The following is a 45,448-nucleotide window of genomic DNA, read 5'->3' as shown; positions in this document are numbered from 1 at the left end:
GGGGGGCTGCTCCACCTGCCCGGCTGGGTGCGCGACGAGGGGGGAGATGCCACGCCCATTGTCACGGGCCCGGCGCTGCGGGGACTGGAGACGGACTTCGTCGCCAGCCCGCTGCCGGACGCGCCCGGGCGCTGGCGGCTCTCCTCCCGGCGCTAAGCCCCTGGACTTCCACTGCGGCCCCCTCTGCCCGGCGAGAGGTTCCCAACTGGTCCGACAGTCGGACCAGTTCGCGCGGTGCGCCGCCGCCAGGGCGGCCCCGCCGGGTTCTCACCTTCTCATTCAGGGGGACGGCCTTCGTGCCCGAGAGCCCGCCGACCGCTCAGGGCTTGATGCCGTGCCTGCGCAGGAGCCGGTAGAAGTGCACGCGGTCCATGCCGGCGGTGACGGCGGCCTGGGCCACCTTGCCCTGGTGCTTCTCCAGCAGGGCGCGCAGGTAGCGCCGCTCGAAGTCGTCCACCACGCGCCGGCGCTGCTCCGCGTACGGCCGTGACAGGTCCACCTCCAGCGGGCTGCCCTCCGGACGCGAGTCCTCCTCCGCCAGCGGCAGCGCGTCCTCGAACACGAGGCAGCGCTCCAGGTGGTTGCGCAGCTCGCGCACGTTGCCCGGCCACGCCGCGTGCCGCAGGCGCGACAGGAACTCCGGCGTGCGCAGCGCGCCCGTGCGCTCCGGATCCGCGCCCAGCGACGCCAGGATGCCCGACACCAGCATGGACAGGTCCTCCGGCCGCTGGCGCAGGGACGGCATGCCGATGCGCAACACCGCGAGCCGGAAGAACAGGTCGGAGCGGAATCGGCCCGCGTTCACCTCCGCGCGCAGGTCGCGGTGCGTGGCCGCGATGAGCCGCACGTCCACCGGCTGGTACGTGTTGCTGCCCACCCGGCGGATCTCCCTGTTCTCCAGCACGCGCAACAGCTTGGGCTGAAGCTCCGGGGGCAGCTCGCCAATCTCGTCCAGGAAGACGGTGCCGCCGTCGGCCTCCTCGAAGACGCCCGCGCGCCGGCTCACCGCGCCGGTGAAGGAGCCCTTCTCATGGCCGAACAGCTCGCTCTCCAGGATGTGCGGGGGGATGGCGCCGCAGTCCACCACCAGGAACGCCGCGTCCTTGCGCCGGCTGGCCTGGTGGATGGCGAGCGCCGCCTGGCTCTTGCCCGTGCCCGTCTCCCCCTCCAGGAGCACCGTGACGTCGCGCGCGGAGGCCCGCTCCATCATCGCGAAGCAGCCGCGCATGGCCACGGACGTGCCCACCAGCGTGCCGAAGCGCGTCAGCTCCGACAGGGGCAGCCGGTTGCTCTCCGCGCTGAAGTCGAAGCGCAGCACCACCCGGCCCAGCCGCAGCAGGCTGCCGCTGCGCAGGATGCCCTCCACCACCTGCACGCCGTCCACGATGACGCCGTTGAGGCTGTCCAGGTCCTTCACCTGCGGACCCTTGGGCCCGATGCGGACCTCGCAGTGGAAGCGCGACACGGTGGAGTCCTCCACCGCGAAGTCGTTGAGCGGGTGCGAGCCCACCGAGCAGGTGTCCGCCGTGGACTCCCACAGTGTGCCCGCGCCCGGGCCCTCCACCACGGACAGGCGGAAGCGGCGCACCGTGGGCAGGTCCCCCGGACGGCGGGCCTGCTCATACGGCAGCGTCACATGGAGCGCGGCTTCCGCCCCCTCTTCGTCCGGGCGGGCGCCCTTGTCCTTCGACTCCCCGGGGGGCCCGTCGATGCGGGTTCGATCCGACACAGACATGGCCTTGAAACTACCACGTCCGGGCCCCCCGGGGCTGCGGCAGCCGGGTGTCGGGCAGGACACAGAGGCGGTGCGCGAATACGCCCCGCATCAGCTCAGCGTCACGTCCAGGAACATCATCATCACGAAGCCCACCATCAGCCCGGCGGTGGCCTCCTTCGCGTACTCCTGGCGGTGGCTCTCGGGGATCATCTCGTCGCTGACGACGTACAGCATGGACCCGCCCGCGAACGCGAGCGCCCACGGCAGCACGCCGGACGCGAACGACGTGGCGAAGAAGCCCACCAGCGCGGCCGCCCCCTCCACCAGCCCCGTGTAGAGCGCTACCAGCACCGCCTGCTTGCGGCTGTACGCGACGCCCATCAGCGCCAGCGCGACGACGAAGCCCTCCGGGATGTCCTGCAGCCCGATGCCCACGAGGATGGGCACGGCGATGGTCATGGAGCGGCTGCCCACGCCGGTGCCCACCGCCAGCCCCTCCGGGAAGTTGTGCAGCGCGATGGCCAGCACGAACAGCCAGATGCGCTTCATCCGCACCGCCTCCGCGTTGCCCTCCTGGCCCTTGATGAAGTGCTCATGCGGGATGAAGCGGTTGCACAGGTGCAGGAACAGGCCGCCCACCAGCATGCTGCCGCCCACCACCACCGCGGGCAGGAAGCGCGACGGGGTGCGCTCTTCCACCAGGTGGATGGCGGGCACGATGAGGGAGAACGCCGTGGCCGCGAGCATCACGCCCGCGCTGAAGCCCATCAGCACGTCCTTGGAGCGCTGGGAGATGCTGCGCGCGGCCAGGGCGGGCAGGGCGCCCAGGAAGGTGGACAGGACGGTGACGGCGCTGCCAACGAGCGCCAGGACGAGGGTGGACGGGCCGAAACCGCTGTCGGACATGGCCCTCCCAACCTGTCGCACTCGCCGCCGTCCGGCCACCTTTTCGGACACGGCCGGACGCGGGGATGCCCGCCATGGAACAGCAGGTCCCTGGCGGGCACGCACTCAGGGCAACAGGCGCCGCTTCTCCCGCAGGATGAGGTGCCACTCCTGGAGGTTGCGCTGGAGCGCGGACAGCCACGCGTCAATCTCCGGATCCAGGCGTGGATCCACGCCGCGCAGGGACGCCAGGAGCGGCCGGGCGCCGGACTGGCCCAGCCGCGCGATTCCCTCCAGCGACGCCTTGCGCACCGCGAGGTCGCTGTCGCTCCGGTACAGCGAGGTGAGCGAGCGGCGCGCGCCCGCGGACTCGGAGCCCGGCACGCCGCCCAGCGCCTTCGCCGCCGCCGCGCGCAGGCCCGCGTCCTCCGAGCGCAGCTGCTGGGTGAGCTTGCGCACCGCCTCCGGGCTCGCGGCCTCCATGGAGACCTCACCCAACAGGCGCGTGGCCACCGCCGGGTCGCCCGACGCCGCGGCGACCTTCACCGCCGCTTCCGCCAGCTCCGGGTTGTGGCCGAAGTAGATGCCGGCGCTCTCCGTCACCAGGTTCTCCACCACCGCCTTGCGCACCTCTGGCGCGCTGTCGCGCACGAGCTGCTCATAGGTGACGACGCCGCCGTTCTTCGCCATGAACTCCACGGACGGCGAGCCCTGGAGCGCACGCACCGCCGCGGCGCGCAGGCCGGGGTCCACGTCCTGGCTCGCGCGGGAGAGCAGGGGCTGGAGCAGCTCCGGCTTCTGCGCGTTGCTTGCCTTGGTGGCCAGCGCCGCGCCCACGGCCTCCAGCACGGCGGGGTCGCGCTCCTGGCTCACCGCGCGGCCCAGGGCCTCCGGCGGCAGGGCGATGGCGGCTTCCTTCAGGCGCAGCCGCGCGTACTTCCGGTACGCGGGCGAGCCTGTCTTCATGGCCACGCGCACCTCGTCCAGCATGCCCTCCACGGTGCAGGCCGTCTGGGTGGGGACGGGAATGGGCGCGCCCTGCGCCAGGGCCAGCCCCGGCAAGAGCGACAGCCAGAGCGACAGCCGGAGCACCGGGGCCTTCATCGTTCGCGAGCCCATCAGTGCGGCGCTCCTTCCTCGACCACGCAGTCGTGGTGTTCCTTCTTGCCCAGCCAGATGCGCGCGAAGTCCGTCGTGCCGGTGGCGTACAGCGCCTTGAAGTCCAGGTAGTCCTGCCGCAGGCGCGGGTCCTTGCGCGCGAACTCCTCCACCAGAGGCAGGGCGTCCGCGCCGGCCGCGCGCACCGCGAAGCGCAGGAAGGCCCACCTCACGCACAGGTCGTGCTCACCGTCGAAGGCGGCGCGGTACGCGGCCAGGGCCTTCTGTGGATCCTCGGTGACGGCGAGCCGGAAGGCGGCCATCTCCCGCACGTCGCGCTCCTTGTCGGTGCGCATCACCTTGGCCAGCGTGTCGATGGAGTCCGAGTCGAGCAGCGGGTCGGAGTACGACGGCATCTCCAGCGCGAGCAACCGCACGGCCGTGTCGTCCGACGTGGTGCCGATGTCCAGCAGGTCCTTCCAGTACGGCGAATACGTGCCGGTGCGCTCGTAGTCCTCCTTCATCACCCGGCCCAGCGTGCGCGTGGCCATCCACGCGGCGGAGTCCGCGGAGTCATCCTGTGCGATGGCCTTGAGCCGGCCCCGCATCTCCGGCGTGAAGCGATGCTGCGTCTCCAGCGCGTCCAGCGCGGAGGCCCGGTCCGGCGTGGCCAGTGACTTGTCCTCGGCCACGGACACCAGCTTCTCCGCGACGCGCGGGTGGCGCACGGCGGGCGCGGCCTTGAGGGCCTCCAGGTAGATGGCCGGCTCCGGTGGCGCGGCCTTCGCCGCCCACTCCACCAGTCGCAGCGCGCGGTCGGGGTCGTTGCCCACGAGCTCCGTCAGGCGCTCCTGGAGATACGCCACCAGCGCGGTGTCGCGCGCCTGGATGGCGGCGGACACGGCGGCGTGCAGGGACTCCATCGTCGCGGCGCGGTCCAGCGCGGCCAGCCCGTCCCAGCATCCGGGCATGGGAATCTGCTCGCGAGGTCCGGTGCGCGCGGAGGGCGGCGGGCCCACTGAAGCGGCATTTCCAGAGGCGGCCGGAGGCGCGGAGGCCACCGCGGCGGCGGGCAACGGAGGACCGGCGTCATCGGTCCTGGCCGCGCCCCGCCACCACACGACGCCCAGGGCGACGAGGAGGACGAGGCCGGCGAGCGCGACCTTGAAGTGAGAGCGGGAGGTCATGTCGAAGAGGGACTCACGTGGGGAGGGAAGGACGGGCGCACGCGCGCCGGACGCCGGGGACGTGAAGCCGGGCAGGGGACGTGTGGCCCCTGCCCGAAGACACACGCGGACTACAGCGTGGGAACGCCCAGCCGGTTGTTGCAGTAGGCGTTGGTGCCGCACGTGGTGCCGACGCTGGTGTACCAGGCCGACTTGCGCGTGCCGTACTGCCGGTTGTCCGCATGCACGTGCGGGCCGGTGGCGCTGCCCGTGCCGCCCACGAGCCCCAGCGCGCAGCGGTCGCACGTCTTCGTGCCGGAGCTGACGTTGGCGTAGAAGTGCAGCTGGCGGAAGTCCCAGCCGCTCGCGCCGGACACCACGTAGTAGTTGCCCGCGCCGCCGTTGCACGTGGAGCCGTAGCAGGCCGCCGCGCAGCCGCCGTAGTAGTAATAGTAGTAGTTGCCCACCAGCATGCCGCGGTGGTTCCACTCGCCGCAGGTGCCGTTACCAATATCCAGCGCCGTGTGGCTGCTCCCGGTGCAGCCGTAATAGGTGGTCGAGTTCACGTAGGCGGCCGTGTCGCAGATGGGGCCGTTCGCCGTGGCCGCCACTCCCGGTCCGGCCCACGCCGCGGCGGCCAGCGCCACCCCGGCGGACAGCAACGTCTTCAGCTTCATGCGGTGCTCCCTCCCGTCATCCGCCCTCCGTTTCCCCGCGAATGGGGAATGGGCGGTGAAGCCGTAATACATGAAATACTGGAAATCGTCTTGGGAATCGGGAATTGAGAAACACAACGATTCCAGGCGCTTCCGTGGCGCGGTGTGTCGTTCTGGGCCGGGCGACGCAACTGGCGGCAAACGTTCACGACAATCTGGAATGTCGGCGTTCGTCCGACCCTGGCGCTCCGTCGCCGGGACCTCTGGCCGGGTGTCCCCGTCACCTGGGAGTAGCGACATGACCACGATTGGCAAGCCCGGCTCGCGCACGACGTCCCCTGTCACCACCCCGCCGGCGAAGACGCCCGTCACGCCCGCGAAGCCCAACGTGGTGAAGGCCGCCGTCACGCAGCGGATGTCGGACGGCTTCGACGCGGGCCCCCGCACGGGCTCGCGTCCCCAGCTGACGGAGGTCCGCACCACCGAGACGGCGCTGAAGAAGGACAAGGACGGCGGCGGCTTCCTGGGCGGTATCGGCTCGTCCATCGGCTCGGCGCTCGACGCGGTCAAGAAGGGCGTGCAGAAGGCGCTCGCGCCGCAGGTGAGCACGAACGCGGATGGCCGCACGGTGGTGGACCTGGGCGCGGGCAACAACAGCGCGACGGTGTCGCAGGGCAAGGACGGTGGGCTGACCATCAAGTCCGGCAGCGACACGGTGACGCTCACCGCGGAGCAGGCCAAGGGCGCCATCATCAACGGCGGCGCGGGCAACGACTCCATCACCGTGGACGCGAGCGTCACGCAGGACCTCACGCTGGACGGTGGTGACGGCGACGACAAGCTCACCGGCGGCAAGGGCAACGACACGCTCGTCGGCGGCGCGGGCAACGACACCGTCATCGGCGGCGAGGGCAAGGACGCGCTGCAGGGCCAGGACGGCGACGACTACCTGGAGGGCGGCGCGGGCGATGACCGCATCCTGGGCGGCGAGGGCCGCGACGTGCTCTACGGCCTGGACGGCAACGACTACGTGTCCGGCGGCAACGGCCGGGACTACATCGACGGTGGCGCGGGCAACGACCGGGCCTACGGCGGCGAGGGCGATGACCAGGTCATCGGCGGGCGCGGCAACGACACGCTGAGCGGCGGGCGCGGCAATGACGCGGTGGCCGGCGGCGCGGGCACGGACAAGGTGTCGGGTGGCACGGGCACCGACAAGCTCTACGTCGAGGAGAACGAGACCACCGCCGACTCGGAGAAGGCCGAGCGCGAGATCGTGGACATGACGGACGCGGATCAGCGCGGCTCCTCCGTGTCCGTGACGGGCAGCGCGGAGTTCCAGGCGCGCACGCAGTCGGACCTGGACGCGATGCGCTCGCTGCCTTCGGGCCAGGACCTGCTGCGCAGCCTGGATGACAGCGGCAAGAAGACGGTCATCCGCGAGACGTCCCAGGGCAACAGCGCGGGCGGCACGAACTTCAACGACGGCTTCATGAACGCGGACGGCACGCCGGGCAAGGGCACGGACTCGCAGGTGAACTACAACACCACGCGCATCTCCCTGGGCGACGAGGAGTGGATGAACCGCCCGCCCGTTGTCGGCCTGTTCCACGAGCTGGTGCACGCCTCGGACATGAACAACGGCACGCTGGCGCTGGGCTCCAAGAACGGCACGCGCAACCTGGAGCCCTCCGCGGTGGGGCTGCCCATCGACCTGGACCAGAACCCCGCCACGCCGGACGTGGTGCAGGGCGGCCGTCCCGGAGAGAACGTCCTGCGCGACGACCTGAACCTGCCCACCCGCCCGCGCTACTAGGATGCGGGGGATGAGGACGTTCCGCCGCGCAGGTGCCATCATGGCGCTGGCGCTCATCGCCGGGTGTGCGCGGGCGCCGGAGCGGCCCGCGTCCCCGGCCCCAGCGGACCCAGGAGGACCACGCGTGGCCCAGGCGGATGTGGAGCTGAAGGTGGAGTCGGTGGCGAGCGAGGCGGACACGCTCGCCATCACCTACGCGGTGCACAACCGGACGCAGAAGGCCGTGCTGCTCCTGGACGGCCTGTGGGACGTGGGCTTCAGCGGCCACCTCACGCTGGCGCCCGAGCGGGCCTACGTGGACCTGTCCGGCGGCAAGGTCGTGCTGTCGCGGATGCTGCTGCCGGTGCCGGAGGACCTGGCGGTGGAAGCGCCGGAGGTGCCCGCCGTCACCCGCGTGGAGCCGGGCGCCACCGCCAACCGCCGCGCGGTGGTGCCGCTGCCCCTGCGCACCGCGCTGCCGTACCCCACGGGCCCGGAGGAGACGCGCGAGCTGTCCGCCGTGCGCGAGGTGTCCCTGCGCGTGGGCTACCTGCCGGACGCGGACGCCATCGCGCTGAGCCAGGGGAAGGACTCGCAGGGCACGCCCATCCAGACGCCCCGGTACGGGCCGGCGGTGACGGCGCAGCGGGTGCTGGACAGCGGGCCCCTGCCGGTGACGGGCGCGAAGTAGGGAGCGCGAAGCCCTGGCCTCGCCGGACGAACCCGATGACGGCTCCGGGGCCGTCATCGTCACCGAGGACGCGGAGGGACGCCGCTCGCTGCGCTTTGGTGACGGAGGGGCGCGCCAGAGCGTGGTGTGGCCCGGCGAACCGCTGCGGCTGGAGCTGCCGTACACCCGCATGGCCATGGTGGCGCTGGCGTTCGTGCCCCATCCGGAGAACATCCTCGCCATCGGGTTGGGGGGCGGCGCCATCCCCATGTTCCTGCGCGCGGTGCTGCCGGACACGCACATCGACGTGGTGGAGCTGGACGCGTCCGTGGTGGAGGCCGCGAAGACCTACTGCGGCTTCCAGGAGGACGCGCTCCTGCGCGCGCACGTGGCGGACGGGCGGGCCTTCATCGAAGCGGACGGACCGCCCTACGACGTCATCATCCTGGACGCGTACGGGGCGGACCAGATTCCCGGGCACCTGTGCACGCGCGAGTTCCTGGGCGCGGTGCGCGCGCGGCTGACGCGGGGGGGCGCGGTGGTGGGCAACATCTGGGAGTCCGCGGCGAACCCGCACTTCGACGCTATGGTGCGCACCTACCAGGTGAGCTTCCACGGCCTGTCCCTCTTCGAGGTCCCCACCAGCACCAACCGCATCCTGGTGGGGCTGGAGGCTCCGTCGCGGTTGACGCGCGAGACGCTGGTGGAGCGGGCCCGCCGCGTGGAGCGGGATCGGGGGTTGCCGTTCCGCCTGAGCACCCTGATAGCGCAGCGCTACCGGCCCCTGACGCGGCGGCTTGCCCGGGGGCGGGTGCTGACGGACGCAGGGCTGGGGCCCGGGGGCCTCATCCCGGAGGAGTGAGGCCGCTCTGCTGGCCAGTGAGCACGGCCCCGCCCGGCCGCGCCTGACTCGGGGGGCGGCGCTGCTAATCTTGAAGGCTCGGCACGTCAGCATGCTTTCGGGAGACGCGATGAACGGCGCGAACGACGGACGACCCGGCCAGCCCTCTGCTTCCCCCGAGGACGAGGCGCCGCTGGCGGACGGCGAAGCCGAAGGCCTGGAGGCCCGTCCGAAGCCCATCTACGTGTTGGAGGGCAACACGCTGAAGACGCGGCTGACGCGCGAGCTGGGCATCCACTATCCCTTCGTCGGTGCGGGCATGGCGTTCGTGTCCCTGCCGCCGCTGGTGGTGGCGGTGTCAGAGGCGGGCGGCCTGGGCATGCTGGGAACGGCGCCGGAGCCGCCGGGCGTGCTGGAGGAGCGGCTGAAAGCCATCCAGGCGGGCACCCAGCGCCCCTACGGTGTGGACTTCATCGTGGACAAGCTGGAGCCGCACGGCTTCACGACGCGCGACCACGTGGACACATGCATCGCGGCGAAGGTGCCGGTGGTGGTCTTCCACTGGACGTTGCCGCCGCGAGAGTGGATCCAAGCGCTGCAGGCGGCGGGGACGCGCGTCTGGGTGCAGGCCGGCACGGTGGAGCTGGCGAGGCAGGCGTTGGACGCCGGGGTGGAAGGGCTCATCGCGCAGGGGCGTCAGGCGGGCGGGCGCAACCTGGGCAGCACGCCGACGCTGGTGCTCCTGAAGGAGTTCCGGAAGCTGTCGGACGCGGTGCTGGTGCTGGCGGCGGGAGGCATCGCGGACGGCTTCAGCGCGGCGCGAGCACTGCACCACGGCGCGGACGGCGTCTGGGTGGGAACGCGGCTGGTGGCATCGGTGGAGGCGTACGCGCACCCGCTCTACAAGCAGCGGTTGGTGGACGGGGACGCGGGCGACACGACGATGACGACGCTGTTCGGGCCGGAGTGGCCGGGCAAGCGCATGCGGGTGATCCGCAACCGCGTGGTGCGCGAGTGGGCGGGGCGCGAGTCGAGCGTGCCGAAGACGACGGAGTCGGAGGCCATCGGGACGACGCGGTTGTTCCCGGGCGTGCTGGACGTGCAGTACGTGATGCCGAAGTTCAGCTCCTTCCTGCCCACGCCGGACACGCAAGGCGACCTGGAGGAGATGAGCCTCCCGGCGGGAGGCGCGAGCATGTCGCGCATCGACACCGTGCAGCCCGCCGGGCAGATCGTCGTGGAGATGATGGAGCGCGCGCGGCGGTTGCTGGAGTCCCCGGAAGGGCTGGACGACGAGGACGAGGACGACCGGGGTTAGGGGGGGGGACGGTCGCCATGCGCTGGGCCAGTCGCCGTTCCCACAGGTCGAGCGCGTCGTTGACGTAGGCCCGCTCGCGCTCGGACCTGGCCGTGCTGGCGGAGTGCTGGATCTGGCTCAACTCCTCCCGGAGGTTCTTGGGCAACCCAACGCCCCCGTCTTCACGGGTGCTGGTGCCGGAGCCACAGGCGGCAAGGCTTCCGGCCCGGACGCTCCAGTCTTCAGCGCGGGAAGCGCGCCTTGAGCTGCTCCTGCCACGCATCCAAGGCCTGATTCACGGCCATGCGCTCAGTGGCGGTCGTGGCGTTCGCCGCGGACTTGTAGATGTCCACCAGTTGCTTCGTGAGGTCCGGCGCGACGTCCTGGTTCTGCGTTCGCGTGCGCAGCTCCGCCACCAGCTTGTCCATGCGCTGGGCCAGCCGCTGCTCGGAGGCATTGCCCTGGGGCAGGGTGGGGAGCTTGGGAATCACGAGCGCAGGGACCCGGGGCGGCTCAGGGGCGACGATGACGACGGGCGCTGGAGGAGGGGCATCGTGCAGGGCGATGCGCTGGGTCAGTTCCTTCTCGATGTCATCCAGGGCGACATGGATGCGCGCACGCTCGGAGTCCGTCGTCGCGTCCGCGGCGGCCCGGTACTGCTGGAGCAGCTTGCCGCGCAGCGCTCCCTGCGCATCCACGTCCTTCGCCCGCGCCAGCAGGAGCTTGAACAGCCCTGCCAGCCGCTGCTCCATCTTTTTCTCGGAGGCAGTCCCCGCCGGCAGGGGTGGCAACTTCGTGGACTTCGCCAGGGTCGCTGTCGCGGTCTCCGCCTCCGCGGGCGCTTCTTCCGCGATGACCTGGGGCGGCTCCTCGACAGGGGCTTGCGTCGCGGTGACCGGCGTCGGCTCCACCGGAGCAACGGGCCTCGCTTCCGCCATCACCGGCTCGGAAGGCCGCGACGGCGCAATCACCTGCGTCTGGTCCGCCTTCCCCGCCTGCGCCCCCCACCAGTAACCCGTCCCCAGCAGTGCCACCCCGGCGACTGCCGCCACCGCGAGGGATACCCCGTTCCGGCGCCCTGGCGGCACGATGGCCGCAGGCATCTCCGGTACAGCCCTCGACTCCACGTTCGATGGCGGTTCTGACTCCTGCTTCACCGCCGTATCCGGCTCCAGGCTCGCGGATGGCACCGGCGGTCGCGCCAGCCCCCGGAGCTTCAGCCGCACGGCCGTCGCGGTCGCGGGTCGTTTCGCGGGAGCCTTCTCCATCAACTGGAACACCAGGTCATCGAGCTCCGGAGGAATCCCCTCCACCCGCGACGACACCCGAGGCGGGACCTGCTCAACGTGCGCGAACATCACCTGGACGTTGTCACCCTGGAACGGCCGGGTGCCCGTGAGCATGTGGAACGCCATCACTCCCAATGCGTACAGGTCCGCGGCCGGGCCCACTTCGCCTCTGCGGATCTGCTCCGGGGCCATGAAGTCCGGCGTCCCCAGCGTGGAGCCGTCCGCCCGTGCCAGCGCGTTGTGCTCCTGCATCACCTTGGCGATGCCGAAGTCCACCAGCTTGATCAGCGGCGCCGCGTCCGGCTGCTCCATCAGGAACACGTTCGCGGGCTTCAGGTCCCGGTGCACCACCCCCGCCCGGTGCGCGGCCACCAGCGCGGCCAGGACCTGCTCCAACACCCAGGCCGTGGTCCCCACGTCCATCCGCTCTTGCTCGCGCATCCGGTCCGCGAGCGACTGGCCCTGGAGCAGCTCCATCACCACGTACGGCCGGCAGTCCGGCAGCGTCCCGAAGTTGAAGATGTCCAGCACGCCAGGATGCCGGATGGCGTTCACCGCCCGCGCCTCCACCAGCAGCCGTTGCTCCTGCTCCGGGGACACCAGCTCCGCGCGCATCACCTTGATGGCCGCTTGCTTGCCAATCAGCGGGTGCTCCGCCCGGTAGACGACCCCCATCCCGCCCGCGCCCACGCGCTCCCGGATGACGAACTCGCCAATCTTCGTCCCCACCAGCGGATCCACTGACCGCGTGGTCTGCGCCGGCGCCGCTGGGAGCTCCTCGTCCGTCAACACCTCGCGCATCCCTCGCCCGTGCTCATGAACAAAGCCCGTTTCGCACGGATGGTACCGGGCCAGGGCGATGCCGTCGCGCGTCCAAGCGAGCCCTCTGCATGCTCGGCCGCCGATGGATTCATGCTGCGCGGAGAATCCTGCTCTAGAGGCGCAGCAAGGGTGCGCCACGAAGAGGTTGGGATTTCAAAAGGTGCAGCTTGGAATGATCAGCGCGGGAACCGCGCCTTCAGCTGCTCCTGCCACGCATCCAGCGCCTGATTGACCTCCATGCGCTCGGTGCCGGTCGTTGCCTTCGAGGCATCTGTGTAGAGGCCCACCAGCTTCTTCGCGAGGTCCGGCGCGACGTCCTGCCCCTTCGTGCGCTTGCGCATCTCCGCCACCAGCGTGTCCAATCGCTGGGCCAGCCGCTGTTCGGACGTGTTGGACCGGGGCAGGGTGGGCAGCTTCGGCAGCACGAGCGGTGGGACCTTGGGCATCTCCGGGACAACGACCACCGGCGGCGCGTCGTGCAAGGCGATGCGCTGGGTCAATTCCTTCTCGATGCCATCGAGCGACTGATGGATGCGCGCGCGCTCAGGCTCCGTCGTCGCGTCCACCGCGGCGCGGTACTGGTGGATCAGCTTGCCGCGCAACGCGCCTTCCGCATCCACGTCCTTCGCCCGCGCGCGCAGTTGCTTGAACAGCCCGGCCAGCCGCCGCGCCATCTTCTTCTCGGACGCCGTCGTGAGCGGCAGCGGCGGCAGCCCCGTCGCCTTTGCTTCCGTCTCCGGCGTGGGCTCCGCTTCCTCGGGCGCCTCTTGCACGGGCTCGACCTTCACGACCGGATCCGGCACCGGTGTCACTGGATCCGGTGCAACCACCACCGGCGGGGCCGGCATGGGCAGACGCTGCTCCAGCGCCGGAGCCTTTTCCCCAGGCCGTGCCAGCCACCAGACCCCCGTGCCCAGCAGCACGCACCCCGCGACCACCGCCGCCGCGAGCGGTGCCACCTTCCGGCGATCCGCGAGCAACACCGCGAGCCCCGGCGGACGGGGCGCCGTGGGAGACGTGGGCTCCTCCCGCTTCGGCTCCGTCGTCACGGGCCCCAGCGCGTCCGGCGTCCGCTCCAGCGACAGGGCCTTCAATCGCTGACGTACGGCTTCCGCGGAGGCAGGCCGCTTCGCCGGATCCTTCTCCAGCAACTGGAGCACCAGCGCGTCCAGCTCCGGCGGCAGGCCGTCCACCTTCGACGAGGGCCGGGGCGGTGCCTGTTCGACGTGCGCGAACATCACCTGCACGTTCTCACCCTGGAACGGCCGCTCTCCGGTGAGCATCTGGAACGCCATCACGCCCAGCGCGTACAGGTCCGTGGCCGGGCCCACCTTGCCGCCGCGGACCTGCTCCGGCGCCATGTAGTCCGGCGTCCCCAGCACGGAGCCGTCCGCGTGCGTCAGCCCCTCGCGCGACTGCAGCACCTTGGCGATGCCGAAGTCGACCAGCTTGAGCATGGGCGCCGCGTCCGGCCGCTCCACCATGAACACGTTCGCCGGCTTCAAGTCGCGGTGGACGACGCCCGCACGGTGCGCCGCCCCCAGCGGAGAGAGGATCTGATCCAACATCCAGACCGCCGTCCCCACGTCCAGCCGTCCCCGCGCGCTCAGCACGGCCGCGAGCGACTGGCCCTGGAGCAGCTCCATCACCACGTACGGACGCCCGTCTGGCAGCGACCCGAAGTTGAAGATGTCCAGGATGCCCGGGTGCCGGATGGCGTTGACCGACCGCGCCTCCACCAGCAGCCGCTGCGCCTGCTCCGCGGACATCAGCTCCGCGCGCAACACCTTGATGGCGGCCTGTTTGCCGATGATGGGGTGCTCCGCCCGGTACACGACCCCCATGCCACCCGCGCCAATGCGCTCCTGGATGACGAACTCGCCCAGCTGCGTCCCGAGCAGCGGATCCGCCTTCGGCGCCGTCGGTGCCAACGCCACCGGCACCTCCCGCTCCGTCAGCGCCCGGTGTGCCCCCGTCTCCGGAATTCTTCGTGTCTTCATCGGAAAGCTCGTTTTGCGGCGATAGTAACGGGCCGAGGTGATGCCGTCGCGTGCCCCGGAGGCTGGCCCGCTGTTCGCTCGTTCGCCCGGCGACTTGGACTTCCCCGTACTTCCAGTGAGCCGGTCCTTTTCCTCCGCGTCCCGTCTCGCCTTCCGGATCCGCATGCCGCAGTGAGCTACGCGCCGGATGCGCCCGTGGATCCACTGTGTTCCGGGAATGCCCGTCTTCAGAGTGAAAAAGGGTGATCCGTGGAGAGGGTGGGGGCTCAAGGAAACGGGGTGGACCCGTTGTAGAGTCAGGTCCGTCCTTTCCTGGACGTTCCCGGGTCGAGCTTCCGGATCCCTGCTCCCCAGGGACCGCACCCGAGGGGGAACATGGCACCGGCATACGACGCCCTGGTCATCGGCACCGGGTTTGGCGGCGCGGTGGCGGCCTGTCGGCTCGCGCAGGCGGGCCTGACCGTGCGCGTGCTCGAACGCGGCCTGCGCTACCCGAAGGGCGGCTTCCCGCGCGACTTCGAGGACCCTCGCAACGGCTGGCTGTGGCAGCACCGGCAGGGGCTCTTCGACATCAAGCTCCTCAAGGGGATGAGCGTCGTGCAGGCCGCGGGGTACGGCGGCGGCTCGCTCATCTACGCCAACGTGCACCTGCGCCCGCCGCCGGACGTGTTCGCGTCCGGGTGGCCGGAGGGCTACAGCCGGGAGGCGTTGGATCCGTACTACGACCTGGTCGCGCACATGCTGGACGTGCAGCCCATCACGGCGTCCGCGCGCGGCCTGCCGCCCAAGACGAAGCGGATGCAGGAGGTGGCGAAGAAGCTGGGCCGCGAGGCGCAGTTCTTCCACCCGAACCTCGCCGTGCGCTTCGCCCCCGCGGGCGAGCCCCTGCCCAACAAGTTCGGCGTGGAGCAGGAGGGCTGCAACTACTGCGGCGAGTGCGACATCGGCTGCAACCGCCGCGCGAAGAACACCCTGGACCTGAACTACCTGGCCGTCGCGGAAGCCAAGGGCGCGCAGGTGACCACGCAGGCGGAAGTCACGCGCATCGAGCCCCTGTCGCCGGGCTACCGCGTCACCTACACCGACCACGCCAGCGCCGGCATGCAGCGCACCGTGGACGCCCGCCGCGTCTTCCTCTGCGCGGGCGCGGTGAACTCCACGGAGCTCTTGCTGCGCAACCGCGACGTGCTGGGCACGCTGCCGGACCTGAGCGCGCGGCTGGGCTCGCGCTATTCCGCCAACGGGGACTTCCTCGCCTTCGCCTTCGACACGAAGGAGCCGTGGGACCCCGCGGTGGGCCCCACCATCACCACCGGCATGGTGGTGGAGGAAGGCCAGGGCAAGGACAAGACCTGGTTCCTCTTCCAGGAGGGCGGGCACCCGGTGCAGGCGGCGGGGTTGATGGTCGCCATGGATCCGGACCGCGCCATGACGCTCCCGGCGGACCTGCTCCAGCGCGAGCTGGTGAAGGTGCTGCGCACGCGCTCCAAGGAGATGGCCGCCATCGAGAACGAGCGCGGCCGCTTCCAGGCCGTGTTCCTGGCCATGGGCCGGGACAAGTCCAACGGCCGGCTGTCCCTGTCCCCCGTCACGCGCGAGCTCCAGGTGCAGTGGGACGTGCCCGCGAACCTGCCGCTGTACCGCACGCAGGAACAGCTCTGCGAGGACGTGGCCCGCGCGCTGGGCACGCGCGCCGCTTACAATCCGCTGTGGGAGCGGCTGCACCTGCCCGTGTCCGTGCACAACCTGGGCGGCTGCGCGATGGCGGAGGAGCCCGCGTATGGCGTGCTCAAGCCCGACGGCGAGGTGCACGGCTATCCCGGCCTGTACGTGATGGACGGCGCGGCGCTGCCGGTGGGCATCGGCGTCAACCCGTCCTCGAGCATCGCCGCGGTGGCCGAGCGCAACGTGGAGGGGGTCATCCGCCAGGTGAAGGACGCGCCGAACTGGACGGCGCCGGAGCGCGCGCCCGTGAAGGCGTCGCCCGCGTACCCGCCCCGCGCCAGCATGCGGATGATGCCGGAGGTGGAGACGGTGACTCCGGCGGTGGTGCCGGGAACGGATCCGCTGGGCGATGTGGTGATTCCGCCCGGCGGCACGGTGGCGTCCCCCACGCCGGTGGTGGGCCTGCGCTTCACGGAGCGGATGAAGGGCTTCCTCCAGCCGGGGCACCCCACGCCGGACGACTATGCCGGCGCGGCGCGGGCGGGCCAGCGCGCGGGACAGACGGCGGAGTTCGTCGTCACCATCACGCTGCCCAACCTGGACCGCTTCCTCGCGCAAGAGGCGCACGGCGGCATCGTGCAGGGCACGCTCCACGTGCGCGGCTTCACGCCGCCCGGGGGCGCGCCGGTGGAGAACGGCGTCTTCAACCTCTTCGTGGGCACGGAGCGCTTCTACGAGCGGCGCATGCTGTACCTGATGCCCTTCACCGGCGTGGACGGCCAGCCGTACCTCCTGGATGGCTACAAGGAGGTCAACGACGACGCGGGCTTCGACGTGTGGAGCGACACGTCCACGCTCTACACCGTGCTGCGCAAGGGCCACGAGCGCTCCGGCCCCGTCGTGGCCAGCGGCATCATCCGCCTGCACCTGCCGGACTTCCTCCAGCAGCTCACCACGTTCTCCGTGCTGGGCACGTCGTCGCCGCTGAAGCAGGCGGACGCGATGCGGCGCTTTGGCGGCATGTTCATGGGCACGCTGTGGGACGTCTTCGCCCGCGCGAAGTTCGACTAGGGGGAACACACCGTGGGCATGGCGAAGCGGTACGACGTGGTGGTGGTGGGCTCCGGGTTCGGCGGCTCCATCACCGCGCTCAGGCTCGCGCAGGCGGGCAAGTCCGTGGCGGTGCTGGAGCGGGGCCGCCGGTACGCGCCCGGCCAGTTCCCCCGGGACGTCACGCGCGCGGATGAATTGCTCTGGCATCACCCGGTCCGCCCGGAGGCGCGAGGGCTCTACGACGTGCGCTTCCTGTCCGGCATCGGCACGGTGACGGCGAGCGGCGTGGGCGGCGGGTCGCTCATCTACGCCAACGTGCACGTGCGGCCGGACCCCATCGTCTTCGACCATCCGCGCTGGCCCCGGGGCTTCAGCCGCGAGGCGCTGGACCCCTACTACGACAAGGTGGCGCGCGAGCTGGACGTGAAGCCGTTCCCCGCGTCCATCCCGCTGAAGAAGCGCGACCTGTTCCAGCAGGCCGCCCAGCGCATGGGCCGGCAGACGTTCGACCCGGACGAGGCCGTCTCCTGGACGGAGCCCTCCGCCCCGGGCCGCAAGGCGTGCCAGCGCTGCGCGGAGTGCGAGTTCGGCTGCCAGCACGGCGCGAAGAACACGCTGGACCTCACGTACCTGGCGCGCGCGGAGAAGCTGGGCGCCACGGTGTGGCCGGGCCTGTCCGTGTCCCACGTGCAGCGCGTCGCGGGCGGCTACCGCGTGCACTTCCAGGACCTGGCCACCGGAGAGAAGACCTCCGTGGAGGGCAGCCGCGTGGTGCTGTCCGCCGGCGCGCTGGGCACGGTGGAGATATTGCTGCGCAGCCGCGACCGGGCCCGCACGCTGCCGCTGGTGAGCGAGTGGCTGGGCAAGGGGTACTCCGGCAACGGCGACTTCCTGGGCTCGCTGCACGGCAGCCGCGAGGAGATATTTCCGTGGGTGGGGCCGGACGTGGCCACGGTGATGCGCTTCTTCGACATGGCGCCGCGCTTCACGATGGTGACGGCCACGTTCAACCAGCCGGCGACGGCGGTGCTCGCGGGGATGGGGCAGCCACGGCTGGGCCTGCTGGGCGGCGTGGGTTCCCCGCTGTGGCCGAAGCTGTGGCCGCTGATGCACGGCGCGTTCGCCAAGGGGCTGTTCAACAAGCCGCTGGGCACCGGGGTGGCCCCCTCGCGCACGAGCAACCTGTTCGCCATTGGCCAGGACAACGCCAATGGCCACATGGTGCTCAAGGGCGACCGGCTGGACATCGAGTGGGACTACGCGAACGAGAACGCGGCGCTGGTGAACCGGATGACGGAGGCGATGCGGGAGCTGGCCTCGCAGTACGGCGGGACGTTCGCGCCGCTCGTCACCTGGGAGCTGTTCCGCAGGCCCTTCACGGTGCACTCGCTGGGCGGGGCGCACCTGGCCGAGTCGCCGGCCCGGGGCGTGGTGTCGAAGGAGGGCGAAGTGTTCAACTACCCCGGACTGTACGTGGCGGATGGCTCCGTCATCCCCACGTCCATTGGCTTCCATCCGGTGATGACCATCAGCGCGGTGGCCGAGCGCATCGCGGAGGCGGTGGCCCATGGCTTTTGATTACCGAAGCGGCGCGGCGGTGTCGCGGACGCTGTCCCAGGACGTGACCGTGAAGGGCATGCCCCTGGCGGAGCGGTACGACTTCCTCGCGGGGGACGGCGTTCCCCTGAAGCTCACCCGCTACGTGGGGGGCACGAAGGGGCCGGTGCTGCTGGTGCACGGCGCGGGCGTGTGGAGCGGCATGTTCATGCTGCCCACGCTGAAGGAGAACTTCGTCCAGTACCTGGTGCGCCAGGGCTACGACACGTGGCTGCTGGACTGGCGCGCCAGCGTGAAGCTGCCCCTGCGCCAGTTCACGCTGGACGACGCGGCGGACCACGACATGCCGGCGGCGGTGCGGCGCGTGCGCGAAATCACGGGCGCGGAGTCGGTGCAGGCGGTGGTGCACTGCGCGGGGTCCGCGGCGTTCTTCATGTCCATGGCCGCGGGGCACCTGCCGGACGTGCGCACCGTGGTGGCGTCGCAGGTGGCGCTGCACCACCACACGCCGGCCACCACGCGCTTCAAGGCGCTCCTGCGCGTGCCGGAGCTGCTGGACGCGGGGCTGGATTCGCTCACGCCGGATGACGCGTCCCGCACGCCGTTGTTCCAGGCGGCCTTCACCAAGGTGGCGGGCTTCCTGCGGATGGAGTGTGACAGCCCGGTGTGCCACCGGCTGTCGTTCATGTACGGCCGGCTGTACCGGCACGCGCGGCTCAATCCGGAGACGCACTCGCGGCTGGAGGAGCAGTTCGGCAGGTGCAACCTGCTGACGTTCCGCCACCTGGGGCAGATGTCCCGGTGCGGCCACGCGGTTAGGTTCGACTACGGGCGCGCGGGCAACCTAGCGCGGTACGGACAGGCGTGTCCGCCGGACTACCTGGATCCGGAGCCCTTCCAGCGGCCCATCACGTTCGTCTCCAGCGAGCAGAACCGCACGTACCTGCCGTCCTCCACGGAGCGCACCTTCCAGTGGCTGCGCGAAGCGAACGGCGCGCGTTACTACCAGCGCCGCATGCTGCCCGGGTACGGACACCTGGACACCTTCATGGGCAGCACCGCCGCCGAGGACACCTACCCGGTGCTGCGCGAGGCGCTGGAGTTCCAGCCCCGCTGACGGCCGTCTGCATTCAGGGGAGCAGGAGGAGGAGCGACCGGCCGCCGACGATGGCGGCCCCTTCGCGGGTGCTTACCGTTGCGCCGACGGTGAATGCCTCGGGAGGCCCGGATGAAAGCGGTCGTGCTGAAAGGCTATGGGGACGTGGATGTGCTCGCGGTGCAGGAGATGCCCGAGCCGAAGGTGGGGCCGGGCGAGGTGAAGGTCCGCGTCACCGCCGCGAGCATCAACCCGGTGGACTGGAAGATCCGCCGAGGGGACATGAAGGGGCGGGCGGACCTGAAGCTCCCCCTCATCCTCGGGCGTGACGTGTCCGGCGAGGTCGTCGAGGTGGGCACGGGCGTGGAGGCCTTCGAGCCGGGCGACCGCGTGATGGGCCTGGTGAACGCCGGCTACGCGGAGACGGTCGTCGCGCCCACGGAGTGCTGGGCGAAGGTTCCTGACAATCTGGACCTGAAGGACGCCGCCGCGCTGCCGCTGGTGACGCTGACGGGCACGCAGCTCATCGAGGAGCACGTGCGGCCGTCGCAGGGGGACACGGTGCTCGTTACGGGCGCGCTGGGCGCGGTGGGGCGTTCGGCCATCTTCGCGGCGCGGGCGCGGGGCGCGCGCATCTGGGCGGGTGTGCGGAGCAAGCAGGTGGAGGAGGCCCGGATGCTGGGCGTGGACGGCGTCGTCGCGCTGGATGATCCGAAGGACGTCGCGAGGCTGCCCACGCTGGACGCTGTCGCGGACACGGTGGGCGGTGAGGCCGTGGCCGCGGTGCTCGACAAGGTGAAGCACGGCGGGACCGTGGGCAGCGTGCTGGGCGAGCCGAAGGGCGCGAAGGAGAAGGGGCTCGTCGTGCGCAGCTTCATGGCGCATCCGGACGGGCACCGGCTGTCGCAGCTCGCGGAGAGCGCCGCGAAGGGCGACCTGGTGATTCCCATCAGCCGGACGTTCAAGCTGGACGACGCGCGCGAGGCCCAGAAGCTCGCGGAGCAGAGCGGCGTGGGCAAGGTGCTGCTCGTCAACTGAGGCGTGGTTTCAGAACGGGGCGGCGCGGGTGAACGACACGCGCTGCCCCGTCGCCGGGTGCACGAAGGACAGCGTCTCGGCGTGCAGGTGCAGGCGGCGGCCCGCATGTCCGTACAGCGGGTCTCCCACGATGGGCGCGCCCAGGCCCAGCGGATGGGCTGCATGGACGCGGAGTTGGTGCGTGCGGCCGGTGCGCGGATGGAAGACGACGCGCGTGTGGTCCCCTTCGCGGCGGAGGACCTCCCAGTCGGTGACCGCGGGCTTGCCGTGCACGGGGTCAACGATTTGCCGGGGACGGTCGTCCAGGTCCACGCGCAGGGGCAGGGTGATGGTGCCCACCTGTCCCTGGACCTGGCCTTCGATGAGCGCCACGTAGCGCTTGTCCACGTCGCGGTGGAGGAACTGGCGTTGAAGGGATGCGTGTGTGCGGCTGTCCAGCGCGGCGACGAGCAGTCCGGACGTGTCCAGGTCCAGCCGGTGCGCGAGCAGCGGTCCCGTGGCGTTGGGGTATCGCGCGCGCAGACGGGTGAGCACCGAGTCCAGGAGTGCGGCGTCGCGTCCCGGCACGGACAGCAGGCCGCAGGGCTTGTCGATGACGACGAGCCACGCGTCCTCGAAGACAATGGAGAGCTCCGGCGTGGGCGCGGGCGGAGGGACGAAGACGCGCGGCGCGGAGACCTCCAGGCCCTCCAGCATGAACGGCAGCAGGGGACCGCACTTGTCGCGGCACGCCGGATAGAAGGCACCCTGGATGCGGCCTCCTGAAGCGGGCGGTGTGCCCCACCAGAACTCCGCGAGCGCCACCGGCTGGAGCCCGTGCGCGAAGGCATACGCGAGCAGCTTCGCGCCCGCGCAGTCGCCCGCGCCGGAAGGGGGCTCCACGCCGCCGTAGAGCGAGCGCAACGGGCGTGTCTCTCCGCGGGCGTTGGTGATGGCGTAGGTGTCGTGAAATTGTTTCATGAAGCCGCGCGAGACGATGCGCCGCAGCCGGTCCAGCGCGCGCACGCGACGTTCAGCCTTCGCACGGGCAGGGGCGAGCTGGCGCCGCGCTTCTTCCTGGGCCGCGTCCCACCGGCGCTTCTCCGCCTTGTCGCCCCGGCTCTCCTGGTCGAGCGCATGCAGTGCCTGGGCACGCGCTGCTTCCGTAAGCCCTTGCATGGCCGTGAGGGCGGCCCGACGTTCATGACGCTGGCGACGGCGGTCGTCGTGGCGCAGGCGCATGGCTTCGCGCTCCAGTGCTTCACGGGACTGGCGAGCATCATCGTCCTCGCGCAGGCGGCGCAGTTCCTCGGAAGCACTCCACGCTTCGGCTCGGGCCAGCAGGGCCTTCACCGTGGCGTCGGCCACCGGCTCCACACGGGCGCGTGCCTCGCGGTCGAACACGGGGGGCACGAAGCCCGGAACATCCCAGCGGCCCGCGAGCATCGCGGAGAATGCGCTCAGTGTGCCCAGGGTTCCATCTGGCTGGCGCACCACGAGCACGCCGAACATCTTTCCGCCGTCTGGGCCCTGGAGGATGTCGCTCGGCAGTCCGGGAGCAATGAATCCTTCGCGAAGCGAGGCTTGCAGTGACTCCGCAGCCCTGCGCGCGAGCGCATGCGGGCCCAGGGCGTCGAAGGGGCTCGGGAACGAGCCCGGCACCTCATCTGCTCGAGGCGCCGGTTCGCGCAAGATGACAAGCAGGTCCACGGCTTTGTGGGTAGCACTAAACTGCATACTGCGCAGGGGGAATTTCGTTTGCTCAATTTTCCCTGCCTGCCCTCCTGTTCAGATGCCTATGTCATGTCTCGGGAATGAACCCGCGTCGGCCGTTCCCTGTGCCAGTGAATGCGATGATGTTCGCTGTTGCTCTGACGGTGTCTGGCGGCTCATCGTTCTCCAGGATGATTACCTGTGAGTCCTTAAATTCGTCCGAAATTGATTGATAGAATGAGTTTTTGACATCAATCGGAAAAGAGCCCTCGTTTGCGTCTGGCTCGCGATAAACAACGAGCGGTGAATCAATGAGAACAAATCCCGGAAACGGACGTGATTCCCGCAGGCAAAATTTCAGAAGTGCTAAATTGAATGCTGCTCGGGTAATTGCCCGGACGCCCTTTCCATGGCTTCCTCGAGGCTGACCCGAAATGACGATGTCCTGAGCTGTTTCGCTGAAGGTAACCCTGTCGAGAGTTGGGAAGTGCCAGGAACGAAGTAGATTTTCAATGTCTTTACTTAACATCTCCGCCTCACCGCTGGTTACGTTAGCGGGGGAGGCAGCGATACGGTCCACTCTCTGAGGTGCAGCAGGAGGGGCAAGAAGCGCTTCTAGTTCCTGGGTCCGTTCAAGCAGGTCTAGGCCACGGCGTAGTGTTTCCCCGATGGCTTGGTTGTCCTTTATCTTCTGGGCTGCTGCTTGAAGCCTTGGTTGCATCATCGTCTTGAGTTCGGCGTCATGTGCTTCGAGATCTGCTTTGTAGGTGTTTTGATCAGTGGTTAGCTTGTCGATTTCCAACGCATTTGCAGTTAGCGTTGTTTGGAGGTCACCAAGGAGCAGGTTCGTTTTTGCGGCTTCGGCACGGCATGCTTGCGCAACATCCGTTGGTGAGGATTGTGCATGCTGGTGCTGACGGTCGTGATGTTCTGATGACGCTCCGCAGACGGGACAATGCTCCTCCTTCATCAGGCCCAACATGAGTCCCGCTTCGGCAATCGCATCGAGTCGCCGCAGATCCGATGAGTATTGTGCGCGAAGAAGCTCAAAGCGCTTCTGTAGCTCCGATAAAACATCGTTGCGTGATTCGGCTTGCCTTAAGTTGCTCCATGCAGTTCGACGTCGGACTTCAAGAACTGAAACGTTCTGCTGTTCAAGGCTTAGTTCGGCAGTCGCAGAAGCAGTTGATGCAATTAATCGATCAAGCTGGCCTCGAAGTTCGGTCGCATTTTCCGGTAGTTTCATTTCTTCGAACTGGCTGCGAGTACGTTGCAGCAGTTCGTCGAGAACCTCGACCTTCCCTTCTTGTCGGACCTTTGCGTTACCTGAATCTTCCTCGGCTATGACAGAGGAGTCGTCAATTCCCGTTAGTAGCAGTCGGAAAGTACTGACCTCTGCTGTGCGAGTTGTGAATTGACCTGAGAGAACTGGAGAGGATTTCGCTATTACCGACTCCTCGTCGATAAGTATTAATGGAGCTATGTCTCGAAAGCTCAGCTGTCGTGTCTTTCCCTGTTGGTTGGTTCGTATTCTCTTGTTATTAAGTCCTGAAAGTTCGAGCAGAAAACTAGAAATCGTATTGTTGTCACCTGCTTTGTGCTTGGCCTTAAGGGTAGTGACTAGATCGTCTTCTGTCCGTAGAAGGATGTTCCCGCCACGCAAGCTTCTTTCGAGTTTATAGGTTTGCTGGTTGGACTCAATTGTCAGGTGGATAGACGTGTAGGGTGCTGCTTCGGGGATCGTCTCCGGAAGGCTACCACCGCCCAATATAAAATCTATGCACTGAGCGATGAACGTTTTGCCCGTATCGGAAGGGCCCGATATTACATTTAGGCCGCGCGCGAACGACAACTCGGCGCTAGTGGCGCCTTGCCCGGTAAGTGCTAGCTTTTTGAGTATGAAGCCAAGCCTCACAAAGACTCCTCCTGCCACAAAACAGACTGCAATGAGAATTCGGCGCCCCAGTTGCTGATTTGGTTGTGAACGAAATCGCCTAGTTCGCGCTCGGAAAATCCACCAAAGTTCTCAATTCCCCAGATGGCTCTCTCTCTTAGTCCCAGTGCGTACTCAGAGTTGAGTGCATCGAGGAATCCAGCTGATTTCTCGTTCGCCGAAAAGAACACGCCACCGTCTTGATATATTTGATCGATGAGTCCTCTGCTTTGGTAGAGACTGAGACCATCTTGCAGTATTCCTCTGCGTACAAGGATTTCTCCGCTGCGGTGTGGCGTCTGAGGGTGAAGCCCATCAGGTCCGTTGGGTATGTCGTCTGAGTGAACAACTAAATAGTCAAAAATGACAAGCTGCTGGAGCGAGTATGGTGATGGGTATGCTGCTGTTAATATGAATAGAGAGCGCAGGCCAATTTCGATTGGCCCATTGAATGGTTGTGGTGTTGCTCTTGGTTGAGTGGAAATCATTTGATCCATCGAATCTTGCCGTCGTTGGCGAGTTGATGGCAGATGCCACCGCGATCTTTAACCGACATTCGGCCGTGTAGTACGTGTCCTGTTAAAGATAGAGATCGTGCCGTTTTGATGACAGCAATAACGCGACGATAGCCGTCTGCATGGTCGTCGCGAATCTCGTCCCTGATGCCGCTGTTCACTTCTTCTTGGAGGTTTTCGAATTGGCCTGCGGGAAGTGTATCTCGCGAGAATGTGCGCAAGGATTCGGCGCTATAGAATTCGAGTCTCGCGTCGGAGAAATGCTCGCAAATATTTTTTGCGTGGGCGATGTCGTCGATGCATGAGACATGCTGCTTGAGGTGGTCTCCGTATGCGTTGAGTAGTTCGCGGACAAACGTCGTTTCGGTGCTGGCGGGAACTGTCGGCGGAGGTTGGCTGGGTGGGCGCATTGGTAGGCCTCCTCCAAACCTGGCAACATGCCAGCGAGTCTTTGCGTGAGCCTCAATGATTCGGAGGGGTGGAGTTGCTTCAAAAATAGAAAAATCAAGGTTGTTGATGTGGGACTTCAGTGCGGCATCAAGCTCTATTGGGCTTGTTGATGTAATTTTGTTTCTACACTGTTCGTCCCAGTTTGAAAAAAGACCGGCTCGAAGTTTGTTGGGCGCGCGTAGGAGATTGGAAAGCTTAGTGCCGGCTCCTTGTGGTGCGATGAAGTGGTATTTTCGTGGACAAGTGTAGTCGCCACGCATTGTGTAGAATGCGAGCTTCCCTAATTCTATCCAAATGTCGGATGGCTTAAGCGGATCTTTGTAGTGCTTGCATTGGTAGTTGTCCCACCCGCTCAATGGGGGACGGAGTGTTGCGATTACGTCCCGACCCATATCGCCAGCTCCGCCGCATCGTTCTACGCGGTCGTACTGGTTGCGAAGCGAGTCAACCCATTCAAGAACAAAGTCCTCCCACTGATCATTGCTGAATATTTTGATGCGATCGAGCGCGGGGATTGGTTGGCCTGAAATTGCTATGTCTGCCGACAAGGTTGTCTTTGGGTTCGAAGGGGGTGGAACGGAAGTGGGAGGCGGTACTAGGCTTGTCATGCGTGGAGCTTGTGAGTGTAGGGTTGATTAAGCTGGTTGTAGCTGGAGGTGGCGCAGTTGGAACGTCTTCGTGCTTTGGGTGAGCTTAGCGCTAAGACTCAGGAAATGGCCACCGTTCGCGCTGCCCTTGCCGTCGTCCTGCTGTTGACCGCGCTCCTGCTTCCCGCCTGGGACGCGGAGGCCTGCACCGCCATCGTGAAGGCAGGGGAGGGCTGGAGGCTGGAGGTGGATGGCCAGCCCTACGTGGCGAAGGGCGTCACGTTCAGTGGCACGGGCGGGCCCGCGAACTTCGACAAGGATTGCGAGCAGCTGAAGGCCCTGGGCGTCAACACACTGCGCACCTGGGGAACTGGCGAAGAAACGGCCGCGCTGCTCAATGCCGCGCACAAGCATGGCCTGCGCGTTCTCGTGGGGCTGTGGCTGCGGCCGAGCCGCGCGGGCATGGAGAACGACGACGCCTTTGACTACGTGCGTGACGCCAAGGGCCGTGAGGCGCAGTTCCAGGCCACGCTCGCGCAGGTGCGCCGCTTCAAGGGCCACCCGGCGGTGCTCGCGTGGGGACTGGGCAACGAGGTCATCCTCAATTCGCCAGATGGGCCGTCGAAGGTCGCCTACGCGCGCTTCCTGGAGAAGGTCGTCCGCGCGGTGAAGAAGGCGGACCCCGGGCACCCGGTGCTGTCCGTGGACGCGTGGACGCTGGGCATACCGCTCTGGGAGAAGTACGTCCCCTCGCTGGATGCGTATGGCTTGAACGTCTACGGCCGGGGCATCCATGCGCTGGCGGACGCGGTGAAACAGGCCGGTGGGCACAAGCCGTGGTTCATCACCGAGTTCGGTGCCCAGGGGGAATGGGAAGTCCCCAAGGACGCCCGCGGCCTGCCCGTGGAACCCGGCGACACGGAGAAGTACGACGTCATCGTGGATGGCTGGCGCAACGCCCTGGCGCCGCACGTCCAGGCGGGCCGGTGTCTGGGGTTGTTCGTCTTCAACTACAGCGCGGCGCTGGACCATGGCGGGCTGTGGCTGGGAATGCTGGCAGGTACCTCCACGCGCCCGGCCTGGCACGCGGTGCGGGAGGCGTACACGGGCGTGAAGCCAACGCCTGCGCTGCCCATGCCGGTGCACCTGGAGGTCCGGGGCGTGGAGAAGGAGTGGGCTGACGTGGCCTTTGACGTCACCTCCGCCACGCCGCTGGACGTGTCCTTCGCCTACACCTTCCGGGGCGCGGCGACCCGCGCGGAGCGCGACCGCGTGACGGTGCTGGAGTCCCGGAAGGGCACCACCCCCGGTACGTGGCGGGTGCGCCTGCCTGTCGTGACGGGCGCCATCAAGCTGTATGGCCTGGCGAAGGACGGCGCGGGGAACCTGGTTGCCGCCACGACGTCCGTCGCCGTGCCGGTGGCGCCCTGAGTCCTTGCGCTAGAGTGCGCCGCCATGCGCTGGCATCTCTTCGTTCTTTCACTAGGGGTCCTCCTGGTCGGCTGTGCCCACCGCGAGCGTCTGCCCAAACTGCCTCCACCCTCCGCGAGCCATGGGCATCTGTCATTGGCCATGACAGCCTTCCTGAACGACCCCCATTCCTACGAAAGGGATGTGGTGCGGAACCCGCACCTCGCGTGGGGCACCCCCCGGCAAGGTGTCCTGGATGCTCCCTTCCTGGAACTGGAGGCTGGCCAGGCTCCAGGGGTCTTCAACGAAGCCGTCGCGACCCTGGCGGGTAAGCCCTCCGAGGCCCAGGTCATCCAGGCTGCCGGCGACATCGCGGCCGCGTGTGACGCGGACTACGAAAAGGCGTGTCAGTTCCTGAAGGAGCAGACCCTCCTGCCTGAGCGGATCGAAGGAACACTGACCCATCCCCAGGGCGCCAGCGTGGTCTCCTCCCGGAGTGAGTATGCGTTGGTTGTCCTGCAATGCCGCATCGACACGGATGACCGGGTGCGGGATTGTCAGGTCATCGAGGATGGCTCCGGACGGCCCTCCCAACGACTCATTGCCCAGCTCAGCGAAAGCCGTTACCGGCCCTGGACCCTGGCGGGACACGCCGTCGCGACCCCGTATACCTTCATGATCAACCTCCGGCGTGGAGGTTCCCGCGGGGACGATCTGCTGCTGGAGCAGCGGCTGGGGTGGGCCCGGCTGCGGGTAGCCCATTTTCCCCAGAGCAGCTCGGCGTGGGTCAACCTCGCCATGCAGCTCGCCGTCCACACGCCGGAGGATCCGGACTACCCGAAGGTGCTGGCACAGGCCCATGCCCTGGCACCATCCCAGAAGTGGATCGCCGCGGAGATGGCCTGGCTGCGCATCCAGGCCGGCCAGCACACCGCCGCGCTGATGGTGCTGCGTCCTGTCATCCGTCGCTCCTCGATGGGGGAGCACCCCAATCCCTACGTGCTGGAGACCGCCGCCGCCGCGCACTTTGGGCTGAACCAGTGCACGGAGGCGCTGGCTGAACAACAGCGGGCCGTGGACCTGATGCCGAAGGAATGGCTCGCACCGGAACAGGAGCGCTTCCAGCGAAAGCTCCAGGACTATCAGTCCGCCTGCGCCACGCCCAAGGCCGTCAGCGCAGTGACGGGTCCTCGCTGATCCGCGCCACCGCGCCGTGCAGGATGCCCAGCTGCCGGGGCACGCGCTCCAGCAGGGCTCCCAGCACCGGGTCATCGCTCGTGCGTGGCAGGGCCAGGTTCGGCAGGGGCGGGGGCTCTCTGCGTTCCTGCAACGCGCGGGCGAGCAACTCCAGGCTGTCGCTGGCCCGCTGCGCCAGCTGCTGCGGTAGCACCGACGTCGTCCTTCCTTCGTAGCGCCCCGTGCCCAGCGCCGTCACCGCCAGCGCGAACCTCCTCGCGTAGGTGAGCAGCGCCATGCCCGGCTCCAGGTGTCCCGGCGGGCCCCGGTATTCCGTCATCAACCGCTGGAAGGACGACTCCGCCTCCAGCAGCGCCTGGTCCAGGAGGCGGCGCTCTTCATTCACCGCCGGCTCCGTGCCGCTGCGGTGCGTGGCCAGCTGCCGCAGGTACTTCCCGTCCGCGCGCAGGGCGGAGGCCGCCGCGTCCGGGAAGCGGCGGCGCTCCGGACTGGGCCACAACGTCCAGGAGCCCACCAGCGCCAGCGTCCCCGCGATGAGCACGCCCAGCGAGCGCTGCGACGCCACCGTCCAATCCCCGGAGCTGAGCGTGGCCATCAGCAGGTAGTCCGGCGTCAGCAATATCTGGAACGCGCCGAAGTTCAGCGGCAGCAGCGCCACGGAGATGGCCGTCAGCACGCTGATGACGCCAATCATCAGCGGCGGTGTCTGCACCGTGGTCGCGATGAGCGCCGCCAGGCTCGCGCCCACCAGCGTCCCCAGCGTGCGCTGGAGCACGCGCGCCTCCGTGCTGCCCGCGTAGGGCTGGAGGATGGAGATGACCACCAGGCTCACCCAGTGCGCATCCCCCACCTGCAACGCCCGCGTCAGCCCCAGCGCCGCCGTGGCCACCATCCCCGTGCGCAGCGCGTGCCGCAGCACCACCGAGTCCCGATGCAGGTTGTCCCGAAGCGGCTGCCACGGGGAGGCTCCCGGCGCTTGCTTCGGGCCTCCCACCTTGCCGCGGCCGCGCGCCGGCACCGGGTCGCCGAAGAGCAGGCCCGAGGCCGTCTCGTGCGCCACGCCCGCGTTCTCGCGCAGCCTGTCGAGCAGCGTGGCGACGTGCGCGGACAGGGGCCCCTCCGCGCTCTGCCGCACCGGCGGCGCGGCCATCCTCGCGGGCTGGCGGCGACGAGGCCTCAGCGCCAGTCGTGGTGGCTCGCGCATGCCCTCGTTGCGCTCCTGCCGCAGCGCTCGCGCCACCCACAAGCCCATCGCGGCGAAGGCCTCGCACAGCCGGGCCACGCGCTCGCGAGTCGCGTGCAGGTGCGGGTCGCGCCCCACCACCTGCATCGCCTCCGCCAGCGCGCTGAGCAGCGCCACCATTGGCTCCGCCAATTCCACCAGCACCAGCAGGTGCTCCCCACGCCGGGACTCGTCCGGCCTCCCGCGCCGCGTGGCCGCGAGCACACCGCGTGCCTGTTCGATGTCCGGGCGGATGCCCGCGTAGCGCTTCAGCCCCGCCGCCCAGGCCTCGGACGTGGCCCCCTCCAGCGTGGCGATCCGCAGTTCCTCCGCCGCCATCGCGAGCCCCTCGTACACGCGCGCCACCGCCCGGCGCGCGGGGCGGTAGGGCCTGAGCGGCCACAAGAGCAGCGACAGCGTCATCGCCCACAGGCCGCCCAGCAGGAGCGCGGCCCCGCGCAGCACCGCTTCCCGCAGCGAGGCCGCGGGCGCTCCCAGCGACACCACGAAGATGACCGCGAGCTGCCCTCCCACGGAGCCCGCCGTGTCGCCGTAGCAGCGCGCGAAGTTCGCCGCGGTGACGCCCAGGAGCAGCAGCGTGGCGTCCACCCAATACGTGTAGCCTGCGGGCGCGGCGAGCATCGCGACCAGCGCCCCCAGCACCGTCACCGTCCCCATCACACGCGCCCGCACGCGGTAGGAGCCGCCCTTGTCCGCGAGCGTGACGAGCAGCGCCGTGAGGCCCGCCCAGCCAGCCTGGGGCACGGTGAGCAGGAAGGACAGACACAGGGGCAGGGCGGTGGCGACGGCGGCCCGGATGCCCGCCCACAGGGCCGGTCTCCCGGGCTCCACCCGGAAGAGCGACTGGAGGTGTCTCAGCAGCCGGTGATGGGGCATGGGGAGCGCCGGGCCGTCACCCCAGAGGGTAGCCACGGCCGTCCCCATCCACAGCCAGGGAAGGCTCCTCCTCCCGATGACCGGACGGCACCCCGGGCCCGGGCCCGCAAGCCCCTCCCTCCCGAAAGGCCGGGACAGGCGTCCCTGGCTTCAGCCCGTCCCCAGGGCCGGTTCGTCCTCGGAGTCGCCGGGCGCGTCCTCCGCTTCGAGCACGGTGCCGTCCCAGGGGATGTAGCGCACGCCCGGCATCGGCTCCGGGCCGTGGAACTCCAGCGCGCCCACGGTGGAGGTGAGCTTCTGCGTGGGCCGCCACGCGGCGAAGGGATGCGGCCGGGAGAAGAGCTGCACCTCGCAGCGGGCCACGTCGCTCTGGGCCACCAGCACGTCCCAGCCCTTGGGGTCGCGGTACGCGTAGCCCACCAGCGTGCGCGGGTCGCACCACGCTCGGCCCTCCACGGCCACGGTGGCGGACGCGGCGCGGAAGGACAGCTCTCCGGACGCGGGCGACGTCACACGCGACAGGAGCACGTGGGGCATTTCGTGGAACGTGTGCTCGGTGTCGCGCGTGCGCAGGTAGATGGGCGACAGCTGCGGGTGGCCCCGCTTGCGCTTCGCGCGCACCGCCATGATCTCCAGCCGCGCGTCCGGGTCCTCGCGGAAGCGCGGGCAGTACAGCCACGTCAGCTCCTCCAGCCGCCGGTGGCCCCACAGGTGCTTCTGCAGGCCGGGCGCGCCCTTCACGTCGATGCGCTCTCCGTCCACCGTCACCGTGCCTTCGAAGGTGGCGTCGTCGTGCACGTGCGCGACGTGCGTGGGCAGGGGCAAGAGCGCGGTGCCTCGCGGTTCGCGGCGCACCGGCCCGGAGGCTCCGCCCTGGAAGCGCAGGTCCCACGCGATGGTGTGCCCGCCGCTGGCCACCTGGCCGTGGCAGTGGCCGGGCGTCAGCTCCGAGTCCGCGATGCGCACCCCGCCGGAGGGCAGCGCGGTGAAGGCGGAGGCCGGGTGGATGGCCTTGAGCGCCACCGCGGGCCTGTCGCTCGACGCGCAGTCGAACGCCGCGGCCCACATCGTGGCGCGAGGCTCACCGGGGCTCCCCGGCGCGGGGGTGAACAGGGTGTAGCGCAACCACCAGGCACGGTCGCCGCCCGGGTCGAGCACCACCAGGAACCAGATTTCGAAGAACCCCCGCTGATGACCGTTCCAGCGCGGCAGGTTGGCGCGCTCGCTCGACGGCATTGGATGAAGCCCCCTCTTCGCGCGGCCGTTCACGGCCCGGACGCCGCGCGAGTGCCCTCACGCTGGCAGATGGGGACAGGTGCGAGCAAGGGGCCCCCGGGTCGCGGATCCGCGGGGGGGACGCGGCTGACTCAGGAGCCCGGAGCGCCCCAGGACACGCGGTAGGTGACGCTGTCGTCGTCGTACTGGACGACGTCCACCTGCGTGGCGGGGCCGCTGGCGGCGCGCACCGTGGCCAGCATCACGCCCTGCTTGAAGTAGCGCAGCAGGCCGGGCTCGTTGAGCCACAGGTCCGCCTCGCGCTCGCCGCGCTCGGTGATGCGCACCTCGGTGTAGTTGTTGCCGGTGCGGAAGCTGTGCTGTGTGCGCAGGAGCATCCGCTTGGGCCCGATGAGCCGCAGCACGCCCAGCAGCGCCCGGCCCACCATCGTGTCGCGGTAGCCGTCAATCATCCGCTCGCCCAGCATCCGCCACGCCACCTGCTCCGGCTGCTCCGGGTGCAGCGTCTTCGCCGTCAGCGCCACGCAGCGCGTCCACGTGTCCAGCGAGTACGCCGGCTGCAGGGGCCGGTCCAGGTCCAGGCCCTCCTTGCGCAGCTGCTCCTTCAGGGCGAAGGACACCTTCCCGGAAAGTCCCCGGACAAAGAGTCCTTCGACGATGGTCGGGAATACGAGTTTCTCGGCGCTGGCCATGGGGCCATTCCGCCCAGCACCGCCGGTCCCGGTCAAGACCTACCGCCCGGGTGGCGTCCGGCGGCCGAAAGCGCGGTCGCCCTCCGGGGCCATTCCCTCCCGTGCCCGCACCCGTGAAACATCGCGTGTGTCCATGGAATTCACGCAAGGTGCGTAAACGCTCCCACGCGTTCCCGGGCGCGGGCTTCTGATAGCGTCCAGGGGCTCCGGCGGCCCGCTGGCTCCTCCCCCATCCCGATGACGTCCCGTGTCCTGACGTGCCTGCTGCTGTCCGTGCTGTGCGCGCTCCCGGCGCGCGGCGCCCGTCCGGTGCCCGCTCCGGCCGCGGAGGGCATGGCGATGCTCCAGCGGATGGACACTGCGCGTGTCCAGGGCAGCCCCAGCACGCTTCGCACGGAGCTGGACGCCCAGCAGGCGAAGGCGCCCAAGGACCCGATGCCCCGGGTGTACCGGGCCTTCCTCGCGCTGCCGTCCGACGAGAGCTTCAGCGAGTTCAAGGCGCTGGCGGTGGTGTACCCGGAGAACCCGTGGCCGCACGTGGGCATGGGCCTGGTGTACGTGCGCTGGGGCATGTTGAAGGACGCGGCCGCGCCGCTGGAGACCGCGCGCAAGGCCGTGCCCGGCTTCGCGCCCGCGCTGTGGGTGGACGGCCTGCGGCTCCAGGCGGAGGGCAAGCCCGCGGAGGCGGAAGGCCGGCTGCGCGAAGCGATGGCGAAGCTGGACGTCCCGCGCATCCGCACGGACCTGGCGCTGCTCCTGGCGGGCCGGCCCGGGGGCGCGGCGGAGGCGCGGGCGCTGTTGGTGCGCTCGGTGAAGGAGTGGCCGGAGCAGCCGGAGGCGCTGCAGGTGCTGTCGCGGCTGGCCCGCGAGGCCGGGGACGCGAAGGCGGGCGCGGAGGCCGGGGCGCTGCTCGTCGCGCTCCAGCCGCATGACCGCGAGGCGCACCGGCGGCAGGCCGAAGCGTGGCTCGCCGCCGGGGACAAGGCGCAGGCGGTGAAGATGCTGGAGCGCTACGCGACGCTCGGGGGGGCGGAGCCGGAAGTGCTTACCACCTGGGTGCGGCTCAACGTGGAGCTGAACCGTCCGGAAGACGAGGCGAAGGCCCTGGTGCGTCTGGCCGCGGCGACGCCCAAGGACCCGGAGCCGCTCCTGCGGCTGGCGACGCTGGCGGAGGGCAAGCAGGACGCCGCTGGCACCGAGGCGCGGCTGGATCAGGCAGCGGTGCTGGCCCCGCGGCGCGCGGACATCCAGGTGCGCCGGGCGCGGCTCCTGCTCAAGCAGGAGCGCTACTTCGAGGCCGTGTTTGCGTACCGCGTGGCGCTCGCCGCCCCGGAGCGGCCGGTGCCCGAGGCGGCGGAGGAGGCCGCGCAGCTGAGCAAGAAGCTGCGGCTGCCCGCCGCGCCCGCGAACGGCACGGTGGAGCAGATCTACGACCGCGTGTCGCTGGGGCTGGTGGCGCTGTACCTGGAGCACCTGATGGAGAAGCCGGACCTCAAGGGCAACCTGAAGGTGCGCGTGGACCTGGACCCCACCGGCAAGGCCACGAACGTGGTGGTGCTCTACGACAGCCTCCAGGACGTGCTCATCACCCACCACGCGCACGTGGCCTTCATGGACGCCCAGTACCCGCCGGGCAGTGAGTCGCCCGTCTATCAATACGTCTTCCGTCCTCCGCGCTGAGGCGGACATCCGGAGCGCTTCCCCTCCGGAAGCGGGTTGACGCTGGCATCACCGGACGGCACAGACTCGGGGCCACACGACAGGAGCCCGCCCGTGAACGCCACACAGCTGACGCCCGCCGCCCTGTGGCCCCGCACGCTGGCCGTCACGCGCCACGCGCTGGAGACCGGGGCGCTCCAGCCCATCGCCACGGAAGCGCGCCTGGTGCCGATGGCGAACACGACCTTCCAGGTGCGCGTGCTGGGACGGGTGGCGCTCAAGGAGCGCAAGCGGCCGGCGCCATCCAACGCCGAGCCGTTCAACCCGTTCGCGAACCCGGAGCCGGACCTCGTGCTGGGGGACGTGCCGCCTTCGCACGTGTGCCTGCTCAACAAGTTCAACGTCGTGGAGCACCACCTGCTGCTGGTGACGCGGGCCTTCGAGTCGCAGGACGCGCTGCTGACGCACGCGGATTTCGACGCACTCTCCACGTGCCTGGAGGGGCTGGACGGGCTGGCCTTCTACAACGCCGGGGAGACGGCCGGCGCGAGCCAGCGCCACAAGCACCTCCAATTGGTGCCGCCCCTGGGGCCGGACAGCCTGCGCGCGCCGGTGGAGTCGCTGCTGCCTCCGCTGCCCGGGCCGGGCCGCGTCATCGCCGCGGAGTCACTGCCGTTCGCGCACCTGCTGGCGGGCCTGGGGCCCTGGGGCGCGCCGGGGCAGGGCGCGCGGATGCTGGCGGCCTACCGGCTCCTGCGGGAAGCGATGGGCCTGGGCGAGCACGCGCCGTACAACCTGCTCGTCACCCGGGACTGGATGCTGCTCGTGCCCCGCAGCCGCGCGGAGCACCTGGGCGTCAACGTCAACGCGCTGGGGTTCGCGGGGTCGCTGCTGGTGCGCACTCCGGAGCAGTACGACGCGGTCGCCGCGCTGGGCCCCCTGGAATTGCTGCGCCAGGTCGCGGGCATCGAGTCCCCCGCGGTCATCCCGGAGAAGAAGTAGCCGCCGCCTTCGCGCGGTAGCGCAGCCCGATGAGCGCCGCGACGAAGCCCGCCGCGGCGCCCACGCACAGCGCCTGCCGTGGACCGAACGTGTCCGCGACCCACCCGACGACGGGAGCCCCCAGGGGCGTGCCGCCCAGCGCGATGGCCAGGAGGATGGCGAGCACGCGCCCGCGCATGGACGGGTCGGTGGACAGCTGCACCAGGCTGTTCGCGGTGGTGGTGAAGGTCTGCGCCGACACGCCGATGACGACGAGCATGACGGCGAAGAGGGCATAGGCCGGCATCACCGCCGCCACCGCCAGCCCCGCCCCGAAGACCGCGGCCCCCGTCACCAAGAGGCCGATGCGCGGCTGCGCGCGCCGCGCGGAGAGCAGCGCGCCTGTCACCGAGCCGATGGCCATGATGGACGTCAGCAGTCCATAGCCACTGGCGCCCTGTCCGAAGGCGCGCACGGCCATGGTGGAGATGAAGATGGGGAAGTTGAGCCCGAAGGTGCCGATGAGGAAGAACATGATCAGCACCGCCTTCAGGTCCGGCCGCTTCCAGACGTAGACGAAGCCCTCCAGCAGGCCCCCGCGCGTGCGCGACGCCCGGTCCCGCACGTGCAGCTCATGCACGCGAAGGAGGCTCAGGGAGCAGAGGACGGCGCTGAACGACGCCGCGTTGATGACGAACATCCACCCGGAGCCCACCCAGGAGATGAGCACTCCCGCGATGGCGGGCCCCAGCATCCGCGCGGCGTGGAACGAGGTGGAGTTGAGCGCCACGGCGTTGGAGAGGTCCTCCTCGCCCACCAGCTCCGAGACGAACGTCTGGCGCGCGGGCGCATCGAAGGCCGTGACGCAGCCGAGCAGGAACGCGAACACGTCCACGTGCCACAGCCGCACGTGCCCCCAGAGCGTGAGCAGCCCCAGGCCCAGCGCCAGGGCGCCCAGGCTCGCCTGCGTGGCGAACAGGAGCTTGCGGCGGTCCAGGTGATCCGCCGCGTAGCCCGTCAGGGGAAGGAGCAACAGCTGCGGCGCGAACTGGAGCGCCATCACCACGCCCACGGCCGTGGCGTTGTTGTGGGTGAGCTGGGTGAGGACGAGCCAGTCCTGGGCGGTGCGCTGCATCCACGTGCCCACGTTGGACACGATGGCTCCGGCTGCCCACGTCCGGTAGTTGAAGCCGCGCAGCGAACGGAACGTGCCCTTCATCCCGGCTGATATCTCACCCGCACGACTCTCCCGCCAGCGCGCAGCGGGCTGCCGCACAGGGCGTGAAGGGCGGGCTGGTGCCGCAGCCTGAAGGAGCGCAGTGGCAAGTGGTGACCCGGTGGCTGCTCGGATCGCAGCACGGCTCGTAGCCTTGGGTCGGCTGGGGGCCCGCGTCGGTGCCCGCGTCGGTGCCCGCGTCCATATCGACTCCGCCATCGGTGCTGGTGCCCGCGTCCATGCTGACGCCGCCATCGGTGCTGGTGCCCGCGTCCATCCCCGTGCCGGCATCGACGCTGGTGCCTCCATCGGCGGGCACGCCGCCGGCGTCCTGGCTCCCCTTGACTCCACCGCAGCTGTCGCTGAGCGAGGCCGCGCAGGTGCCGGATGCGCAGGCCCGGAAGGAGGACTCGCAGCCGCCGGGCTCCTCGCAGAGGCAGGTGTCCACCTGGCCGCGAACGCAGCAGACGGCCCAGGACGCCTCGCCGATGAGCGACGGGTCCTCGTAGAGCGGATCGAAGCAGGCGCCCAGGAGCGCGAGGAGGGGGGCGAGGACGAGTCGGTTCACGGCGCTTGGGACACCCGGTGCGGCCGGCCTGGGACATGCCGCCGGGGGGCGACTAGTATCCCACGGCCCATCGCGGATGCGATGCGATGTCCCAGGCCGCCGGGGCCGGGTGTCTGAAGGACGAAAAGGAAGGTCGGACCAGGCGGATGGGGAGCGGGCTCGACGCAGAGGAGCTCAGGCAGCTCTACGAGCGCTTCGCGCCCGTGGTGCACCGTCGTGCGCTCGCACTGCTGGGACGCGATGCCGATGCGTGGGACATCGTCCAGGAGGTCTTCGAGCGCATGCTCACGGCTGGCGCGCGGTTCCGACGGGAGGCCCGTCCGATGACGTACGTGTACCGCGTCACCACCAACCTGTGTCTCAACGCGCTGCGCTCGCGCCAGCTGCGGGAGCCCGCGCTCCTGGAGGCCCCGGAGGCCGCGGCGCTCACCCCCAGCCAGTGGGAGGCCGCGGACTTCATCCGCCACCTCGTGGGGCGGATGGGCGAGCGCGAATTGGAAGTGGCCACGCTGCACTTCTTCGATGGGCTGACCCAGGAGGAGATCGCCGGGATGCTGGATGTGTCGCGCAAGACCATCGTCCGGGACCTGGACTCCATCCGGAAGAAGGCGGCGGAGCTGGGACGGCTGCCGGACGTCGCGGAGGCAGGACGTGGCTGAGCATCTGACACGGCTGGAGTTGGACGAGTGGCTGGCGGGGTTGGATGCCTCGGGCCGCGCGGAGCGCCACGTGGCGGCCTGTCCGGCGTGCGGGATGCTGGCCGAGCGGATGCGGCAGGCGCGCGAGTCGAGCCTGCGGGAGCCTCGCGCGAAGGCAGTGCTGGCGAGGCTGGAGGAGAAGCGGGCCCGGTCCGCGAAGCCCCGTTGGAGCTGGGGCGTGCCGCTGGTGGCGGCGCTGGCGGTGGGGCTCGCGCTGGTCGTCTACGTGCCGAGGGAGACGGACGACGGCGTGCGGCTGAAGGGGTCCGTGGCGCTGCGCCTCCTGTCCGAGCAGGGCGCACCGGTGGCGGATGCGAGGCCCGGCGAGCGCGTGACGCTGGCGGTGGGCACGGGGCCATACCGGAACGTGCTGGTGCTCGCGGTGGATGAGGCTGGCACGGTGGAGAGGCTCTGGCCGCAAGAGGGCGCGACGGGCGGCATGGTGGAGCAGGGCGCGGAGGTGAAGCTGTCTCCGCCACTGGAGGTGACGCCGGGGTCGGTGGCGTTGCATGCGTTCTTCTCGGAATCGCCGTTGGAGGTGGAGCCTGCGCGCGCGGTGCTCGCGAAGCACGTCGCGGAGGCTCGCGCGAAGGGGCAGGGGCCGTTGGACGTGGAGACGCCCGGTGGCATCGGGAAGGCCCAGGCCCGCACGCTGCTGAGGGTCGTGCCGTGAAGCCGGTGTTGGGCACGGGCCTGCGGGTGTTCACGGTGCTGCGCCGGGTTGCCGCGCGGAAGGCACTGCATCGCGGGGCACTGGGCCCGTGGAGACAGGGGCTCGCGGTCCTGCTCAGGGGGACAGGCTCGCTGAGGGAGGTTGCGGAGAGGGCGCAGCGCCGCTGGGCGCTGCGCCTGGGGCTGCGGCTGCTCATGGTGACAGGGCCGCAGCGGGCGGTTGCAGAGAGGGCGCTGCTCCGCTGGGCGCTGCGCCTGGGGCTGCGGCTGCTCAGCGTGACAGGCCCGCTCCGGGCGGTTGCAGAGAGGGCGCAGCTCCGCTGGGCGCTGCGACTGCTCATGGTGACAGGGCCGCTGCGGGAGGTTGTTGAGAGGGCGCAGCGCCGCTGGGCGCTGAGCCTGGGGCTGCGGCTGCTCGTGATACTGCTCGCGGTGGCGGGGCCGCTCCAGGGGGCCGCCGCGGAGGACGCGCCGCGCCGCTGGGCACTGGTCGTGGGAGAGAACCAGGGCCTGTCCGGCGAGGAGCGGCTGCGCTTCGCGGAAGCCGACGCGCGGCGGATGCGCGAGGTGCTCCAGGAAGTGGGCACCGTGCCGCCCGCGCGGACAATGACGCTGCTGGGCGCGGATGCCGCGACGCTGCGCGATGCCCTGACGCGCTTCCAGACGCGGCTGGCCGCGGAGGCCACGCCGAGGGACTGGCTGTTGCTCTACGTCTCGTCGCACGCGGGCGACGGCAGCCTGCACCTGCGCGGCACCGAGCTGCCGATGCGCGAGCTGGTGGACTTCCTCAAGGGCGCGCCGGTGGGCGTGGGGCTGCTCATCCTGGACTCCTGCCGCTCCGGGTTGGCCACGCGCCTGAAGGGGCTCAAGCCTGTCACCGCGCCCGTGATGATGGAGGCCTCGGACCTGGAGGGACGGGTCGTCATCAGTGCGTCGGGAGCGGATGAGTACGCGCAGGAATCGGATGCGCTGCAGGGCTCCTTCTTCACGCATCACCTGGCGGTGGGGCTGCGCGGCGCGGCCGATGCTTCCCGCGATGGACGCGTCACGCTGGAGGAGGCCTACCGCTACGCATATGCAAGGACGCTGGAGTCCACGCTCGTGTCACCCGGAGGCGTGCAGCGCCCCACGTTCCGGATGGACCTGCGCGGACGCGGGGAGCTGGTCCTCTCCGAGCCGCAGCACGCGCGCGGCCGGCTGACGCTCGACGTGAAGACACCGGGCCGCTGGCTCGTGGTGGCGTCGGAGAGTGGCGCGCTGGTGGCGGAGCTGGAGAAGGGCGAGGGCCCCACGACGCTGGCCGTGGCCCCGGGCGCGTACCGGCTGCTGTTGCGCGCGGACGAGGGCTATCTGGAGCGATCGGTGAGGGTGCCGCTCGACGGAACCGTCTCCGTGGGAGGCGAGCCTCTGGAGGAGGCGGCAAGGTCGCGGCTCGCGCGAAAGGGTGGGGCAGGGGCCTCGCTGCTGGTCGCCGTGGGGCCGTCGCTGACTTCGGGCATCGTGGCGGGTCTGTCATCCGTCGCGGGCCTGGACGTGCGCCTGATGCGTGAAGGATGGCTGTTGCCCGGCGTGGACGCGTCGAGCCTGGGGTTCACGGTGCGGCGCGGAACGGGCAACGGCGTGGACTTCCAGCAGACGGAGCTGGAGCTGCGGTTGGGCGCGGGACCCCATTGGAAGCACGGCGCCTGGACGTTCAGCGGCACGGTGGAGGCGGGAGCGCTGGCGGCTTTTCAATCGCGCATTCCGAACGAGGACGCGCGTTTCGGGCTGGAGCCGCTGGCGCTCGTCACCGGCGGCGTGAGGCTGGACGTGCGAAGCCGTCTGTCGATGCTCCTGAGCGCCTCCGCTGGAGGCGTCGTGGCAAAGCGGGACACAGGTACAGCGCTGGTGCCCAGGGCCTCCGCGTCACTGATGGTCGGGTACGCGCTCTAACAGCACCTGACGACAGTCAGGCCTGGGCTGGCCAGCGACAAGGGGCATCCTCATCTTGTGTGGCAGGGTCCGCGAGCTCGTTCCCGATGCATTCTGGCAGGGCGTGGCACCGCTGCTGCCTCCTCCCCGGCCAAAGAAGAAGCTGGGCCGTCTTCGGGCGGATGATCCATCTTCTCGTAGAGGCTCACGGCCTGCCGTTAACCGAGTCGGTGACGGCAGCCAACGTGCACGACATGCATGAACTCTTCCCCTCGCTGCCTCCGTGCCCGCAGTGCGGATGCTTTCGGGGCAGCGCCGCTTCCGCCCGGGGCTGCTTGGGAGTAGTCCAGTTCCGTTAGCACCCCTTATTTCTACGGGACGGCGTGCCGGACCAAGCTCCATGAAGTAGGGAGCCTACTCCTGAGGCAGGCTGACGAGGGCAGCACTCCGTAGGCGGACATCGCATCGGCCCCCGAGCGTGCATGAGGCCAAGCCGGGGCGGGCTGTGGCTACCGCAACCCTACCGGCTCATGCCATTCGGGTCCCTCGTTCTGGTGAATCAGATTGCAGACCCAGACCGAGGGTTTGTAGAGCTGGCCGGCAGCTTGTGGCTCTTGGTGCAGGAAAATGGGGAAGACCACGAGCACGAGAAAGATGAGGCTCAGCAAGACCCAGTAGATCCAGTCTTTCATGGGCCAGGGAGACTGCTCCTTCGTGAGAGCCAGATTCTCCTCTAACCGCTGTCTCGCGACCCGGTCGGTGACCGAGTCAATTCTGCCTTGAAGCCTGTTGATCTCCGTTTCCTTTTCGTCGTCGGCACGGCGAAAGAAAATCGTTGCGGGAAAGGCCAGGATGAGGAGGAACGCGAAGAACAGCAGCCCGAGAAGCGCCACCTGCCCCCAGAGTGCGTCTTGCTTATTTTGGAACCAAGTGTCCCCTGAAGGGATGTTGTTGACCTGCACTGCTGCGAAGGCGATGGCTCCAATCAGAACCAGCAGCAGGCTCGAGTTGTAAACGTAGTCCCATACGCCCAGGCCAAAACGTCTATCGCTCGCATTGAAGCGCAACTGGATGCCTAGGCGTGCGTCCCTGGGAGCGACGCTTTTGCCTACGAGGCGAGAGAAACTGCTCACCATTCGGTGGAGCAGACGGGAGAGAGCGCTCATAGAGTCCAAATAGATGTCGCCGTACCTGCCCGTTCTGAGGTCGAAGTCTTTGTACGCGAGTCCTTCGTAGATGATGTGCAGCGTGACGATAAGCTTCGTCAGGATTAGGAGGGTGAAGGCAATGAAAAGGGCCTGGGCCGACATGCCAGCGATGAAGAAGGGCCAGAACCAGCCCCTTCCAGTTCCTGATGGTGGGCCGCCGCCGAGAACCTTCTCGACCTTCACCTTGCATGCGTTGCCCCGTTCCGCCACGCCTGTGCAGAGAGTCTGCACCACATGAGCGGGTCCTCCCCCATGGAGTTCATCGTCAGCGATAGGGCCTCCGGGAGCACGGACCGAGTAATCGACTAGGTCATGAATGCGCAGCACCTGAACCCAGCCAAATATCGGAAGCGGAACGGAGCGGTACTCTTCCCTGAACAGGCAAAAGCCCACCAGGACCGCGAGCGCAATAGCTACCCGGGAGCATCGCCGGTTGATGCGCCGCACCTTGTCCAAAGGGCCGAGTGGACGTTCGGAGCCGCTCGGGTCAATGATGAACATGGTGGGGCCCAGTTCCGATGTGCTCTTAGTCATCTCGATCAGCGCTAGGTTTGCTTTTCGAAGATACCTGAAGGAGAGAAGAACGAAGAACGGAACGACAATCAGATGGAAGGGCGAATGATTGGGGCCGATGAAGCCAGCTTGAATCCAGGCCCCCCGGGCGGTTGCATCCGCGACGAGTTTGTACCGGATGCAGTCGGCTCCTGTGATGACTGAGAGAATGGTGGCGGCAAGCGCGAGAGCGAAGAAAAAGAGGGCTACCACGATGGCGGAGCCCTTCGTGGAGAGCGCGGAGCGAAGGGTGGGGAACTCGTCGAACTCGGAAAAAAGCGGCGCAGCTTCGGTTTCGCGAGGAGGAAGCGGCCCGGCAGGCTGCGGCCCCGCCCGTTCTCCATAAAGCTCGCGGAGCTTGGCAACTAACTCCGTGGCATTGACGTGCGTCAGGAGGAGGTTGGTCCGCTCAACCCGGTTCATCCCGCCCATGAATTGAGCGTGGACCTCTGGGTAGTTGTCCTCGCAGAACATGTCGAACTCGGCCGACGCTGGTAGAGCAGCCTGGAGGTGGGCTCGTGCTTCGGCGTTGACGATGGAGGGCTGCATTGCGGGCCACCTTAGGACAGTCAACCACCTCCATTGAAGGTCCGGGTCAGCTGCGTAGCCAGCGCAAGACCTCAATGACCTGCCCGTGCTTCCCGGTAGGATAGGGGATCAGGCGAAGTCCGGCGTTTTCTAGGAGTCTTTGACGGTTCGGTCTCATTGTCTTCGCATCTACGAGCGCGAAATGGCGGGGCGAATGGTCTCCAGAAAGCGCCCGCACATGAGCCAGCACCTGATCGAAGTCGTCATCCGCGAGGCCATAGCCCAGGAAGAGGATGGGGCAGGTACGGAATAGCGCCGAGAAGGCGGCCTGGAGCTGGGGGTCGGCATACATCGACCGGTCGTAGTCCTCGCGAGTGAAGACCCAGGAGCCTCGATCGATGAGTGTGCCGTGGACCTTGAGGATGTAATGCCTTCGTTGCGCAATATCGCCCGTCGCCCGGGCCAGCGCGGGCCAGCGTCCCTCGAAGGCGCGTTCCAGAAGATGATCCACATTGGTGGTGAGCACCGCGCGCAGGGTAGGCCCAGGAGTCGCGAGCCCGAGGGCGGCTAGGGCTTTCGCGACTTCTGGTAGCTGCCGTCCTGCATCATCCAGTTGCATTTCGATGACCTTGCAAAACTCGCCCCCCCCCAACGCGGACTTCAGCGCGGACAAGGCATCGATGAATCGCTCTTTGTCGATGAGCACTTGGATTTCGTCGAGCTGGTCCTTGCTGACCGTCCGATCGCGGGCATGGTCGCGAAGGAGTTCCGCAAGCTGGCGCCACAGTGGAAGGCCGGCCGCCGCCGAGAGACCAGCGCCCACGAAGGCAATGAGGTTCTTGTCACGGTAGGCCTTGCGGAGCTCCTCCAACGCTGGATCGCTCAACGGGGGCGGCGTTTCCATGGGAAGGTCGGAATGTATCGGTGTGCTCACCGCTGGAGGACCGAGTGGCGTTCCCGTGGACTCGCTTCTCTCGACACGCTCCATCTGCTCGGCGTAGCGCTTTTTGAGAGCGGCAATAATCTTTTCGGCCGGAATCAAATGGAGCAGCTGGTTCTCTCTCTCCACGCGGTCCATCCCCGACGAGAAGCGCGCGTACACGTCCGAGAAGAAATCGATACAGAACGCATCGAAGTCGCTGCTGGCCCGAATGATGCTCCTGAGGAGCATGCGTGTGGAAGAGTCGTCGTGGATCACGACCTGAGTATTCTCCGGGGCAGGCTGGAGAGACAAGGGACGGGGCCCGCGCGTTACAGGTCCCGGCCTCTTTCGCGCGAACGCCTTCGCCGATGTGGTCCCAACCTGTCCGACAGTCGCACAGGTTCGTGCGGTGCTCCGCGTGGATAGGGCTCACGGCCGAAGGCCTAGGCGGAGTCGCGGGTCGCCAGGGCCCGAGGCTTCCGGATAGAACGCGCAGCCGTCCCTCCTCCGGAGTCCCCATGTCCATGCACCGCCGCCTCCTGCTCTCCGTCACGCTGGGCCTCACCCTGGGCTGCGCGAGCACGAAGCCCACCGCTGAACCCGGCGCGCTGGAGCGCGTGGCGCTGGTGCATGGCGGCGCGGGGCCGTGGGCCGTGGCGGGCTACCGGATGGGCGACTTCGCACTCCAGCAGCTGGGCCTGCCCCGGGGCAGCTTCAAGCTGGAGGTCATCCACCACAGCCCGGCGAAGGTTCAATACACCTGCGTCGCGGACGGCGCGGCGGCGGCCACCGGCGCCAGCCTGGGCAAGCTCAACCTGTCGTTGGTGACGGCACCCACGCCGGAGGACGTCGCGACCACGTACCGTAACCGCGACACCGGCCAGTCCCTCACCCTGCGCCCGTCCGCGAGCTTCGTGCAGCGCTTCCGTGACGTGCCGCGCGAGATGCTGGGCGAAGCGGGCAGGGCCGTCCTCACCCTGCCGGACGCGGACGTCTTCGAGACCGTCACGCCCTGAGCGGACACCGCTCAGAGGACGACGAAGCCAATCGCCAGCAGCGGCAGGGCGCCCTGGAGGATGCTGGCCCGGAGGAGCTTCGGGTTGCTGCTCACCAGCACCACCGCCGCCAGCAGCATGCACGCGCAGCCGAACATCACGGCCGCCACGCCCGACGCCACCGCGCCCGTGTGCACCAGCACCACGCCCACCAGCACGCCCAGGGCGAGGAACAGGTTGTAGAAGCCCTGGTTGAACGCCATTCCCTTCATCACGTCCGCGTCCGCCTGCGACTTCAGCCCGAAGCGCTTCCACACCTTCGGCCGCGAGAAGACGAGGCTCTCCATCACGAAGAACAGCACGTGGATGAGCGCGGCGATGACCGCGAAGACCTGCGCGAGCAGCGACATGATGACTCCCCCTCCGGGGTTGGGTATTCTGAACCAGTCAGTTCCGAATCCATATTGAAACGGTCGGTTCAGAATTGTCAAGGAGGGTGACGTGGCGAGGACGCGGGCGTTCGACGAGACAGAGGCGGTGCGGGCGGCGTTAGGCGTGTTCTGGTCGCGCGGCTATGAGGCGACGTCGTTGTCGGAGCTGGAGTCCGCGACGGGGCTGAACCGCTCCAGCCTGTACCAGACGTTCGACAGCAAGCGCGGGCTGTTCGCGCGAGCCATCACGCTGTACCTCCAGGAGGTCATCGCGCCCCGGCTGGGGGTCTTCGCGAAGGACGTGCCGGGCCTCAAGCAGGTGACGGAATACTTCGAGTCGCTCGCGGCGACGATGGCCACCGCGCCGCCGGCCCTGACGCGGAGGGGCTGCCTGCTGGTGAATACGGCGACGGAGCTGGGGCCGCATGACGCGGAGGCAAAGCAGGCGGTGGAGGACTACCGGGCGCTCCTGCGGGGCCACCTGACGCGGGCCCTGGAGGGCGCGGCCCGGGCGGGCGTGCTGCCTCGCAAGACGGTGGCGCGGCGGGTGGAGCTGCTCCTGGGGGCGGTCATCGGGGTGCTCGTCACGGCCCGGGTGGACCCGGCCGCCGCGGCGAAGCTGGCCCAGGCG

36 protein-coding genes are annotated in these 45,448 nt (G+C 68.9%); 17 read left to right on the top strand and 19 right to left on the bottom strand.

All coding sequences use genetic code 11. The annotated features are described in order from the left end of the window. Window positions 1-319: 319 nt before the first annotated feature. The 5 genes from D7W81_RS08950 to D7W81_RS08930 form a co-directional block, all read right to left on the bottom strand. Window positions 320-1,735, bottom strand: coding sequence for a sigma 54-interacting transcriptional regulator (locus D7W81_RS08950; RefSeq protein WP_244227083.1), 1,416 nt, complete (start codon window positions 1,733-1,735; stop codon window positions 320-322). Window positions 1,736-1,825: 90 nt separating this feature from the next. After that, window positions 1,826-2,623, bottom strand: coding sequence for a ZIP family metal transporter (locus D7W81_RS08945; RefSeq protein WP_120554909.1), 798 nt, complete (start codon window positions 2,621-2,623; stop codon window positions 1,826-1,828). Between the two features lie 105 nt (window positions 2,624-2,728). Beyond that, a complete protein-coding gene (locus tag D7W81_RS08940; RefSeq protein WP_120554908.1) occupies window positions 2,729-3,721 on the bottom strand; it encodes a HEAT repeat domain-containing protein in 993 nt (330 codons plus the stop codon). Then, window positions 3,721-4,887 (bottom strand): HEAT repeat domain-containing protein, encoded by a 1,167-nt coding sequence (locus D7W81_RS08935; RefSeq protein WP_120554907.1) that lies wholly within the window; start codon window positions 4,885-4,887, stop codon window positions 3,721-3,723. Before D7W81_RS08935 ends, D7W81_RS08940 begins: the two co-directional genes overlap by 1 nt. Before the next feature lie 110 nt (window positions 4,888-4,997). Next, window positions 4,998-5,543: a M23 family metallopeptidase gene (locus D7W81_RS08930; protein WP_120554906.1), complete on the bottom strand. Its 546-nt coding sequence runs from the start codon at window positions 5,541-5,543 to the stop codon at window positions 4,998-5,000. Window positions 5,544-5,820: 277 nt separating this feature from the next. Here D7W81_RS08930 and D7W81_RS08925 point away from each other — a divergent pair, with 277 nt between their 5' ends. The 4 genes from D7W81_RS08925 to D7W81_RS08910 all read left to right on the top strand — a co-directional run bounded on the left by D7W81_RS08925 (window position 5,821) and on the right by D7W81_RS08910 (window position 10,146). Further along, the gene (locus D7W81_RS08925; RefSeq protein WP_120554905.1) at window positions 5,821-7,338 is read left to right on the top strand and encodes a M91 family zinc metallopeptidase; all 1,518 of its coding nucleotides are present in this window, start codon (window positions 5,821-5,823) and stop codon (window positions 7,336-7,338) included. 10 nt (window positions 7,339-7,348) lie between these two features. Further along, complete coding sequence (locus D7W81_RS08920) at window positions 7,349-8,008, top strand: hypothetical protein (RefSeq protein WP_120554904.1); 660 nt, start codon at window positions 7,349-7,351, stop codon at window positions 8,006-8,008. A gap of 121 nt (window positions 8,009-8,129) precedes the next feature. Beyond that, the gene (locus D7W81_RS08915) at window positions 8,130-8,849 is read left to right on the top strand and encodes a spermidine synthase (RefSeq protein WP_244227082.1); all 720 of its coding nucleotides are present in this window, start codon (window positions 8,130-8,132) and stop codon (window positions 8,847-8,849) included. 91 nt (window positions 8,850-8,940) lie between these two features. After that, complete coding sequence (locus D7W81_RS08910; RefSeq protein WP_244227080.1) at window positions 8,941-10,146, top strand: NAD(P)H-dependent flavin oxidoreductase; 1,206 nt, start codon at window positions 8,941-8,943, stop codon at window positions 10,144-10,146. Between the two features lie 221 nt (window positions 10,147-10,367). Here the strand turns inward: D7W81_RS08910 and D7W81_RS08905 are convergent, their stop codons facing one another. Together D7W81_RS08905 and D7W81_RS08900 are read right to left on the bottom strand one after the other, a co-directional pair. Further along, entirely contained in the window at window positions 10,368-12,215 is a 1,848-nt protein-coding gene (locus tag D7W81_RS08905; protein WP_244227078.1) for a serine/threonine-protein kinase, read from the bottom strand. A 197-nt stretch (window positions 12,216-12,412) separates the two neighbouring features. Beyond that, window positions 12,413-14,236: a serine/threonine-protein kinase gene (locus D7W81_RS08900; protein WP_120554901.1), complete on the bottom strand. Its 1,824-nt coding sequence runs from the start codon at window positions 14,234-14,236 to the stop codon at window positions 12,413-12,415. Window positions 14,237-14,611: 375 nt separating this feature from the next. Between D7W81_RS08900 and D7W81_RS08895 the strand changes: the two genes are divergently transcribed. From D7W81_RS08895 to D7W81_RS08880, 4 genes are all read left to right on the top strand, one after another. Beyond that, entirely contained in the window at window positions 14,612-16,972 is a 2,361-nt protein-coding gene (locus D7W81_RS08895) for a GMC family oxidoreductase N-terminal domain-containing protein (protein WP_120554900.1), read from the top strand. Window positions 16,973-16,990: 18 nt separating this feature from the next. Beyond that, a complete protein-coding gene (locus D7W81_RS08890; RefSeq protein ID WP_120554899.1) occupies window positions 16,991-18,532 on the top strand; it encodes an FAD-dependent oxidoreductase in 1,542 nt (513 codons plus the stop codon). Then, window positions 18,522-19,628: an alpha/beta fold hydrolase gene (locus D7W81_RS08885; RefSeq protein ID WP_244227076.1), complete on the top strand. Its 1,107-nt coding sequence runs from the start codon at window positions 18,522-18,524 to the stop codon at window positions 19,626-19,628. The genes D7W81_RS08890 and D7W81_RS08885 overlap by 11 nt, the downstream gene beginning before the upstream one ends. Window positions 19,629-19,739: 111 nt before the next feature. Then, a complete protein-coding gene (locus D7W81_RS08880; RefSeq protein ID WP_120554898.1) occupies window positions 19,740-20,645 on the top strand; it encodes an NADP-dependent oxidoreductase in 906 nt (301 codons plus the stop codon). A 9-nt stretch (window positions 20,646-20,654) separates the two neighbouring features. On the opposite strand, the gene D7W81_RS08875 is transcribed toward D7W81_RS08880, so the two are convergent. From D7W81_RS08875 to D7W81_RS41870, 4 genes are all read right to left on the bottom strand, one after another. Further along, on the bottom strand, window positions 20,655-22,136 hold the full coding sequence (locus D7W81_RS08875) for an RluA family pseudouridine synthase (RefSeq protein ID WP_244227074.1): 1,482 nt from the start codon (window positions 22,134-22,136) through the stop codon (window positions 20,655-20,657). 289 nt (window positions 22,137-22,425) lie between these two features. Further along, on the bottom strand, window positions 22,426-24,252 hold the full coding sequence (locus D7W81_RS41880) for an AAA family ATPase (RefSeq protein WP_147445395.1): 1,827 nt from the start codon (window positions 24,250-24,252) through the stop codon (window positions 22,426-22,428). Next, window positions 24,249-24,767 (bottom strand): ABC-three component system middle component 2, encoded by a 519-nt coding sequence (locus D7W81_RS41875; protein WP_147445394.1) that lies wholly within the window; start codon window positions 24,765-24,767, stop codon window positions 24,249-24,251. The genes D7W81_RS41880 and D7W81_RS41875 overlap by 4 nt, the downstream gene beginning before the upstream one ends. Further along, on the bottom strand, window positions 24,755-25,495 hold the full coding sequence (locus D7W81_RS41870; RefSeq protein WP_147445393.1) for an ABC-three component system protein: 741 nt from the start codon (window positions 25,493-25,495) through the stop codon (window positions 24,755-24,757). The genes D7W81_RS41875 and D7W81_RS41870 overlap by 13 nt, the downstream gene beginning before the upstream one ends. 453 nt (window positions 25,496-25,948) lie before the next feature. Here D7W81_RS41870 and D7W81_RS08870 point away from each other — a divergent pair, with 453 nt between their 5' ends. After that, on the top strand, window positions 25,949-27,253 hold the full coding sequence (locus tag D7W81_RS08870; RefSeq protein ID WP_120554896.1) for a glycoside hydrolase family 2 TIM barrel-domain containing protein: 1,305 nt from the start codon (window positions 25,949-25,951) through the stop codon (window positions 27,251-27,253). Window positions 27,254-27,439: 186 nt separating this feature from the next. Continuing rightward, the gene (locus D7W81_RS08865) at window positions 27,440-28,429 is read left to right on the top strand and encodes a tetratricopeptide repeat protein (protein ID WP_147445392.1); all 990 of its coding nucleotides are present in this window, start codon (window positions 27,440-27,442) and stop codon (window positions 28,427-28,429) included. On the opposite strand, the gene D7W81_RS08860 is transcribed toward D7W81_RS08865, so the two are convergent. From D7W81_RS08860 to D7W81_RS08850, 3 genes are all read right to left on the bottom strand, one after another. Beyond that, complete coding sequence (locus D7W81_RS08860) at window positions 28,404-30,584, bottom strand: FUSC family protein (RefSeq protein ID WP_244227073.1); 2,181 nt, start codon at window positions 30,582-30,584, stop codon at window positions 28,404-28,406. The genes D7W81_RS08865 and D7W81_RS08860 overlap by 26 nt on opposite strands. A gap of 114 nt (window positions 30,585-30,698) precedes the next feature. Beyond that, entirely contained in the window at window positions 30,699-31,784 is a 1,086-nt protein-coding gene (locus tag D7W81_RS08855) for a hypothetical protein (protein WP_120554894.1), read from the bottom strand. Window positions 31,785-31,915: 131 nt separating this feature from the next. After that, window positions 31,916-32,476 (bottom strand): DUF2378 family protein, encoded by a 561-nt coding sequence (locus D7W81_RS08850; protein WP_120554893.1) that lies wholly within the window; start codon window positions 32,474-32,476, stop codon window positions 31,916-31,918. A gap of 237 nt (window positions 32,477-32,713) precedes the next feature. Here D7W81_RS08850 and D7W81_RS08845 point away from each other — a divergent pair, with 237 nt between their 5' ends. Beyond that, window positions 32,714-34,156 carry a hypothetical protein gene (locus D7W81_RS08845; RefSeq protein ID WP_120554892.1) on the top strand — a complete coding sequence of 481 codons (1,443 nt, stop codon included), beginning with the start codon at window positions 32,714-32,716 and terminating at the stop codon, window positions 34,154-34,156. 93 nt (window positions 34,157-34,249) lie between these two features. Then, window positions 34,250-35,137, top strand: coding sequence for an ATP adenylyltransferase family protein (locus tag D7W81_RS08840; RefSeq protein WP_120554891.1), 888 nt, complete (start codon window positions 34,250-34,252; stop codon window positions 35,135-35,137). Here the strand turns inward: D7W81_RS08840 and D7W81_RS08835 are convergent. Then, window positions 35,118-36,335 (bottom strand): MFS transporter, encoded by a 1,218-nt coding sequence (locus D7W81_RS08835; RefSeq protein ID WP_120554890.1) that lies wholly within the window; start codon window positions 36,333-36,335, stop codon window positions 35,118-35,120. The two genes, D7W81_RS08840 and D7W81_RS08835, sit on opposite strands and share 20 nt — an antisense overlap. A 13-nt stretch (window positions 36,336-36,348) precedes the next feature. Beyond that, window positions 36,349-36,900 (bottom strand): hypothetical protein, encoded by a 552-nt coding sequence (locus D7W81_RS41865; protein ID WP_147445391.1) that lies wholly within the window; start codon window positions 36,898-36,900, stop codon window positions 36,349-36,351. A 146-nt stretch (window positions 36,901-37,046) separates the two neighbouring features. Between D7W81_RS41865 and D7W81_RS08825 the strand changes: the two genes are divergently transcribed. Genes D7W81_RS08825 through D7W81_RS08815 form a run of 3 tightly spaced genes read left to right on the top strand, consistent with a single transcriptional unit; the run spans window position 37,047 to window position 40,202 of the window. Continuing rightward, window positions 37,047-37,559, top strand: a complete 513-nt coding sequence (locus tag D7W81_RS08825) for a sigma-70 family RNA polymerase sigma factor (protein WP_120554888.1) — start codon at window positions 37,047-37,049, stop codon at window positions 37,557-37,559. Then, window positions 37,552-38,271, top strand: coding sequence for a hypothetical protein (locus tag D7W81_RS08820; RefSeq protein ID WP_120554887.1), 720 nt, complete (start codon window positions 37,552-37,554; stop codon window positions 38,269-38,271). Before D7W81_RS08825 ends, D7W81_RS08820 begins: the two co-directional genes overlap by 8 nt. After that, complete coding sequence (locus D7W81_RS08815) at window positions 38,268-40,202, top strand: caspase family protein (RefSeq protein WP_120554886.1); 1,935 nt, start codon at window positions 38,268-38,270, stop codon at window positions 40,200-40,202. Before D7W81_RS08820 ends, D7W81_RS08815 begins: the two co-directional genes overlap by 4 nt. A 488-nt stretch (window positions 40,203-40,690) precedes the next feature. Here the strand turns inward: D7W81_RS08815 and D7W81_RS08810 are convergent, their stop codons facing one another. Further along, window positions 40,691-42,490, bottom strand: a complete 1,800-nt coding sequence (locus tag D7W81_RS08810; protein ID WP_120554885.1) for a hypothetical protein — start codon at window positions 42,488-42,490, stop codon at window positions 40,691-40,693. A gap of 46 nt (window positions 42,491-42,536) precedes the next feature. Then, a complete protein-coding gene (locus D7W81_RS08805) occupies window positions 42,537-43,667 on the bottom strand; it encodes an SIR2 family NAD-dependent protein deacylase (protein WP_120554884.1) in 1,131 nt (376 codons plus the stop codon). Window positions 43,668-43,915: 248 nt separating this feature from the next. On the opposite strand from D7W81_RS08805, the gene D7W81_RS08800 reads away from it, so the two are divergent. Further along, entirely contained in the window at window positions 43,916-44,407 is a 492-nt protein-coding gene (locus D7W81_RS08800) for an FmdE family protein (RefSeq protein WP_120554910.1), read from the top strand. A gap of 11 nt (window positions 44,408-44,418) precedes the next feature. Here the strand turns inward: D7W81_RS08800 and D7W81_RS08795 are convergent, their stop codons facing one another. Beyond that, on the bottom strand, window positions 44,419-44,796 hold the full coding sequence (locus D7W81_RS08795; RefSeq protein ID WP_120554883.1) for a DUF1304 domain-containing protein: 378 nt from the start codon (window positions 44,794-44,796) through the stop codon (window positions 44,419-44,421). Window positions 44,797-44,887: 91 nt separating this feature from the next. On the opposite strand from D7W81_RS08795, the gene D7W81_RS08790 reads away from it, so the two are divergent. Beyond that, window positions 44,888-45,448: TetR/AcrR family transcriptional regulator (locus tag D7W81_RS08790; protein ID WP_147445390.1), on the top strand; the 561-nt coding region annotated here is incomplete at its 3' end.

This window comes from Corallococcus aberystwythensis (assembly GCF_003612165.1).
In the GTDB taxonomy this organism is placed as follows: Bacteria; Myxococcota; Myxococcia; order Myxococcales; family Myxococcaceae; genus Corallococcus; species Corallococcus aberystwythensis.
This window is presented reverse-complemented; position numbering and strand designations above follow the sequence as displayed.

What these genes read in the sequence shown, in the direction of transcription:
- D7W81_RS08825 (WP_120554888.1), top strand. Translation starts at nt 37,047, where the DNA reads ATGGGGAGCGGGCTCGACGCAGAGGAGCTCAGGCAGCTCTACGAGCGC.
- D7W81_RS08885 (WP_244227076.1), top strand. Translation starts at nt 18,522, where the DNA reads ATGGCTTTTGATTACCGAAGCGGCGCGGCGGTGTCGCGGACGCTGTCC.
- D7W81_RS08940 (WP_120554908.1), bottom strand. Translation starts at nt 3,721, where the DNA reads ATGGGCTCGCGAACGATGAAGGCCCCGGTGCTCCGGCTGTCGCTCTGG.
- D7W81_RS08800 (WP_120554910.1), top strand. Translation starts at nt 43,916, where the DNA reads ATGCACCGCCGCCTCCTGCTCTCCGTCACGCTGGGCCTCACCCTGGGC.
- D7W81_RS08925 (WP_120554905.1), top strand. Translation starts at nt 5,821, where the DNA reads ATGACCACGATTGGCAAGCCCGGCTCGCGCACGACGTCCCCTGTCACC.
- D7W81_RS08845 (WP_120554892.1), top strand. Translation starts at nt 32,714, where the DNA reads ATGACGTCCCGTGTCCTGACGTGCCTGCTGCTGTCCGTGCTGTGCGCG.
- D7W81_RS08945 (WP_120554909.1), bottom strand. Translation starts at nt 2,623, where the DNA reads ATGTCCGACAGCGGTTTCGGCCCGTCCACCCTCGTCCTGGCGCTCGTT.
- D7W81_RS08880 (WP_120554898.1), top strand. Translation starts at nt 19,740, where the DNA reads ATGAAAGCGGTCGTGCTGAAAGGCTATGGGGACGTGGATGTGCTCGCG.
- D7W81_RS08895 (WP_120554900.1), top strand. Translation starts at nt 14,612, where the DNA reads ATGGCACCGGCATACGACGCCCTGGTCATCGGCACCGGGTTTGGCGGC.
- D7W81_RS08935 (WP_120554907.1), bottom strand. Translation starts at nt 4,887, where the DNA reads ATGACCTCCCGCTCTCACTTCAAGGTCGCGCTCGCCGGCCTCGTCCTC.
- D7W81_RS08890 (WP_120554899.1), top strand. Translation starts at nt 16,991, where the DNA reads ATGGCGAAGCGGTACGACGTGGTGGTGGTGGGCTCCGGGTTCGGCGGC.
- D7W81_RS08930 (WP_120554906.1), bottom strand. Translation starts at nt 5,543, where the DNA reads ATGAAGCTGAAGACGTTGCTGTCCGCCGGGGTGGCGCTGGCCGCCGCG.
- D7W81_RS08835 (WP_120554890.1), bottom strand. Translation starts at nt 36,335, where the DNA reads ATGAAGGGCACGTTCCGTTCGCTGCGCGGCTTCAACTACCGGACGTGG.
- D7W81_RS08920 (WP_120554904.1), top strand. Translation starts at nt 7,349, where the DNA reads ATGAGGACGTTCCGCCGCGCAGGTGCCATCATGGCGCTGGCGCTCATC.
- D7W81_RS08810 (WP_120554885.1), bottom strand. Translation starts at nt 42,490, where the DNA reads ATGCAGCCCTCCATCGTCAACGCCGAAGCACGAGCCCACCTCCAGGCT.
- D7W81_RS08850 (WP_120554893.1), bottom strand. Translation starts at nt 32,476, where the DNA reads ATGGCCAGCGCCGAGAAACTCGTATTCCCGACCATCGTCGAAGGACTC.
- D7W81_RS08905 (WP_244227078.1), bottom strand. Translation starts at nt 12,215, where the DNA reads ATGCGCGAGGTGTTGACGGACGAGGAGCTCCCAGCGGCGCCGGCGCAG.
- D7W81_RS08950 (WP_244227083.1), bottom strand. Translation starts at nt 1,735, where the DNA reads ATGTCTGTGTCGGATCGAACCCGCATCGACGGGCCCCCCGGGGAGTCG.
- D7W81_RS08875 (WP_244227074.1), bottom strand. Translation starts at nt 22,136, where the DNA reads ATGTTCGGCGTGCTCGTGGTGCGCCAGCCAGATGGAACCCTGGGCACA.
- D7W81_RS08795 (WP_120554883.1), bottom strand. Translation starts at nt 44,796, where the DNA reads ATGTCGCTGCTCGCGCAGGTCTTCGCGGTCATCGCCGCGCTCATCCAC.
- D7W81_RS08910 (WP_244227080.1), top strand. Translation starts at nt 8,941, where the DNA reads ATGCTTTCGGGAGACGCGATGAACGGCGCGAACGACGGACGACCCGGC.
- D7W81_RS08900 (WP_120554901.1), bottom strand. Translation starts at nt 14,236, where the DNA reads ATGAAGACACGAAGAATTCCGGAGACGGGGGCACACCGGGCGCTGACG.
- D7W81_RS41875 (WP_147445394.1), bottom strand. Translation starts at nt 24,767, where the DNA reads ATGGATCAAATGATTTCCACTCAACCAAGAGCAACACCACAACCATTC.
- D7W81_RS08870 (WP_120554896.1), top strand. Translation starts at nt 25,949, where the DNA reads ATGGCCACCGTTCGCGCTGCCCTTGCCGTCGTCCTGCTGTTGACCGCG.
- D7W81_RS41870 (WP_147445393.1), bottom strand. Translation starts at nt 25,495, where the DNA reads ATGCGTGGCGACTACACTTGTCCACGAAAATACCACTTCATCGCACCA.
- D7W81_RS08855 (WP_120554894.1), bottom strand. Translation starts at nt 31,784, where the DNA reads ATGCCGTCGAGCGAGCGCGCCAACCTGCCGCGCTGGAACGGTCATCAG.